Annotated in this window: 45 protein-coding genes, 1 tRNA gene and 4 pseudogenes; 30 read left to right on the top strand and 20 right to left on the bottom strand. The window is 72.2% G+C overall.

What is annotated here, in order from left to right; genetic code table 11:
* Positions 1 to 598, top strand: a pseudogene (locus ACIHEJ_RS29895) (hypothetical protein); the annotation flags it as partial.
* A 299-nt stretch (positions 599 to 897) separates the two neighbouring features.
* Here ACIHEJ_RS29895 and ACIHEJ_RS29890 read toward each other — a convergent pair.
* Together ACIHEJ_RS29890 and ACIHEJ_RS29885 are read right to left on the bottom strand one after the other, a co-directional pair.
* Positions 898 to 1,564: pseudogene (locus ACIHEJ_RS29890) on the bottom strand (histone deacetylase).
* Positions 1,565 to 1,589: 25 nt separating this feature from the next.
* The gene (locus ACIHEJ_RS29885; protein WP_400140196.1) at positions 1,590 to 2,342 is read right to left on the bottom strand and encodes a GntR family transcriptional regulator; all 753 of its coding nucleotides are present in this window, start codon (positions 2,340 to 2,342) and stop codon (positions 1,590 to 1,592) included.
* Here ACIHEJ_RS29885 and ACIHEJ_RS29880 point away from each other — a divergent pair.
* The 7 genes and pseudogenes from ACIHEJ_RS29880 (at position 2,342) to ACIHEJ_RS29850 (ending at position 7,003) form a co-directional block, all read left to right on the top strand.
* A complete protein-coding gene (locus ACIHEJ_RS29880; RefSeq protein WP_400140195.1) occupies positions 2,342 to 2,611 on the top strand; it encodes a DUF6284 family protein in 270 nt (89 codons plus the stop codon). The two genes, ACIHEJ_RS29885 and ACIHEJ_RS29880, sit on opposite strands and share 1 nt — an antisense overlap.
* Before the next feature lie 106 nt (positions 2,612 to 2,717).
* A pseudogene (locus ACIHEJ_RS29875) lies at positions 2,718 to 3,822 on the top strand (conjugal transfer protein).
* On the top strand, positions 3,822 to 4,169 hold the full coding sequence (locus ACIHEJ_RS29870) for an RRQRL motif-containing zinc-binding protein (protein WP_400140194.1): 348 nt from the start codon (positions 3,822 to 3,824) through the stop codon (positions 4,167 to 4,169). The pseudogene ACIHEJ_RS29875 and the gene ACIHEJ_RS29870 overlap by 1 nt, the downstream one beginning before the upstream one ends.
* 2 nt (positions 4,170 to 4,171) lie before the next feature.
* Complete coding sequence (locus ACIHEJ_RS29865; RefSeq protein WP_400140193.1) at positions 4,172 to 4,489, top strand: hypothetical protein; 318 nt, start codon at positions 4,172 to 4,174, stop codon at positions 4,487 to 4,489.
* Positions 4,486 to 4,662: a pRL2-8 gene (locus tag ACIHEJ_RS29860; RefSeq protein WP_400140267.1), complete on the top strand. Its 177-nt coding sequence runs from the start codon at positions 4,486 to 4,488 to the stop codon at positions 4,660 to 4,662. The genes ACIHEJ_RS29865 and ACIHEJ_RS29860 overlap by 4 nt, the downstream gene beginning before the upstream one ends.
* A gap of 130 nt (positions 4,663 to 4,792) precedes the next feature.
* Positions 4,793 to 6,018, top strand: a pseudogene (locus tag ACIHEJ_RS29855) (ATP-binding protein); the annotation flags it as partial.
* Between the two features lie 85 nt (positions 6,019 to 6,103).
* A complete protein-coding gene (locus tag ACIHEJ_RS29850) occupies positions 6,104 to 7,003 on the top strand; it encodes a tyrosine-type recombinase/integrase (protein WP_400140192.1) in 900 nt (299 codons plus the stop codon).
* Between the two features lie 167 nt (positions 7,004 to 7,170).
* On the opposite strand, the gene ACIHEJ_RS29845 is transcribed toward ACIHEJ_RS29850, so the two are convergent.
* The 4 genes from ACIHEJ_RS29845 to ACIHEJ_RS29830 form a co-directional block, all read right to left on the bottom strand.
* Positions 7,171 to 7,264, bottom strand: a tRNA-Leu gene (locus ACIHEJ_RS29845).
* Positions 7,265 to 7,455: 191 nt separating this feature from the next.
* Positions 7,456 to 8,502 carry a cytochrome P450 gene (locus ACIHEJ_RS29840; RefSeq protein ID WP_400140191.1) on the bottom strand — a complete coding sequence of 349 codons (1,047 nt, stop codon included), beginning with the start codon at positions 8,500 to 8,502 and terminating at the stop codon, positions 7,456 to 7,458.
* A 166-nt stretch (positions 8,503 to 8,668) separates the two neighbouring features.
* On the bottom strand, positions 8,669 to 8,749 hold the full coding sequence (locus ACIHEJ_RS29835; RefSeq protein WP_351032151.1) for a tryptorubin family RiPP precursor: 81 nt from the start codon (positions 8,747 to 8,749) through the stop codon (positions 8,669 to 8,671).
* Positions 8,750 to 9,120: 371 nt separating this feature from the next.
* Entirely contained in the window at positions 9,121 to 9,735 is a 615-nt protein-coding gene (locus ACIHEJ_RS29830) for a TetR/AcrR family transcriptional regulator (protein WP_400140190.1), read from the bottom strand.
* Between the two features lie 82 nt (positions 9,736 to 9,817).
* Here ACIHEJ_RS29830 and ACIHEJ_RS29825 point away from each other — a divergent pair, with 82 nt between their 5' ends.
* Positions 9,818 to 10,639 (top strand): NAD(P)H-binding protein, encoded by an 822-nt coding sequence (locus ACIHEJ_RS29825; protein WP_400140266.1) that lies wholly within the window; start codon positions 9,818 to 9,820, stop codon positions 10,637 to 10,639.
* Between the two features lie 284 nt (positions 10,640 to 10,923).
* Positions 10,924 to 12,165 carry a hypothetical protein gene (locus ACIHEJ_RS29820; protein ID WP_400140189.1) on the top strand — a complete coding sequence of 414 codons (1,242 nt, stop codon included), beginning with the start codon at positions 10,924 to 10,926 and terminating at the stop codon, positions 12,163 to 12,165.
* A gap of 80 nt (positions 12,166 to 12,245) precedes the next feature.
* Here the strand turns inward: ACIHEJ_RS29820 and ACIHEJ_RS29815 are convergent, their stop codons facing one another.
* On the bottom strand, positions 12,246 to 12,635 hold the full coding sequence (locus tag ACIHEJ_RS29815) for a RidA family protein (protein ID WP_400140188.1): 390 nt from the start codon (positions 12,633 to 12,635) through the stop codon (positions 12,246 to 12,248).
* 72 nt (positions 12,636 to 12,707) lie between these two features.
* Here ACIHEJ_RS29815 and ACIHEJ_RS29810 point away from each other — a divergent pair, with 72 nt between their 5' ends.
* Both ACIHEJ_RS29810 and ACIHEJ_RS29805 read left to right on the top strand, forming a co-directional pair.
* Positions 12,708 to 13,718, top strand: coding sequence for a LysR family transcriptional regulator (locus tag ACIHEJ_RS29810; protein WP_400140187.1), 1,011 nt, complete (start codon positions 12,708 to 12,710; stop codon positions 13,716 to 13,718).
* Positions 13,719 to 13,753: 35 nt separating this feature from the next.
* A complete protein-coding gene (locus ACIHEJ_RS29805; RefSeq protein WP_400140186.1) occupies positions 13,754 to 15,016 on the top strand; it encodes an alpha/beta hydrolase family protein in 1,263 nt (420 codons plus the stop codon).
* Between the two features lie 29 nt (positions 15,017 to 15,045).
* On the opposite strand, the gene ACIHEJ_RS29800 is transcribed toward ACIHEJ_RS29805, so the two are convergent.
* Positions 15,046 to 15,372, bottom strand: a complete 327-nt coding sequence (locus ACIHEJ_RS29800; protein ID WP_400140185.1) for a hypothetical protein — start codon at positions 15,370 to 15,372, stop codon at positions 15,046 to 15,048.
* A gap of 358 nt (positions 15,373 to 15,730) precedes the next feature.
* A complete protein-coding gene (locus tag ACIHEJ_RS29795) occupies positions 15,731 to 16,513 on the bottom strand; it encodes a TetR/AcrR family transcriptional regulator (RefSeq protein WP_400140184.1) in 783 nt (260 codons plus the stop codon).
* An 80-nt stretch (positions 16,514 to 16,593) separates the two neighbouring features.
* On the opposite strand from ACIHEJ_RS29795, the gene ACIHEJ_RS29790 reads away from it, so the two are divergent.
* The 5 genes from ACIHEJ_RS29790 (at position 16,594) to ACIHEJ_RS29770 (ending at position 20,231) form a co-directional block, all read left to right on the top strand.
* Positions 16,594 to 16,995: a VOC family protein gene (locus ACIHEJ_RS29790; RefSeq protein ID WP_400140183.1), complete on the top strand. Its 402-nt coding sequence runs from the start codon at positions 16,594 to 16,596 to the stop codon at positions 16,993 to 16,995.
* A 103-nt stretch (positions 16,996 to 17,098) separates the two neighbouring features.
* Complete coding sequence (locus tag ACIHEJ_RS29785; protein ID WP_400140182.1) at positions 17,099 to 17,929, top strand: trypsin-like serine peptidase; 831 nt, start codon at positions 17,099 to 17,101, stop codon at positions 17,927 to 17,929.
* Positions 17,887 to 18,045, top strand: a complete 159-nt coding sequence (locus tag ACIHEJ_RS29780) for a hypothetical protein (protein WP_400140181.1) — start codon at positions 17,887 to 17,889, stop codon at positions 18,043 to 18,045. The genes ACIHEJ_RS29785 and ACIHEJ_RS29780 overlap by 43 nt, the downstream gene beginning before the upstream one ends.
* A gap of 100 nt (positions 18,046 to 18,145) precedes the next feature.
* Positions 18,146 to 19,822, top strand: a complete 1,677-nt coding sequence (locus ACIHEJ_RS29775; protein ID WP_400140180.1) for an APC family permease — start codon at positions 18,146 to 18,148, stop codon at positions 19,820 to 19,822.
* Positions 19,823 to 19,862: 40 nt separating this feature from the next.
* The gene (locus ACIHEJ_RS29770) at positions 19,863 to 20,231 is read left to right on the top strand and encodes a sensor histidine kinase (RefSeq protein WP_400140265.1); all 369 of its coding nucleotides are present in this window, start codon (positions 19,863 to 19,865) and stop codon (positions 20,229 to 20,231) included.
* A gap of 4 nt (positions 20,232 to 20,235) precedes the next feature.
* Here ACIHEJ_RS29770 and ACIHEJ_RS29765 read toward each other — a convergent pair whose 3' ends face one another.
* Positions 20,236 to 22,071, bottom strand: coding sequence for an arabinofuranosidase catalytic domain-containing protein (locus ACIHEJ_RS29765; protein ID WP_400140179.1), 1,836 nt, complete (start codon positions 22,069 to 22,071; stop codon positions 20,236 to 20,238).
* A 269-nt stretch (positions 22,072 to 22,340) separates the two neighbouring features.
* On the opposite strand from ACIHEJ_RS29765, the gene ACIHEJ_RS29760 reads away from it, so the two are divergent.
* Positions 22,341 to 25,229, top strand: a complete 2,889-nt coding sequence (locus tag ACIHEJ_RS29760) for a lectin (RefSeq protein WP_400140178.1) — start codon at positions 22,341 to 22,343, stop codon at positions 25,227 to 25,229.
* On the opposite strand, the gene ACIHEJ_RS29755 is transcribed toward ACIHEJ_RS29760, so the two are convergent.
* Positions 25,226 to 25,741 (bottom strand): hypothetical protein, encoded by a 516-nt coding sequence (locus ACIHEJ_RS29755; protein WP_400140177.1) that lies wholly within the window; start codon positions 25,739 to 25,741, stop codon positions 25,226 to 25,228. The two genes, ACIHEJ_RS29760 and ACIHEJ_RS29755, sit on opposite strands and share 4 nt — an antisense overlap.
* Before the next feature lie 262 nt (positions 25,742 to 26,003).
* Here ACIHEJ_RS29755 and ACIHEJ_RS29750 point away from each other — a divergent pair, with 262 nt between their 5' ends.
* Entirely contained in the window at positions 26,004 to 26,912 is a 909-nt protein-coding gene (locus ACIHEJ_RS29750) for a hypothetical protein (RefSeq protein WP_400140176.1), read from the top strand.
* 46 nt (positions 26,913 to 26,958) lie between these two features.
* Here the strand turns inward: ACIHEJ_RS29750 and ACIHEJ_RS29745 are convergent, their stop codons facing one another.
* Positions 26,959 to 27,522, bottom strand: a complete 564-nt coding sequence (locus tag ACIHEJ_RS29745) for a hypothetical protein (protein ID WP_400140175.1) — start codon at positions 27,520 to 27,522, stop codon at positions 26,959 to 26,961.
* A 155-nt stretch (positions 27,523 to 27,677) separates the two neighbouring features.
* On the opposite strand from ACIHEJ_RS29745, the gene ACIHEJ_RS29740 reads away from it, so the two are divergent.
* The gene (locus tag ACIHEJ_RS29740) at positions 27,678 to 28,841 is read left to right on the top strand and encodes a PP2C family protein-serine/threonine phosphatase (RefSeq protein ID WP_400140174.1); all 1,164 of its coding nucleotides are present in this window, start codon (positions 27,678 to 27,680) and stop codon (positions 28,839 to 28,841) included.
* A 12-nt stretch (positions 28,842 to 28,853) separates the two neighbouring features.
* On the opposite strand, the gene ACIHEJ_RS29735 is transcribed toward ACIHEJ_RS29740, so the two are convergent.
* Both ACIHEJ_RS29735 and ACIHEJ_RS29730 read right to left on the bottom strand, forming a co-directional pair.
* A complete protein-coding gene (locus ACIHEJ_RS29735; protein WP_400140173.1) occupies positions 28,854 to 29,669 on the bottom strand; it encodes a maleylpyruvate isomerase family mycothiol-dependent enzyme in 816 nt (271 codons plus the stop codon).
* Between the two features lie 81 nt (positions 29,670 to 29,750).
* Entirely contained in the window at positions 29,751 to 32,222 is a 2,472-nt protein-coding gene (locus tag ACIHEJ_RS29730) for a SpoIIE family protein phosphatase (RefSeq protein ID WP_400140172.1), read from the bottom strand.
* Between the two features lie 148 nt (positions 32,223 to 32,370).
* On the opposite strand from ACIHEJ_RS29730, the gene ACIHEJ_RS29725 reads away from it, so the two are divergent.
* Complete coding sequence (locus tag ACIHEJ_RS29725) at positions 32,371 to 34,437, top strand: SpoIIE family protein phosphatase (RefSeq protein ID WP_400140171.1); 2,067 nt, start codon at positions 32,371 to 32,373, stop codon at positions 34,435 to 34,437.
* Between the two features lie 10 nt (positions 34,438 to 34,447).
* Here ACIHEJ_RS29725 and ACIHEJ_RS29720 read toward each other — a convergent pair whose 3' ends face one another.
* Positions 34,448 to 35,059 (bottom strand): TetR/AcrR family transcriptional regulator, encoded by a 612-nt coding sequence (locus tag ACIHEJ_RS29720; protein ID WP_400140170.1) that lies wholly within the window; start codon positions 35,057 to 35,059, stop codon positions 34,448 to 34,450.
* Between the two features lie 84 nt (positions 35,060 to 35,143).
* Here ACIHEJ_RS29720 and ACIHEJ_RS29715 point away from each other — a divergent pair, with 84 nt between their 5' ends.
* Together ACIHEJ_RS29715 and ACIHEJ_RS29710 are read left to right on the top strand one after the other, a co-directional pair.
* Entirely contained in the window at positions 35,144 to 35,935 is a 792-nt protein-coding gene (locus tag ACIHEJ_RS29715) for an SDR family NAD(P)-dependent oxidoreductase (RefSeq protein WP_400140169.1), read from the top strand.
* Positions 35,936 to 36,405: 470 nt separating this feature from the next.
* Positions 36,406 to 37,173: a GNAT family N-acetyltransferase gene (locus ACIHEJ_RS29710; RefSeq protein WP_400140168.1), complete on the top strand. Its 768-nt coding sequence runs from the start codon at positions 36,406 to 36,408 to the stop codon at positions 37,171 to 37,173.
* Between the two features lie 53 nt (positions 37,174 to 37,226).
* Here ACIHEJ_RS29710 and ACIHEJ_RS29705 read toward each other — a convergent pair whose 3' ends face one another.
* Positions 37,227 to 38,075 (bottom strand): alpha/beta fold hydrolase, encoded by an 849-nt coding sequence (locus ACIHEJ_RS29705; RefSeq protein ID WP_400140167.1) that lies wholly within the window; start codon positions 38,073 to 38,075, stop codon positions 37,227 to 37,229.
* Positions 38,076 to 38,181: 106 nt separating this feature from the next.
* Here ACIHEJ_RS29705 and ACIHEJ_RS29700 point away from each other — a divergent pair, with 106 nt between their 5' ends.
* Positions 38,182 to 38,781 carry a TetR/AcrR family transcriptional regulator gene (locus ACIHEJ_RS29700; protein ID WP_400140166.1) on the top strand — a complete coding sequence of 200 codons (600 nt, stop codon included), beginning with the start codon at positions 38,182 to 38,184 and terminating at the stop codon, positions 38,779 to 38,781.
* 100 nt (positions 38,782 to 38,881) lie between these two features.
* Here ACIHEJ_RS29700 and ACIHEJ_RS29695 read toward each other — a convergent pair whose 3' ends face one another.
* Both ACIHEJ_RS29695 and ACIHEJ_RS29690 read right to left on the bottom strand, forming a co-directional pair.
* On the bottom strand, positions 38,882 to 39,505 hold the full coding sequence (locus ACIHEJ_RS29695) for a DinB family protein (RefSeq protein WP_400140165.1): 624 nt from the start codon (positions 39,503 to 39,505) through the stop codon (positions 38,882 to 38,884).
* A 177-nt stretch (positions 39,506 to 39,682) separates the two neighbouring features.
* Positions 39,683 to 40,156, bottom strand: coding sequence for a hypothetical protein (locus ACIHEJ_RS29690; protein ID WP_400140164.1), 474 nt, complete (start codon positions 40,154 to 40,156; stop codon positions 39,683 to 39,685).
* 469 nt (positions 40,157 to 40,625) lie between these two features.
* Here ACIHEJ_RS29690 and ACIHEJ_RS29685 point away from each other — a divergent pair, with 469 nt between their 5' ends.
* From ACIHEJ_RS29685 to ACIHEJ_RS29660, 6 genes are all read left to right on the top strand, one after another.
* Positions 40,626 to 41,399: a polysaccharide deacetylase family protein gene (locus ACIHEJ_RS29685; protein ID WP_400140163.1), complete on the top strand. Its 774-nt coding sequence runs from the start codon at positions 40,626 to 40,628 to the stop codon at positions 41,397 to 41,399.
* Between the two features lie 148 nt (positions 41,400 to 41,547).
* Positions 41,548 to 42,753 carry an EfeM/EfeO family lipoprotein gene (locus tag ACIHEJ_RS29680; RefSeq protein WP_400140162.1) on the top strand — a complete coding sequence of 402 codons (1,206 nt, stop codon included), beginning with the start codon at positions 41,548 to 41,550 and terminating at the stop codon, positions 42,751 to 42,753.
* Entirely contained in the window at positions 42,750 to 43,973 is a 1,224-nt protein-coding gene (gene efeB / locus ACIHEJ_RS29675) for an iron uptake transporter deferrochelatase/peroxidase subunit (protein ID WP_400140161.1), read from the top strand. Before ACIHEJ_RS29680 ends, efeB begins: the two co-directional genes overlap by 4 nt.
* A 219-nt stretch (positions 43,974 to 44,192) precedes the next feature.
* Complete coding sequence (locus ACIHEJ_RS29670) at positions 44,193 to 45,995, top strand: phospholipase C (protein ID WP_400140160.1); 1,803 nt, start codon at positions 44,193 to 44,195, stop codon at positions 45,993 to 45,995.
* 145 nt (positions 45,996 to 46,140) lie between these two features.
* The gene (locus tag ACIHEJ_RS29665) at positions 46,141 to 47,142 is read left to right on the top strand and encodes an aminoglycoside phosphotransferase family protein (protein ID WP_400140158.1); all 1,002 of its coding nucleotides are present in this window, start codon (positions 46,141 to 46,143) and stop codon (positions 47,140 to 47,142) included.
* Between the two features lie 309 nt (positions 47,143 to 47,451).
* The gene (locus ACIHEJ_RS29660; RefSeq protein ID WP_400140156.1) at positions 47,452 to 49,032 is read left to right on the top strand and encodes a N,N-dimethylformamidase beta subunit family domain-containing protein; all 1,581 of its coding nucleotides are present in this window, start codon (positions 47,452 to 47,454) and stop codon (positions 49,030 to 49,032) included.
* Between the two features lie 11 nt (positions 49,033 to 49,043).
* Here ACIHEJ_RS29660 and ACIHEJ_RS29655 read toward each other — a convergent pair whose 3' ends face one another.
* Positions 49,044 to 49,934 (bottom strand): SDR family oxidoreductase, encoded by an 891-nt coding sequence (locus ACIHEJ_RS29655; RefSeq protein WP_400140154.1) that lies wholly within the window; start codon positions 49,932 to 49,934, stop codon positions 49,044 to 49,046.
* Positions 49,935 to 50,007: 73 nt separating this feature from the next.
* Positions 50,008 to 50,190, bottom strand: a complete 183-nt coding sequence (locus ACIHEJ_RS29650) for a hypothetical protein (protein WP_400140152.1) — start codon at positions 50,188 to 50,190, stop codon at positions 50,008 to 50,010.
* Positions 50,191 to 50,546: the final 356 nt, after the last annotated feature.

The raw sequence follows: 50,546 nt of genomic DNA, 5'->3' as shown, positions 1-50,546 counted from the left end.
GCCGGACCTGGACGCAGCACAGGAGTGGTTTTGCAAGGCCATCGAGGCCGGCAACACCGAATGCATGCGCGACCTCGGCATTCTGCTCGCCGACCGGCTTGATCCGCCGGACCTGGACGCAGCACAGGAGTGGTACCGCAAGGCCATCGAGGCCGGCAACACCGATGCCATAGCCAATATCGGAGACCTGCGGTCACGACAGGGTGACAAAGCAGGTGCTGTAGATGCATGGCGTCGGGCCCTGGAGACCCTGGGGGGCTCCCGCCAGTCGATCGCCGCAGCACGCTTCGCACTTGCGGCGCTGGAAGCCCTCGATGGCCGTAAGGACGAAGCCCGCGCACTGTTGGAGGATGTCAAGGCTAGTGGGTTCGTCATTGCAGCCCACTGCGCCGCCCTGCTGAGCACGAACGACGCTACCCGGGCGAAGGCACGGGAATCACTCGCTGCCCACGAGGGGGACACGGATGCATTGAACTTCCTTGGCCTAGCGGCACGCGAGGCCAACGACCTAGCCGCCGCGAGAATCTACTGGAACCAATCCGCTGCTGCTCGTGACACAGTCGCGCCGTTGCTGCTTCACCTGACCAATGGTGACTGACGCCATGGGTGTGTCCCAACCACGGCGTGAGGACGGCTCGTCTCCCCGATCCGGAGAGTACGAGCAAAGCCGTGGAGCCGTCCGGCCGCTATGCCATTCGGCGAGACACCGTCGGACAGCGAGTGGAGCGAGCCGTCTTGATGAAGCAGCGATAGTTACACCGCGCTGGAGCATCGCGACGGTTTTCAAGACCGGCCGGTCAGCTCCAAGCAATGTGGGAGTGACCTGCCGTTTCTCCCTCCCCAAGTGGTGCATGAGTGCCTGTTGGCCACAGGTTGGCCACGGGTCCCCAGCGCACCTCAAACGTCCTCGCTCAAGAGATCGGTAATGGCCTGCTCCGACCAGTGACCGGCGGCGCCGGGGCACGCTGCTACGTAAGAGGCCACTGCCTCCACGTCCCAGGCACCGGCCGACAGGAGACCTGAGGCCAAGAAGCGCACGTAGGCGGCGGAGGGAGGGACCCATTCGATGTCTTGCACGCCCCACGGGGCGGTGAAGGTGAGAACCGGCAACCCGTCGACCTGGCCAGCGCAGACGAGCGTTTCATAGCGGCCCTCGCCTAGCACGGCGCGCCCCTCAGTCAGCACGTCCACCAGCTCCACGCCAGCGCCGGGTTCCCTGTACATTTCCTGAGCCGCTGTCAGAGAACTGGTCGACAGTCACTAGGTGAGCCCTGGCCAGCACACGCCCACTCGCTTGAGGGTCGTAGAAGGCCCTGCCCCCTCCCCACACAGGTGACTCCGTGGCGAAGTACAGAGCACCGGTCAGTTCAACGGGGATGGAACGAGCGGGCATTGTCGGGTTCCGGCACCCCGGATACTCCCTCGCCGCGCCAGGTGGGCGACCGCCCTGGATGTATGCGGCGAGCCGGTCGAGGTGCATGTTCGAGCCGTAGGACGTGTACCAGACCTGTTCCGGGTGATGATCGGTCGGCAACGTCGAGTCGATGCTGTGTAGTGCCTTCACTCTCCCTTGCTCCTGGGAGACGCGCTCAGTCTGCCGAAACCTCGTACCTGATGACATGACGGTCTCCCGGAAGGATCGTGATCATTACTCGTAGAGGCCGGTCGTTCTCGTCGTAACCCGTGCGCATGTGCACGGCGACAGGGGTGGCGGAGGGAAGCGAGAGCTTTTCGACCTCCGCGCGGGTCGGCATCCGCACGGTGAACTCGTCCCGGTAGCGAGCCTGCACAAGGCCAACACTGGCCAGCACGCCACCGGGCGCTGACACGTCTTCAGGCAGCATGAGCGGCGTGCCTCGGACCAGTTCCTCAGGGAAGTAGGAGTCAGCCAGGGCGTACGGATCCTGATCGACTATGCGCACTCGTTCCCGGACGACAGTCAGCGCGGTCTCGGGGTCCAGCTCCAGGCGCTCCGCGATTTCTGCCGACGGACGCCGGATGGAGACGCGGACTTCTTGGCGAGGTTGGCGACCACTTTCGGCCACGATGCTGGCCCACTGGTCACCGCGTTCGTTCGACTGGTGCCGCGTCCGAGACTCCAGTACCGACCAGTCCCAAACGGCCGGCGTCAGGCTGCGGCGAACGAAGCTACCCCGCCCCTGACCAGCGATGATGAGCCCTTCTTCGGTCAAGCGCCGTAGGGCGAGGCGGACCGTGTTGCGGCTCGCTTCGTATCGCTCCACCAACTCGAACTCCGTTGGGAGCTGTTGGCGCGCGGCCCCGGTGCGGGAACACCGGGGCCGCTGTTCGGGCCGTTCCTGTCCGAGAGGAACCAGACCCAATGGACCACATCGTCACTGTTCAGGACACTGTTACCGCGTTCGAGCCCTTCATGGAGCCGACGGACGCCGAGCTGCAGGGGATTGAGCAGGAGATGCCCGTGATCCTCGCGGACGTCGACTTGCTGGACGCGCACATCGTCACCCTGGACCGCACGCCGACCGAGGTGGACGAGCGGCGTATCCGCCGGGCTCACCGCCGCGCGCTGACCGCCCGGGTCGCGCTGGTCAACCGCGCGGCCGACATGAGCCTTCCCGGGGGTGCCGCGTGAGCGCCACCGACCCGAACCTGAGCGGCCGGCACGGCTTCCCCCTGCGGGCCGCGCTCACCCGTGCCCTGCTCATCGTCGCCGCCCTGCTCACGGCAGGGGGTGCCCGATGACCGGCACGAAGCTGACCCGCGTACAAATCGGGGTGCTGGCCGCCGCGTTCGTGCCGATGCTGGCGACGGGCGTGTTCGGCGGGATCGGCACGTACAGCAACATCGGCCACGCCTACGGCAGGGGCACCGCGCTCGGTGCGCTCGGCCGCCGGTGAGGGCGCCGCGGCCGTTCTCGCCCTGGTCCTGCTCGGGCTGACCATGCTGGGCCAGTCGTCCCCGCGCATCGTTCGGCTCGGTCTGTGGTCGCTGCCGGCCGCCGCCGCCGTGATGGGGGCGATGGCCGCACCCGATCCGGGCCGCACCGTGATCTACGCCCTGACCCCGATGGGCATGTCTGTCTCGGCTGAGGGCATGGCGTTCCTGGCCCGGCGGATCGTGGTGCACACCAACGGCCGCGACGCGGAGAACGAACGTCGCACCGCCGATCTGGTGCAAGCCCTGGCCTACCACCGGGCCCGGGCCACCCAGCACCCCAGCGACCGGGTCAAGAAGTGGTCGGAACGGAAGTCGTGGCGGCTGGCCCGCAAGGACGGGGGCGAGGATGTGGCGCTCGGATCGAGGCTGCTGGACGTGCAGCGCGACCGCGTCACCGCCGGCGCGGACGCCGCCCTTGCCTCGATGTTCGGCAGCATCACCCTCGGTCCCACACCGATCACGAATGCGGAAGAATCCGCCAAGACCGATACGAAACGGTCTATGGCTGACCTGCCGAAATCGACGCCGGACCTGGTGGTGACGCTGACCCGGCTGACCGTGCCCGACCCGGTCCCGGTCCACCTGGGCAAGTCGACTCTGCCCCTCAAGCCGCTCCCGCCGGTCGACCCCGCGCCGGTCGCCTCGATCGAGGCGCGCGCGGTGGCGGCGGAGTCGACCCGGCCGCGCCGCGCCACCGGCCGCGTGCCGGACGCGGCCAAACCGGCCCGGCCCAAGCGCACGCCGGAACAGTTGCTCGCTGAAGCACGGGAGGCGACGGCCGATTGGCCGGACGCGAAGGTGACCGCCGAGGGCATCCGCCGGGAGGTGCGCACGTCGCCGGCGAACGCCCGGACGCTGCGGGACACCCCTCTCGCCGAGCGGGCCGCCACGGCTGAGGCGGCGTGATGGGGGCGCTGCCGGTGTTCCGGTGGCGCCTGGCCCCGGACGGCTACGCCACCCGCCGCCAACTCCGCGCACAAGGGTTGCGGCCCGGCTGTCAGGGGGTGGCCGCGACGCTCGAACGGCCGCGCCGCCGCCGGGAACCGCTGGTCGCCTACCTGTACCGCGTCGACCTGGCCAAGCCGGTCCGGCCGATGACGCCGGGTCGGTGGGCAGCGCTCGCGGCGGCGAACCGGGCCCGCCGCATCTGCCCGCAGTGCCGCCGGGATGCGGGCTACGTCATCCCCACCTCACTCGGGACCTGCGTGCCGTGCGCCTACCCCGATCTCTGCGACTCTCCGAGGAGCGTCTGACCATGCGCAACGCCGACATACGCCGCCTGGACCGCGCGATCCAGGCGACCGAGAAGAAGTTGGAAGCGGTCCGCCGGGGTGAGTGGTGGCCGCTGACCGGCAGTGAGCGCCGGGCGATGGCCCGCGCTCTGGCCGTCGGTGGCTACAAGGTGGCCCGGGGCCGTAGCGCGGGCCGTGAAGAGCGGCGCATGGACGTCACCGGCAACGCGGCCGAGATGCGGCCGACCGCGGAACTGACCGCCCTGCACGCCGAACGGCAGCGGCTCACGACAGAGGTCGCCCGTACCAAGGCGGCCAAGAAGTCGTCGGGGTGGTGGTGACCGTGGCCAAGCCGCTGGAGACGCCGCCGGGTGAGTGCCCGCAGTGCTGGCAGCACGCCCACGACCGGCGCATCCACCGCAAACTCAAGCCGCGCGAGGACTGCCCGCAGTGCGTGGACCACATGGTCAACGGCTGCCCCTCCCTCGTGCCGAAGAAGTCCCGTTGGTGGTGACCGCGCCCACCGCGTGACGCTCCCCGCACGTTGCTGCTGCCCCGGGGTGGCCGTCCCTGCCACGGACCCGGCCACCCCGGCTCTCTCTCTTACTCCCGCCCCTGTCGGGGCAGTCAGGAGAACCTCCAGCATGTCTGAGAACGTCGTCCACCTCCACAAGCCCACCGACCCCCCGACCCCCGACACCGCCCCCACCGTGCTCACCGTAGTCCCGGACGCGCCGCCGACGCGGCCGGTGCCGCTGTGGGTCCGCTCCGGCCGTGCCATCAAGACCGGCGTCACGCACGAGCGCACGAAGACGGTCGTCCGCGCAACGGCCCGACACAGCCTCTACACCCTCAACGGCGGCCGGATCGTGGCCCGCCGCACGTGGGACGGCCGTACCGGCTCGCGGTACGAGCGGATGATCCGGGCGGCGGAAGCCGCGGGGAACCTGGAGGCGGCCGAGGAGTGGGAGGAGCGGTTGCAGCGCTTCCGCGCCGCCCGCCACCACCGCCGCATGGACCTGCTCCACTCCCCGGTCGAGGCCGCCAAGGGAGTGGCCGTCGGCGCCGGGATGAGCATCGGCGTGCTGGTCGCCCTCGGCGTGGTCATGGCCATCAACACGGGCCAGGTCGGGGACGTCATCGCCCCCTGTCAGCGACCGTCGACTTCATCGCCCTGCTGATCCGGATCGTACAGATGGTGTGTCCGGCGCTCACCATCGGCCCGTTCCTAGCCCTGCTCGCCCTGTGGTCGGTCGGCCGCAAGCAGCACGCCGCCCCCGCCTGGGCGCTCCCGGCGAACGTCCGCAACGGTGAGGGTGAACCGATCACCCCGTCCATCGTGGTCAAGGCCCTGCGCGACCTCGGAGTGCCCGCCCTGGCGCGGGCCATCAAGGAGATGGGCGACGCCGGCGCCTCCATGCTCGGACCGATCCGCATCGCCGGATGCGGCGTCGAGGTGGACGTGACCCTGCCGTCCGGGGTGGCCACCAACGAGGTGCAGAACAAGCGGCGCAAGCTGGCCGAGAACCTGACCCGGCACGAGCACGAGGTGTTCATCACGATCCCGGAAGCCGCGCGGACGGTGCGGCTGTGGATCGCCGACTCGGGGGCGCTGGACGAGCCGATCGGCCCGTCCCCGCTGGTCACCGACGAGACACTGACCGCGAACTACAAGACGGGTCGGGCCCGGTGGGGGCAGGATCTGCGCGGGGACGCGGCGGAGCTGAGCGTGTATCAGCGTCACCTGCTGGTCACGGGTCTGTCTAACCAGGGCAAGACGGCCGCCCTGCGGGCGCTCGCGCTGTGGCTGGCGCTGGACCGGACGGTGCAGTTCTGGATTGCGGACCTGAAGGGTGTCGGCGACTGGGCACGGGTGGGCGTACAACCGCAACCGCTGGAACGAGGCGCCGCCGGATGACGTTGCCCGCGCCTTGGCTTGGGTCGCCAAGCACTCCATGCCGGAGTCCGCCCTGGAGGATTTCGCGACCGTACGCCTGGCCCTGGACGCCCTCTCGTTGCGGCTGGACGGGAAGGCAGCGTCACCGCGCACCGCGAAGCGGAAGCGTGCGTGCCTGAGTGACGTTCTGGGACTCGCCGTGGAGGAGAAGTACTTCACCGTCCCGGTCAACCCGCTCGCGGCCGTGAAATGGACCGCCCCAAAGCCAGTAGAGGCCTTGGACCCGGAGAGTGTCGCCAATCCGCGTCAGGTGCGCGCGCTTCTGGCGGGCGTCCGCGAGCAGGGGCCCCGCGGTCGGCACCTGGAAGCGTTCTTCGGCTGCCTGTACTACGCGGCCATGCGTCCGGCCGAAGCCGCCGGACTGCGCGCGGATCAGTGCCACCTCCCGGAAACGGGATGGGGCATGCTCACCCTGCGGCAGGGCATCGTCAGCGCCGGACGAAACTGGACGAACGACGGGACGGCTCACGAGATGCGCCACCTCAAGGCCCGTGCCGAGAAGGATTCCCGACCGGTGCCCATTCCTCCGCACTTCGTCCGCATGCTGCGGCAGCACATCGCAGAGCAGGGGACGGCACCTGACGGCCGGCTCTTTCGGACGAACCGCAACGGCTTGCTACAGGAGACCGGCTACGGGGAGGTATGGGCAAAGGCCCGCCGGGACGTACTGAGCGAGGCAGAGACAGCCTCGCTGCTGGCCCGCCGCCCCTACGACCTTCGGCACGCTGGAGTGTCGCTCTGGCTCAGTTCCGGCGTGGACGCGATGGAGTGCGCCCGCCGCGCAGGCCACAGCATCGCAGTGCTGCACAAGGTGTACGCCAAGGTGCTTGACCAGACCCGGGAGCGGGCGAACAGCCGGATCGACGCGGCTCTCCGGGAGTGGAACGAGCCGGAGTGACGCGCTCCCCGGGGGACACCTGGGGGACGCACACTGGTCGACAGTGGGATGCACGCGGTATGAGGTGAGACACGTCCGCGTCCCGTCCGTGACGAATCAAACGAGATCAGCAACGAGAAACCCCCCGACCGGCCATGACGGCCGGTCGGAGGGGGTTTCTCTCAGCGTGGCGGCGCCAGGATTCGAACCTGGGAAGGGCTGAGCCGGCAGCTTCTCGTGCTGCTCGCCCTCCGGGTCCGCCACGAGGAGTCGCACCGCGCCCTGGGTGACGTAGAAGACCTCGTGCGTGTCCGCGTGGGAGTGGGCCGGGATGATGTCACCCCTCGGGCCCTCGACGGTGAAGAGGTTGAATGTGTTCTCGGTCCTCCGGTTCCGTCGCGCCACCTGTCAGGTTACCTGACATAGAGAGGGCGGGGCCGATCCCGGACAACGGATGCCTGCGGGAGCCGCGGTCAGCGGGACCGGGTCAGCCGTACGTCCTCCACGCCCAGCAGACCGAGCAGCGGGACCTTGCCGACCCGCTGCCCGGGGTCGACGACCAGCCCGGCGCCACGGACCAGGTCCAGCAGCAGTTCGGCGAGCGGCATGACCATGTGCCGGCCCCAGCAGCGCTCGGACGAGTGGCCGAAGGGCAGATAGCCGGGGGTGCCGTCCGGGTCGAGGCCGTCCCAGCGCTCCGGGCGGAAGGAGTCGGGGTCGTCCCACAGGGCCGGGTCGCGATGGGAGAGCAGGGGCAGCAGCAGAACGTCGTCACGCTCGCCGATCCGGGCGTCGACGGCGGGGTATTCGGGCGAGGCGTTGCGCAGGATGTTCCACGAGGGCGGCAGCAGCCGCAGGGACTCGAGGATGATGTTCCGGTTGGATGTGCCGGCGTCGAAGGGCGAGCCCAGCCAGAGTGCGTTGGCCACGAGGGTGGAGACGGTGAAGCACACGGGAGCCGCCGCCCGGCGGTACATGCCCATCGCGTACCGGCGTTCCTGGTACCCCTGTGCCCGCGCGGTGCGGGACGCGAGGCCCGTGAGCCGGTCGTCCGGCCGGGGCCAGCCGGGCAGGGCGGCCCCGATCGCGATCACCGACCAGGTGAGCTTGGGGGTGAGTTCGAGGGTGCGGCTCATGAGCATGCGGAGCCGCCGGGGGTCCTGACCGAGGATGAGGTCGCGCAGGAAGAGGTGCCCGGTCAGCGGCCAGGAACCGGTGAGGTCCACGTCCTGGGGGACGGGCGCGGCCAGGGCGTCGCGCACGTCGTTGCCGATGGTGCGGGTGACGGTGGAGGCCTCGGTCCGCGTGATGGAACGTCCGTGCAAGGGCTTGAAGGTGGGGCGCTCGGTCTCCGTCGCCCTGCGCGCGGCGAGGATGCGGTCGGCGACCTCGTGCCCCGCGACGCCGATGGTGTCGGGTTCCAGCCGGAACAGGTCCTGGCCCAGGTGGTCACCGATGAGCGCGGCGAGCCGCGGGGCGAACACGGTGGTGCGCGCACGCGGGGCGGACGACGGCGACATGGGCACTCCGATGCGGGGGACGGGGCGGGACGGTGGCTGCGTGGGCGGGGCGGTACGCCGGCTGCGGTGGGCGGGGCGGTGCGCCGGGGGCACCGCCGTCCGGCCGGGCCTGCCACAGCCCGGCCGGACAACGATGTCGACGCACCCGCGCCGCGGTGGCGCGGAATCAGTACCAGAGGTACCAGGCGTTCGCCTTGAGGCTCTTGGTGGCCGCAACCTTGTTACGGATGGCGAAGAGAAGCTTCATCGGTGCACCTCCTCCCGGGGGTGGACGGTGACACGTGACCACTCCGGGAGGCCGGCGAAGATCTCGTGTCGAGGACGCCGGAAAACTTCCCTGCTTCGATCAGCGGATAATCACCAGACTGTCCAATTGCCCTGCCACCCGGTCGGTTTGAGACTTTCGCCGATCACCGGCGCTCCGCTTTGACTCCACACGGACCGCGAGCGGCGCGGCACATGCCCACCGCACTTCCCGCGCTGATGAGGGGCGGTGCGAGGCGTCCGGATGCCGGACGGCGGGACGGCGTCAGCGGACGACCGCCGGTCCGCCGTCCGCCGTTCCCCCGCCCGGAGATTGGCCGGATGAGGGCACCCCGCCCTCGGCGGCCCGCGACCCTATGCGCCCGCCAGCGAGTCGATCCAGGACTGGAGCCGCTCCCCCTGGGCGGCCATCAGGCCGGGGTCGCGCAGAGTGTGGGTGAGGAGGGCCATGCCCTGGTAGGCGGCGACGAGTTCGACGGCGAGAGCCGCGGCGTCGGCGCGGCCGAGCCGGGCGAACTGGGACTCCACCCAGGCCAGCAGGGTGCGCATGACCTTCGCGGGAGCCTCGCCCAGACCGTCGTCGCGCTTGTCGAGTTCACTGGCGAGGGTGCCGAACGGACAGCCGAAGCGCGCCGCGGTCTCACGCTGGTCGACCCAGCCGGCGACGAGTGCCTTCAGCCGGGCGGCGGGGTCCGGGAGCGTGTCCAACTCGGCGGTGAGCGCATCGATCTGCTCGCAGTGGGCGTCCACCGCGGCCTCGACCAGTTGGTCCTTGGCCTTGAAGTAGTAGTACACGTTGCCCAGCGGCACATCGGCCGCGCGGGCGATGTCGCCGAGGGTGGTCTTCTCCACGCCCTGCTCATGGAAGACCTGGACGGCCGCCTTCACCAGGCGCTCACGCTTGCCACCCCGGCCGGACCGGCCGGGCCGCGAAGCCTCGGCCGCGAGGGCGGATTCTGAGTCAGTCACCTGACTAAAGATAGACAACGACGGGCGCGGCCGCTAACGTCTCGACTTAGTTAGTCAACTAACTCAGTCACGGGGAGACATGATGATCGTTGTCGCGGGCGCCACGGGGAACGTCGGACGGGCGCTGGTCGGCGAGTTGGTCCGGGCCGGGGAGACGGTGACGGCCGTCGCCCGGCGCATCGGCGACGAGCAGGTGCCGCGGGGCGTACGGGCGGTCGCCGCCGATCTCGGCGAACCGGCGAGCCTCGCACCCGCCGTGGCGGGCGCCAAGGCCCTTTTCCTGCTGGTGGCCGGCCAGGACCCGGCCGGCCTTCTGCGCGAGGCCGCCGCGGCCGGGGTCGCGAAGGTGGTGCTGCTGTCCTCGCAGGGCGTGGGCACGCGCCCCGGGACGTACGGGCACGCCGCGGACTTCGAGGCGGCCGTGGCCGGGTCGGGGCTCGCGTTCACCCTCCTGCGCCCGGGCGGGCTGGCCTCCAACGCGCTCGCCTGGGCCGAGCCGATCCGCCGGCACCGCACCGCGGCGGCACCCTTCGCCGACGTGGCCCTGCCGTTCGTCGACCCGGACGACGTCGCCGCGGTGGCCGCGGCCGTCCTGCGCGAGGACGGGCACGACGGCGCCACCTACACGCTGACCGGCCCGGCGGCCACGACACCGCGACAGCGAGCCGCCGCCATCGCCGGGGCACTCGGCGAACCGGTGGCGTTCGTGGAGCAGAGCCGCGAGGAAGCCCGCGCGCAGATGGTCCGGTTCATGCCGCCGGAGGTCGCCGAGGGCACCCTCGCCATCCTCGGCGAACCCACCCCGCAGGAGCAGTCGGTCGGCGAGGACGTGCGGCGCCTGCTCGGCCGGCCCGCGACCCCGTTCGCGGCCTGGGCGGCACGCCACGTCGCAGCCTTCCGCTGAACCGGCGGCGTCCGCCGATGCCGGGAACGGGCCGCCGGACCCGCCACGGCCGGCGGCCCACCGGACGGGCCCGGCACTCCGGTCCGCGCACCCGACAGCCCCTCACCGCCCCCGGTCGCGTACCCGCCGCACCGGCCCCGCTGGTCCGACAGCGACCCTTTTGCGCGCCACGCCGCACGAAATGATCATATTTATATGCTTATCGCCTCTATCGTACGGTGTGTGGGGAGAACCGGCTGAGGGGGCGCACAACGCGTCGTGGCAGGACGCGGGTTGGGATGGGCATGAGTGGAATCAGCCGACGAGGCGTGGCGCGCCTCGGCCTGGGCGCCGGCCTCGGTGTGGTCGCCGCCTCGTCGGCCGCGTGCGGGAGCGTACAGGGGCTTTTCGGCGCCGCAGGGCCGGGAGCGGAGGCGCCCCGGTTGATCGGGGACGGCTCGACGTCGTACACCGGACGGCAGCCGAACCAGCCGGACGCGCCCACCCCCCTGGAACCCGGCGAGACTCCCCCGCAGTTCGTGGTGTTCTCCTGGGACGGCGCCGGCGAGGTGGGAACCGGCCTGTTCCAGCGCTTCCTGGAGCTCGCCCGTGCCCACGACGCGCGCATGACGTTCTTCCTCTCCGGTCTCTATCTGCTGCCGGAGGGGAAGAAGCGGCTGTACCGGCCGCCGAACAACCCGGTCGGCGCCTCCGACATCGGCTACCTCACCGACGAGCACCTCAAGAAGACGCTGAAGTACGTGCGTCAGGCCTGGCTTGACGGTCACGAGATCGGCACGCACTTCAACGGACACTTCTGCGACGGCCCCGGTTCGGTGGCCGACTGGACCGCGGCGCAGTGGCGTTCGGAGTTGGAGCAGGCGCGGTCGTTCGTCAAGTCCTGGCGCACCAACACCGGTTGGCACGACGAGCCGCCGCTGCCCTTCGACTACGACAGGGAACTGATCGGCGGACGCACCCCCTGCCTGCTCGGACAGGAGAACCTGCTGCCGGTCGCGCGCGAGATGGGCTGGCGCTACGACGCGTCCTCACCGGGCGGGCTGCAGCGCTGGCCGAGAAAACGGGAGGGGATCTGGGACCTGCCCCTGCAGAACATCCCCTTCCCCGGGCACTCCTTCGAAGTGCTGTCCATGGACTACAACATGCTGGCGAACCAGTCCGCGAACTCGACACGGGCACCCTCCTACAACTACCCCTACTGGCGCGCGCAGGCGGCGCAGTCCTACATGGCCGGGTTCCAGCGTGCGTACGAGACGAACCGGGCCCCGCTGTTCATCGGCAACCACTTCGAGGAGTGGAACGGCGGCATCTACATGGACGCGGTCGAGGAGGCCCTCAGGCAGATCGCCGGATGGCCGGACGTACGCCTGGTCTCGTTCCGGCAGTTCGTGGACTGGCTCGACGCCCAGGACCCCGGCATCCTCGCGCAACTGCGCACCCTGCAGGTCGGCGAGAAGCCGGAGGGCGGGTGGAGCTTCTTCCTGCACCCCACGAAACAGGTGAAGGAGACGGCAGGGTCGTCCTGACGCGACGGCAGTGCAGGGCCCGGCGCCGGGGCCCGCCGACCCGGCCGCACCGCCGGCCCGTGCACCGGCTCGCCGTGGGGTCAGTCCGTCCTGCGGCGGGCGTACGCCTCTATCTCGATCTTCATGCGGGGGTCGGCGAGGCCGCACTGCAGCATGGTGGCGGCCGGGCGGACCTCGCCGAAGGCACGGCGCAGCACCGGCCAGCAGGGTTCGAAGTCGGCGCGGTCGGGCAGCAGGTAGCGCACCCGCACCACGTCGGCGAGGGAGCACTGCGCCTCGGTGAGCGCGGCCTCGATGGTGCGCAGGCACTGCTCGGCCTGCTCCACCACGTCGTCCGAGATGGTCATGGTGGCGTAGTCGAACCCGGTGGTCCCGGACACGTGCACCCAGTCGCCGTCGACCACGGCACGGGCGTAACCGATCTGCTCCTCGAAGGCCGAGCCACTGAGGATCGCGCGTCGCTCCGTCATGCGACGAACGCTAGGTGACCAGCACTGATACGTCCAATACACGATATGGCATGGACTGATATCACTGGGGATATGACCTGGGACACGGATCGCCCCAAACTCCCCCTGCCGCAACTGCACGCCTTCGTCGTCCTCGCCGAGGAGCTGCACTTCGGTCACGCGGCCGCCCGACTGGGCATCGCCCAGCCCCCGCTCAGCCAGCAGATCCGCCGGCTGGAGGAGAAAGTCGGTCATGCGCTCTTCGACCGCGGGCCAGGACGCGTGACGCTGACCCCGGCCGGCCGTGCCCTCCTGCCGGCCGCCCGGCGGGCACTGACCGGCCTCGCCGACGGGCTGGCCCGGGCGCGGGCCGTCGGCAGCGGCCGGGCCGGACGGCTGCGGATCGGGTTCGCCGCCTCGGTGGCGCTGACCCTCCTGCCGGGTGTGCTGCGCGACTTCCGACAGCGATTTCCCGACGCTCGGCTCGACATCCACGAGATGACCACGGCACCGCAACTCGACGCCCTGCGGGACCGGACGATCGACGTCGGCCTGCTCCGGGAGCCTCCGCCTCCGCCGGACGAGCCCGAGCTGGACTTCAGGACCGTGCTCAGCGAGCCGTTCGTGGCCGTACTGCCGGCCGCGCATCCCCTGGCCGCCCAACGCGCCGTGCGAATCGCCGAGTTGGCCGACGAGCCGTTCGTGCTGCTGCCGCGCGTGGTCGGTCCCCGGCTCCACGACCAGATCACCGGCTTGTGCGAGGCGGCCGGGTTCACGCCCCGGATCGCCCAGCACGCGGTGGAGTGGCAGACCGTGTGCGCCCTGGTGGAAGCCGGGTTGGGGGTGTCCTTGGCACCGGCGAGCATCCGCCGCATCCGCCTCAGGGGCGTCACCTTCCGCCGGATCGACCCCGGCACGGCCCGCACCCGGGTCGCCGTGGCGTGGCGCAGGGACGACCGGAATCCGCTGATCGGAGCGTTGCTGGCGACGCTCGGTCAGGGCGCCGAGGCCGCCGGAGGCGCCGGGCGTGCCGCTGAGACCGCGTCGCTGCCCCAGCCGTCCCTTACGGATACCCCGAGGGGCAGGATGAGGGGTGTCCCCTGATGTGCGGAGGGTCGTCGGGCCGTCACGCTGGATCCATGACGAACCATCAGCCGCGCGTCCGCCGCAGGGGCGTCGAGCGACGAACGCTTGCCGTCTGGGCCGGCGCCGCGCTCTGCACCCTGGCCACCGTCCTCCCTGCCGCCGCCACGCCCGTCCCCAGCCACACGTCCCCTCGCCATCTGGCCCTTCCCGCCCCGACCGGCCCGTACCGGGTCGGTGAGGTGGACCTGCACCTGGTGGACCGCACACGCCCCGACCCCTGGCGGTCCGGGCAGGACCATCGCGAGCTGATGGTCGGCGTGTACTACCCGGCGAAGCACACGGCCGGCCGGCCGGCGGCCCCGTACATGCTGCCCGCGGCAGCGGCCCACTTCGACGACGTCACGGCCGACGACTACCTGGGGATGAACATCCCGAAGGGCCGCGCCGACTGGGCCGGGACCGTCACCCATGTGACCCGCGGCGCGCCCGTGGCCGCCGGGCGCGGCGGGCGCCTGCCGGTGCTGCTCTACTCCCCGGGTCTGGGTGAACCCCGCACCTGGGGCACGGCACTGGTGGCCGACCTGGCCAGCCGGGGTTATGTCGTCGTCACCGTCGACCACACCTACGAGTCACCCGAGGTCCAGTTCCCGGACGGCTCACTGGTCACCATGCTGCCGCCCACCGATCCCGACCCCTATGTGCGCAAGGCGCTGTCCGTCCGGGTCACCGACACCGGATTCGTGCTGGACCGGCTCGAGGCGCTCAACCGGCACCAGAACCCGGACGCCGACGGGCAGCCGCTGCCGGAGGGTCTGGCCGGTGCGCTGGACATGAGCGAGGTGGGCATGTTCGGCCATTCCATGGGCGGCACCGCGGCTGCGCTGGCGATGGACGCCGATCACCGGATCACCGCGGGGATCGACATGGACGGCAATCTGACCAACGTCGACGGCTCGCTCATGCCGGTCGCCCGGCACGGCCTGGACCGTCCCTTCCTGCTGCTGGGCAAGGACGGCGAGACCGACACCGGCCCCGGCTGGCAGGCGTTCCGGGCCCACACCCCGGGGTGGACGCGTCAGCTCACCCTGCGCGGTTCGGAGCACGCCTCGTTCACCGATGCCGAGGCGCTCCTGCCGCAACTGCGCCTGTCACCCTGCGTACAGACCGCCGACATCGGCACCATCGACCCGGCCACAGCGACACGGACCGACGAGGCCTATGTGTCCGCCTACTTCGACCACTGGTTGCGCGGCCGCAGCGGACGGCTGCTGGAGGGCCCGTCCGCGAAGTACCCGGACATGGCCTTCGTGGACTGATCGGCGAGGCCAGGACGGTGGTGGCCGACCTAGTGGGAGGGGGGCGCGAAGCGGACGATCTGGTCCTTGATCCACGGGTCGTAGGCGGCCATGAGGCGCTTGGCCGCGGGGTAGTACTCCGCCAGCTGTCCCTCCACCCAGGGGTCGATGCCCGCGTGGTGGCTGCGGTGCGCGGGTGTGCCGGGGTCGGCGGGTGCCGTCGCGGTACCCGCTGGGGCGCCCGTCGCGGCATGCGTGAGGGGTGCGGCGGTGGCCGCCGCCGCGGAGCCGCCGGTGGTGAGGACGGCGCCTGCGACCAGGGCCGCGACAGCACCGGCCGCGCCTGCGTTCCGTATCGGGTTCTTCATCAGGTTCATCAGGTTCTCCTTCCTGTGGGGGCAGGACGGGTCCTGTGGGAGCAGGACGATCCCTGCATGGCCCGGGACGGGTCGTCCGCCCCGGACGGCCGGTACGGCCGGTCCGGCCGGTACGGGCGCCTACCCCTCGGGCCGCGCCTCATTCGTCCTCCGGGCGCGGGCGTGGAACGCGGCCGGTGTCTCAGCGGCCCGCCCCGCAAGAGCCTGGTGGACACGGTGGCGCCACAGCTCGCCCGCCCCCGCTGTCCGGCACGTGCCGCGGTGCCCGCGCCGCCGCTACCTGTGGCGCGCCAGCGAACCCGCCCGGTGTACCCGGTGCGAGGGCTGTCCCGGCCCGGCCGCGTCCCGGTCCACGGCGTCAGGTGGAGCTGTTCGGGTTCCGGTTGCGCTCGATGAGAGCAGCGAAGGCGTCGAGGATGCGGCGCAGGCCGAAGGCGTAGGTGTGGTCGGGGTCGTAGGCGGTGCCGCGCGCGGTGCCTGCCGCCGTGCCGACGCGGACGGCGGTGGGGTAGGCGTTCGCGTCGAGGACCCGGGCGAGGAGCGGGGCGTTGACCTGCCACCACTGTCGGTCGCTCATGGCGCTGTCGTGGCGGGCGGAGCGGACGTCGGCGGCAGCGCGGGCGGATGCCTGTACGAAGGTGAGCAGGTGGTTCAGGCAGTCGTCCATCTGCAGGTCGCTGAGCCCGAGGCCCTCGAACGCGGAGAGCTCGTGCTCGTACTTCCCCATCAGTCCCGGTCCGAGCGGGGGTCTGGAGGTGGAGACGGCCGCGGCCCAGGGGTGGCGTTCGAAGAGTGCCCTGTTCTCGTCGGCGATGGCGCTGACGCGGTGCTGCCAGGGCAGTCCGGCTGTGTCCGGCCGGGGCATGCGGGCATAGGCGGCATCCAGCATGAGGTCGAGGAGTTCGGCCTTGGCCGGGACATAGGTGTAGAGCGTCATCGGCACCACGGCGAGTTCCTTCGCCACGCGGCGCATCGTCACCGCGTCCAGGCCTTCGGTGTCGGCGATGGCGGTGGCCGCCTCGACCACGGCGTCGATGCTCAGCCCGCGTCGCGGCCCCCGCCCGCCGGCAGGTGCGGTCTCACGCCACAGCAGTTGCAGTGTGCGGGCCGGGTCGCCCGCGCTCGTTCGTTCCGTCGGCACGGGCGCAATTCTCTCGCACCGAATCGTCGTACTGTGTACATTGTACGGCGTACAGAATATCGAGCCGAAGGAGAAGCATCGTGAGGATCACCTCCAGCGCCGTGTCGCTCACCGTCGACGACGTCGGGGCCTCCAGCACCTTTCTGCAGCGGCACTTCGGTTTCCGTGAGGAGATGGCCGCCGACGGCTTCGCCTCCCTCACGCGCGACGACGCCGGGATGAACGTCATCTTCCTGCGGCGGGGGCTGGAGACCCTCCCGGCGGACCAGCGCGACGCACACGCGGGCGGCCTCCTTCTCGCCTTCACCGTCGACCGCCTCGAAGACGAACTGGAGCGCCTGCGCGCCGAAGGTGTCGCGATCACCATGCCGTTGACCGAGGAGGAGTGGGGCGAGCGCGCGTTCCAGGTGCGCGACCCCAACGGGGTGATCGTCCAGTTGGTCGACTGGAACGCCGCCCCACGGACGGGCCGGCACGTGTGACGTCGGGCGAGGTCCCCGCCGCATGAGATGGTCGGCTCAAGATGGACCGTCAGCTGATCCCGTCCCAGGGGAATTCGATGGTGCCTGGGATCGGACTCACGCGATGCGCCGGCGTCTGTGCGGCAACCCTGCTGCTCCGTGCCGGGCTCACCCCGGCGGCCTCCGCCGCGGGCGGTACGGGCGGCCCGAACCCGGTCGCCGTCCGGCTCGCCGCGTACTGGACGCCGGCCCGGATGGCGGCCGCAGTGCCCGCCGGGCCGGCCAAGGGCTCGGGGACCGACACGGTGTCACCCGCCGTGGCCCCTGCGACGGACGGACCCCGGCCGGGCGAGCGCATCCCGCCGAGCAGGAGGCTTCGACGGCGTCCCCCCAGGCCGGCACCTTCTTCTGGACCGATGCCGGCGGGACGGGACGCACCTGCAGCGGGGCCGTCGTCCGCAGCCCCGGACACGACCTGGTCCTGAGCGCCGGCCACTGCCTGAAGGGCTACGCCGGCACCTCGCCCCAGCGGCATCTGGCCTTCGTCCCGCAGTACCACGACACCCGCAAGCCCTTCGGGGTCTTCCCGGTGCGCACCGACGGCGTCTACGTCCCGCAGCAGTACTACGACCTCGGTGAACACGCCGGGGCCGCGTACGACTTCGCCTTCGCGGTCACCGAGCCCGGCCAGGACGGAACCCGGATCCAGGACGCCGTCGGCGGCGTCCGGCTGCTCACCGGGACGGGCTACCGCCACGCCCCGGTACGGATGATCGGCTACCCGGCGGGCACGGAGAGACCGCTGGAGTGCTGGAGCCGGACGACCAGGTGGGACAGTGACGACCCGGCCGACCCCGGGACGTTCTCGCGCAGCGCCTGCGACGCGTTCGTGGGCGGAACAGCGGGGGTCCCATGCTCGTACCCCGGCCCGGCGGCTGGGCCGTCATCGGAGTGATCGGCGGCTACCACACGGGCGGCAACACCCCCCGGATCTCCTACAGCGCCCCCTTCGGCAGCGCCACCAGGGCCCTGCACCGGGCAGCGGTCACCGGCGCCGCGCCCACGGGCTGACGGCCGCGGGCCGCCGAACTCGCGCCCGCACGCTCACCGCCAAGTCCCCTGCGCCGTGGCACGATGGTGAGGAACATCACCCTACCGAGGGGTGTGCACCATGACAGCGTCAGAAACGGCACCCGGTCCCAAGACCCACAAGCCAGGCCTGAGGCGCGAGATCGGCTTCATCGGACTCATCTGGGCCTCGGAAGGATCCATCATCGGATCCGGGTGGCTCTTCGGCGCCCAGGGAGCCCTGGCGGCAGCGGGGCCCGCGGCGATCATCTCCTGGGTCATCGGCGGCCTCGCGATCCTGATCCTGGCTCTGGTGCACGCGGAGCTCGGCGGCATGTACCCGGTCTCGGGCGGCACCGCCCGCTTCCCGCACTACGCCTTCGGCGGCGCCGCCGGCGCGTCGTTCGGCTGGTTCTCCTGGCTGCAGGCAGCTACGGTCGCGCCCATCGAGGTACTGGCGATGATCACCTACGCCCAGCACTACTCCTGGGCGAGCGGCTGGGAGAAGATCAAGGGCGGCGAGCACATCCTGACCCCGCCCGGCATCGCCGTCGCGGTCGGGCTGATGGCGGTCATCACGGCCGTCAACTTCCTCAGCATCCGGCTGCTGGCCCGCACCAACAGCGCCGCGACCTGGTGGAAGGTGGGCATCCCGCTGCTGACGGTCTTCGTGTTCGCCGTCGCCCAGTTCCACACCGCCAACTTCACCGCGGCCGACGGCTTCAGCCCGTACGGGGCGAAGGGCATCCTGTCCGCCGTCTCCACCAGCGGCATCATCTTCGCGCTGCTGGGCTTCGAGCAGGCCGACCAGCTCGCCGGTGAGAGCGCCAACCCCAAGCGGGACATCCCGCGTGCGGTGATCGGATCCATCGTCATCGGCATCCTGATCTACATCATGCTGCAGGTCACCTTCCTCGCCGCACTGCCCGCCGCCCAGATCGGCAGTCACTGGGCCGACTCCGCGTTCACCACCCTGAGCGGTCCCTTCGCCCAAGTGGCCACGCTCCTCAGCCTCGGCTGGCTCGCCACCGTCCTCTATCTCGACGCCGTGATCTCCCCCGCGGGCACCGGCCTGATCTACATCACCGGCTCCTCCCGGGTCTCCTACGGCCTCAGCCGCAACGGTTACGTGCCCACCGTGTTCGAGACCACCAACCGGCGCGGCGTCCCCTGGGTCGGCCTGATCACGGCTTTCGTGATCGGCTGCGTCTGCTTCCTGCCGTTCCCCAGCTGGCGTTCCCTGGTCGGACTCATCACCAGCGCCAGCGTGCTGATGTACGCAGGTGCCCCGCTGTCCTTCGGAGTGTTCCGCGAACGGCTGCCCGACGCGCCCCGTCCCTACCGGCTGCCCGGCGGCCGCTGGATGTCACCGCTCGCCTTCGTCGTCGCCAACCTGCTGATCCTGTGGTCGGGGTGGACCACGGACTGGAAGCTGGGCGTCGCCATCCTCATCGGCTACGTCATCCTGATCGCCAACCGGGTGTTCAAGATGAACCCGATCACCCCGCAACTCGACCTGCGCGCCGCCCAGTGGCTGCCGGCCTACCTGGTCGGCATGGGGCTGATCGTCTACCTCAGCGACTTCGGGCCGCTCGAGCACCCCTGGTTCCCGCTGTGGTGGGACATCGGGGTGACCGCGGCCTTCAGTCTCGTCATCTACTACTGGGCGATGGCGGTCGCCCTGCCCGGCGAACAGATCCAGCGCCTGATCGACCAGGTGGTGGTCCCCGAGGAGGAAGACGTCCTCGGACCGACGGCAGGCCGGCCGCCGGAGCCGTAGGACAGCCGGGAGCGCAGGTCGTCGTCGGCCCGGGCCCGCCCTGGCCGCCGCGGTCCCGAGCCGTCTGACGCGGCTGTTCTCCCACCTGCTGGACCACGCCGCCGAGTTCTCCCGGCCCGGCGGCCCGGTCGCGGTGGCCGTGCACCGGTCACCGGACCGTGACGGGCTGGAGATCACCGTCCGCGACCACGGACCCGGCATCGACTCCGCCGATCTGCCGCACGTGTTCGACCGCTGCAACCGGGCCCGGGCCGCCCGCGCTCTCCCCGGCCCGGGCCTCGGTCCGGCCATGGCCCGGCAGATCGCCCTCACCCACCACGCCGGACCGACCACGCATCAGGCGCCGGGAGAGGGCGCCCTGTTCCGGCTGATGCTGACCGCGGACGCGGACGCGGACGCGGACCGCTGAAGCGTCAGCCCAGCCGGAACTTCTGGGCCGCCGAGCCGTTGCAGTCCCAGATCTGCAGCCGCGTGCCGTCGGCCGTGGCACCGCTGGGCGAGTCCAGGCAGCGGCCCGACTGCGGGTTCAGCAGCGATCCGTCGCTCCGCTGCACCCACTTCTGACCGCCCACACCGTTGCAGTCCCACAGCTCGGCCTTCGTGCCGTTCGCCGTCCCGTTGCCCTCGATGTCCAGGCACCGGCCGAGGGTGGCGAGGGAACCGTCGGAGCGGTGGTACCAGTGCTGGTCGACCGCCCAGGACTGGCAGCCCCACAGCTGTACGGCCGCCCCGTCGCCGCCGGTGTCGTCGGCCGCCACGTCGACGCACGCACCGCCCGGGCCCGCGATCGGGGCGCCTGCGTCGACCGAGAACTTCTGGGCCGCCGAGCCGTTGCAGTCCCAGATCTGCAGCCGCGTGCCGTCGGCCGTGGCACCGCTGGGCGAGTCCAGGCAGCGGCCCGACTGCGGGTTCAGCAGCGATCCGTCGCTCCGCTGCACCCACTTCTGACCGGCCACACCGTTGCAGTCCCACAGCTCGGCCTTCGTGCCGTTCGCCGTCCCGTTGCCCTCGATGTCCAGGCACCGGCCGAGGGTGGCGAGGGAACCGTCGGCGTTGTGGGTCCAGTGCTGGTCCTCGGCGTACGACTGGCAGTCCCACAGCTGTACGGCCGCCCCGTCGGCGCCGGTGTCGTCGGCGGCCACGTCGACGCACGTGCCGCCGGGGCCGGTGACGGTGCCCTGCGGGCCGTTGGGCACGTTGGTCTCACCGGAGTACCCGACGGAGACGATGTTCGCCTGGACCGCGTTCTCGGCCGCGTCGGTGGGGTAGCCGGAGACCATCACGCCCTCGAAGAACGTGCCCATGTTCCAGTTGCTGTTGTCGCCGCCCGTGCCGAGGATGATGCCGCCCTCCTGGTGCATGGGCTGGTAGCCGCCGCGGGTGGGCAGGGCGCCGTCCCACCAGGTGGTGAGCCCGCCGGACCGCGCGTCGCCGCCCTTGAGCGCGTACCGCGTCTGCCCGTTGTTCTTCAGCACCGCGGTGACGTAGGTGCCGGCGTTGCCCCGGTTGGCGGTGTTGGAGCCGTTGTCGCCCTGGAACATGCCGTTCTCCAGGTCGGCCTCGACCCAGGGCCCGGACCCGGTGCACGGCGCGAAATAGCAGGTGGTCGCGAGACTCACCGCGTCCATGTGGCCGTTGCCGGTGTCGGCCGGCGTGCTCTCGGCGTTGCCGTAGTCGAAGCAGCAGGCGGAGCCGACGTGGGTGCCGCTGGCCACCATGTAGGCGCCTTCCGGCTGTCCGTTCACGGCGACGCCGGAGGCGGCTCCGGTGGAGCGGTAGCCGACTCCCGGCGAGATCCACACGCCGTACACCTTGTGTCCGCCGGCCGTGACGGCGATCTCGGAGGCGTCCGCGCCCCGGTCCGCGCCCATGCCGGAGGTGCCCGCCGGTCCCGGGGTGAGGTCGTTGTGCCGGGACGTCTGGTCGTAGATCTCGGTGATGCGGCACGTGGTGTCGGCGCAGAACCTGTCCTGCTGCCCGGCGTCGGCGTAACCGCCCGGGGACAGCAGTCCGATGTCGGCGCCGGCCCCGTCGGTTGCCCGGGTCACCCGGTACAGCGGGCCGGCGTAGGAGGACAGGAGTGCGCGCACCGTGCTGTGCGCGGCGACACAGGGAGTGCCCGCGCCGCCGTAGAGGTCACAGGGCAGCGAACCGGCGGCCTGGGACGGGGTGGGCAGGCCGAGCAGCACGCCCAGGAGCAGGGCGATGACGGCCAGGGCCGATGCGAGTGGCCTTCGGGTTCCGCGCATACGGGGCTCCTCGTAGGGGGTGAATTCCTGTTCGTGACAGACGAGTTGGAGCACTGAGCGGCCGTTGCGGAAGGTACGCACACTGATGGTTGTCGTCAAGATTTGTTGCTTTGACCTTATGAAAAGTTTTGGACGTGAGCCAAGATGTTGATTACGTACCTCATGTGACGCCGCATCAGGCGAACGGCTGGTTCTGCACCACGCGTCCTTGACAGCGGGGGCCGAAGAGGCGAGCTTCGGGACAACGTTGTCGAAGGGACAGGGTCACGATGGTGCCGTTCCGCCTCCCGACCGTGCTGGCCGTCGGCGCACTGCTGGTGGCCGCCGCGCCCGCACCCGGCCGTGCCGCGTCCGCCGCGCCACCTCCGGTCGCCGATCCCGCCTCCCTCGTGAACCCGTTCATCGGAACCTCGCACGCCGCCGACGACTTCCCGGGTGCCGACACCCCGTTCGGGATGGTCCAGTGGAGCCCCGACACCACACCGCACCGGCCGGACGGCGGCGGCTACGAGTACGGCGACTCGTCCATCGGCGGATTCAGCCTGACCCACATCGCGGGGCCGGGCTGCCGGGCCGCCGGTGACATCCCGGTGCTGCCGACCGTCGGCGCGGTCGACACGGACGCCTCGGTGGGCTTCTCGCACGGCCGGGAGTCCGCCGCTCCGGGCTCGTACACGGTGTCGCTCGACAACGGCGTCACGACGGACCTGACCGCGACGACCCGCAGCGGGATGGCACGGTTCGCCTTTCCCGCCACCGACCGGGCCAACCTGCTGTTCAAGATGACAGCCAGTCAGAACGGTGTCTCCGACACCCGGTTCACGGTGGTGGGCGACAGCGAGGTGAGCGGTCAGGTCACCAGCGGCAACTTCTGCGGCATGAAGAACTCCTACACCGTCTACTTCGACATGGTCTTCGACCGGCCGTTCGAGCACAGCGGCACCGCTGCGGCCCGGGCGACACCGTCGGCGTCCAGCACGGAGGTCTCGCCCGACGTGCCCGAGGCACCGAACGAACCGGTGCCGCACGGCACCCCTCCCCGGACACCGCACATCTTCGCCCCCCGGGCGACCGGCACCGACGGCTATGTCACCTTCGACACCACCAGCCGGCGGACCGTGCAGGCCAAGGTCGGGCTCTCGTACGTGTCGGTCGCCGGAGCGGCGGCCAACCGCAGGGCCGAGAACCCCGGCTGGGACTTCGGCGCGGTACGCGACGCGGCGCACCAGGACTGGAACTCGCTGCTCGGCCGGGTGCGGATCAGCGGCGGCACTCCCAGCCGGCAGACCGTCTTCTACACCGCGCTGTACCACACACTGCTCCACCCGAACGTCATCAGTGACGTCGACCGCCGCTACCCCGGCTTCGACGGCAGGCCCCACACGGTGGACCCGGGCCACGAAGCCGCCTACGCCAACTACTCCGGCTGGGACGTCTACCGCTCGCAGGCCCAGCTGGAGGCGCTCGTCGCCCCGGACGTCGCCTCCGACACCGCGCAGTCGATGGTCGACGACCACCGCCAGACCGGGCAGCTGCCCAAGTGGTCGGAGAACAACGGCGAGACCCACGTCATGGTCGGCGACCCGGCGGACGAGATCCTCGCCGGCTACTACGCCTTCGGGGCCAGGCACTTCGACACCGACGCCGCGCTGCGGGCGATGGTCGCGGACGCCACCGGCGCCAACGACAACCGGCCCGGTCTCGACTACCTGCAGCAGCTGGGCTGGCTGCCCAGCAACGGCAAGTACGGCTGCTGCAACTACTACGGCCCGGCCGCCACCACCCTCGAGTACGACGCGGCCGACTTCGCCGTCTCCGCGTTCGCCGGAGCCCTCGGCGACACCGCCGACCAGCGCCGGTTCGTGAACCGGGCGCAGCACTGGCAGAACCTCTTCCACTTCGGCAGCGGATTCGTCCAGCCCCGCACCGCCTCGGGCACGTGGACGGCGGGATTCACACCGACCTCGGGCAAGTACTTCGTCGAGGGCGACTCCTGGCAGTACACCCCGATGGTGCCCTTCAACCTGCACGGCCTGGCCACGGCCATGGGCGGCGACGCGGCCATGGCCCGCTACCTCGACACCGACCTGTCCTCCCTGACCGGCGCCGGCGGCCACACCGACCTGGGCAACGAGCCCAGTCTGAACATCCCCTGGGAGTACGACTACGTCGGCCGCCCGTACCGGACACAGCAGGTCGTCCGGCAGATCCAGGACCAGATCTGGACCGACAGCCCCGCGGGGCTGGCCGGCAACGACGACCTGGGCGAGATGAGTTCCTGGTTCGTGTGGTCCGCCCTCGGCATGTATCCCGAGACGCCCGGCACCGCCGACCTGGCACTCGGCAGCCCGCTCTTCCCCCGTGCGGTGATCACCCTGCCGTCCGGCCACACCCTCACGATCGACGGCGCGGGCGCGGCGGACGACGCTCCGTACGTGCAGTCGGCCACCTGGCAGGGCACGCCCTGGAACAAGGCGTACGCGCCCGCCGGCGCGCTCACCACCGGCGGCACCCTCGGCTGTGAACTGGGCACCTCGGCCAACCCGTCGTGGGCCTCCGACGCCTCCGCCGCGCCCCGCTCGTACCCGGGCACCCCGACCTACACCAATGTCGGCACGTCCGGCGACGCGGCGACCGCCACGGCCGACCTCGACGGCGCGGGCCACAGCTACTCCGCCGACGCGCTGTCGGCCGCAGGGGTCACCCCGGGCTCACGGATCACCGTCGGCGCGACGTCCTTCACCTGGCCGGACGCCGCGCCCACCACGGCGGACAACTACGAGGCCAACGGTCAGACGGTCCGGGTCTCCGGCTCGGGCACCCTGTCCTTCCTGGGCGCCGCCAACAACGGCCCGTCCTCGGGCACCGCACTCGTCACCTACACGGACGGCACGACCCAGCAGGTCGGGGTGGAGTTCTCCGACTGGACGCTCAACGCCGGCGCCGCCGCACCGCTCTCCGACAACACCGTCGCGGTGACCACCCGCTATCGCAACCACGCCGGCACCACGGCCGACGAGGTGAAGACGTACGTGTTCGCCACGGCTCCCGTGTCCCTGGCCCGGGGCAGGACGGTCCGCAGTGTGCGCCTGCCGTCCGACGTCGCCACCGGCGGCCTGCACGTCTTCGCCCTCGGCTTCGGGGCCGCCGCCTCCTAACCGCCGTCCGGCGCGCGGCGGGCCACCCTCTGCGCCCGTCGTGCCCGGGCCAGCAGGCGGTCCCGGCAGCGCGGCCACCAGGCGATGTCGGCGACGAAGAGCACGACCGCCAGCCACGACGCGACGACCTGCCCGGTCGGTGCCGTGAGGGTGTCGTACACGGCGAGCACGACCGCGAGCGCGGTGAGGAGCCACACCACCGGGCGGCGCAGCCGGTCCTCCTCGGCGGCCCGGCGCAGGCCGTCGGCGTACCCGTCGACGGCGGGCGCCAGCCGGGGGTCCCCGATCTCCTCGCCGCGCCGGGTGGCCCGGACCACCGCCGCACGGTCGGCCGCGTCCATGTCCCGCGCACCGGGCCACGCCCTGCCCATCCGGCGTGCGGTCCTGATCCCGTGGAACGGGCTGAGGACCAGGAGGACGACGGCTGCGCCCGGCCACGACCCCGACTCCACGAGGACGAACGCCGCGAAGAAGACACCGGCGGGGAGTCCGGTGCCCAGCGCCCTGCGCACCGGGCCCCCTTGCCACACCCGACCCGGAACCAGGATCACCGGCCCAGAGTGACGATCACCGGCCGACGGCGCAAGCGGAGTCCGCCGGCCGTGTTACGACCCTGTGACGCCGAACGGACCGTTCCAAGATCGGGGCTTGACACGCTGTGCTCACGGACAGAGCGGCAGGCGGTCGCGTGGCCCCCGGCGGGCCCGGGGGGACGGCGCAGCGGCTCTGGTGTCGCCGCATCGCACCACCTGACCATGTTCCTGGGGGATCACCATGACCACACGCACCCGCACCACCGTCGCCGCCATCGCGGTGGCCGCAGCCGTCACCGGCACCGCGCTGCTGGGCGCCTCCGGCGCCGCGTCGGCCGCCGCCCCCGCCTCGCACGGCACGCTGACCGTCAGCAACGGCACCAAGTACGTGCTGATCAACGGCCACCGCGTGAACTTCGGGGTGCCCGTCCGCGACCTCGCCTGGTCCCCGGACGGCGCCAAGGCCGCCTTCATCGACGGTTCCGGCAACCTGGACGTCGCCAGCCCCGACGGCAGCAAGCGCGTCGTCGTCGCCAAGAACCCCGGCGGCCAGAACTGGTCCCACCCGACCTGGCAGGTGACCAAGAAGGACACCCGGTACGGCATCCCCGCCAAGGACAACCTCATCTTCGCCGCCCGCGCCAAGGGCGTCTCCCGGCTGAAGTACGTCTCCGCCAAGGCCGTCCACGGCACCCCGAAGACCCTGCCCCTGAACGGGGCCCCGGACCCGGACGGCGCGGTCCCGCAGACCGGCAACGTCTGGCCGAACGCGGCCGGCCACTACGGCACCTCGGTCTACGCCAATGCCGACACCGGCGCCGTCTACATCCGCGACGACTACCTGCGCCAGCAGGGCGGCAAGCTCACCAAGGGCTCCCAGCCGGCCCTGTCGCCGAACGAGGAGGAGGTCGTCTTCGTGCGCTCGGTCGCGGGCCACGACCACCTGTTCGTCGAGGACTTCATGCACGGCAACCACGTCAAGGACCTCACCCCGCACGCCACCACCGACTACACCGAGCCGGCCTGGTCCCCCGACGGCAAGACGCTCGCGGCCCGCACCCCCGCCGGCACGGTGACCCTGCGGGCCGACGGCACCGGTCGGCCGGCCAAGGCCACGTCGACGGTCGGCCTGGCCGCCTACCGCCCCTGAGCGTCCTCCCCCACCGCATCGGGCCGAGCCCGTCCGAGGCGCGGAGTCACTCCGCCGCCCGGGCGAGCTCGGCCCGCAGTGCGTCCAGGTGCGCGTCGGCCGAGTCGTGCGGCAGGAACTCGACGACATCGAGGAACCGGAACAGCACCTGGCTGCTCGTGACGGCGTACTCGTACTCCCCGAAGCCCACCACCGCGCCCGTCGCGCCCCGGACGGCGCCGCGCACCACGTGTGAGGTCATCTCGTCCGGTTCGGTCGCCGACATCCCGCGCCGCGCGTTGGGCCGGGCCAGATACGGGCACACCATCGCGGCGTACAGCATGCACGCGCGGTGGCCCGGGCCCTCGAGGGTCGGCGCGAGATTGCGGTACGGCCGCCCGGCGGCGAGCGCCTCGCCGATCGCCGCGCTCTCCGCGGCCCCCACCACGCGCCACACCGGCCCCCGCGGCATGCCCCGGTTGCACACCGAGCACAGTCGCTCGCGCGCGCACGCGGCGCTGCGCTCGTAGTCGGTCAGCGCGAACTGCGGCTCGTCCTCCTCCCACGGAGTGATCGCCGGAACCGGATACCCCCGTACGTCCCGTGGCCGCGCCTCGACCCCCGGCGGCATGGGAACACTCTCGAATCGCACCCCCCATGCCTACCAGACCGGCGTGCCCCGGAGGAACCTCCCTCCGTGTCCCCCATGTCCTCCGTGTCTGTCCGTGCGGGCTGTCGGAACATGCCGTTGAGTGGAGCAATCAGCGGAGCACGACGGGAGTCCCTGTGCTGAGACCACATAGGCCGCAGGGCGGCACCGCCACGCGGGCCGGGTTGCCGGCGCCTCCGGCGTGGCTGCGCCTGCTTCCGGTCCTGTACGTCGTGGCCGTGCTGCTGGTGGAGCCCGCCACCCCCGTGGACTGGCCGGTCAGCTTCGTGCTGATCGCCGTGCCGCTGGTCACCGCCTTCGCGCACGGGCCCGTCGTCGTCGGCGCCGCCACCGTGTTCGCCATCGTCCTGGAAGGGGTACTGGCCGGTACCCCGTGCTGCGCGGGGCGGTCCGTCGGCTACCTGTGGGACCGGCACTACGTCGCCTCGTACGTGTGCACCGCACTCGTAGGCGTCCTCGGCACACTCCTGGCGGCCCACCGGATCCGGCGGGAACGCACGCTCGCCGACGTACGGTTCGTGGCCGAGATCGCGCAGCGGGTGCTGCTGCGTCCCGTACCGCACCGGATCGGCAACCTGCTCATGGAGAGCCTGTACCTGTCCGCCGCCGCCGAGGCACGGATCGGCGGCGACCTCTACGAGGCCGTCCCCACCGCGTACGGGGTGCGTCTGCTCATCGGTGACGTGCGCGGCAAGGGACTGCTGGCGGTCGAGACCGCCGCCGCCCTCCTCGGCGCGTTCCGCGAGGCGGCGCACGACGAACCCGATCTGCCCGCTCTGGCCGACCGGGTGGAGACGAGCATGAGCCGCAGGGCGAACCAGCTCGGCGGGCACGAGACGGCCGAACGGTTCGTCACCGCGCTCTTCGCCGAGATCCCCGCCGAGGGCCACGTCGTCCGCGTCGTGAACTGCGGCCACCCTCCCCCGCTCTCCCTGCGGGCCGGCGAGGTGCGCGAGCTGGACAGCGGGCGGTCGGCTCCGCCGCTGAACCTCGGCATGCTGGTCGGGGATCCCTACCGCGTCGACGTCTACCCGTTCCGGCCCGGCGACCAGCTGCTGCTGTACACGGACGGCGTCACGGAGACGCGGGACGCGGCCGGAACCTTCTACCCGCTGCTCCAGCGCCTGCGGTCCTGGGGCTCACTGCCACCCCGCGAGCTGCTGGAACGGCTGCACCAGGATCTGCTGGAATACAGCGGCAACCGCCTGCAGGACGACACCGCCGCGCTGGCCGTCCGTCTGCTGCCCGAGGAGGCTGCCGCCTCGGCGCCGGCCGGATGAAGGGCCGGCGGGTCAGAACGCCGTGAGGGCGAACCACCGGTCGAGGAGCGGGGCCGGTCCCGAGACCTCGAAGGGCGCCTCCCGGTACGACCGCCGGCCGTACAGGAGCAGCAGCAGATCCGCCGCCGGCCCGCGTACGGCCGCGGTGTCCGTGCCGGGCTCCTCGCCCGTCCCGCCCGCCCGCGGCAGCGGGCGGAAGCCGTCCGGGTCGAGCCGGACCCGCCATTCCGCGCCGGCCGTGCCGTCGGGGTCCGTGCACCGGAAGGCGAGGGTCTCACCGTCGCCGCGCAGCTTCGTGACGCCGGGGGCGAACAGGCCCGCGAAGGGCAGGTTGACGAGGAACTCGTCCACGCCGTCCGCCGCCAGCGCGGGGTCGAGGTCCGTGTCGAGGCCGACGGCGCGCTCCGCGTCCACCCGGTGCACCAGCGTCTCGAAGAGCATCCGGCGGGCCCAGAACCGCGCGTGCTGGTCCTCGCCCCAGGCCCACATCGCCGCCCCGGGATCGGTGTCCCGCAGTACGGCCGCCACCGCGGGTACCCCGGCCGCCACCCAGTCGGCGTACTCCCGCACGTCGTCCGGCAGTTCCAGCTCCACGTCGCGGCTGCGGGGAGGCTCCTGCACCAGCCGGGTCAGCAGCGTGCAGAACCAGCGCTGCAGCGAGCCCACGTGCCGGGTGAGGTCGGCCAGCGTCCAGTCGGGGCAGGAGGGGACGGCGGTCGTGGGGTCGGCGCCCCGGACCGCCTCGACGAAGCGCAGGGTCTCGCGCTCGACGGCCTCACGGTAGGTGTCGTACGGCAGAGGGTGCCCCGCCTTGCTGGTCGTCGTCATCAACTGCCGCCGTTTCTGTCCTGGGTACGGATCGCGTCGCGCCCAGTGTGGCTGTTGGAGTCCGCTCGAAGGCAAATCCGCTCAGGAGCCGCCGGGAATCTCCTGTTCGGCCCAGATGATCTTCCCCTCGCCGGTGTGCCGGACGCCCCAGCGGTGGGCGAGCTGGGCGACCAGGAAGAGGCCCCGGCCCCCTTCGTCCGTGCTCCGGGCGTGCCTGAGCCGGGGGGCCGTGCTGCTGGAGTCGGACACCTCGCAGGTCAGGCGGACGTCGCGGAGGAGCCGGAGCCGCAGGGGCGAGGCGCCGTAGCGGATGGCGTTGGTGACGAGTTCGCTCACGATGAGTTCGGTCGTCATGGCCAGTTCGCCGAGACCCCACTGCTGCACCTGGCGGGTGGCCCGGGCGCGCAGCATGCCGACGGCCGCCGGGTCGGCGGGTACGTCCCAGGCGACGACGCGGTCGGCTCCCAGAGCGTGGGTGCGGGTCAGCAGGAGGGCGATGTCGTCGCGTCGCGGCACCGGCACGAGCTGCTGGACGACGGAGGTGCACTGTGCCACCAGGTCCTGCCCGGTACGGGTGAGAGCCTCGCGGAGCCGGCTCATGCCCCGCTCCACGTCCTGGTCGCAGCCTCCGAGGAGGCCGTCGGTGTAGAGCCCGAAGAGGCTGCGCTCGGCCAGTTCGATCTCGGTGGCCTCGAAGGCCATGCCGCCCAGCCCGAGCGGGGGTCCGGCGGGGATCTCCGGGAAGTAGACGTGCCCGTCCGGGGTGACGACGACGGGGGGCGGATGTCCGGCCCGGGCCATCGCGCAGCGCCTGCTGACCGGGTCGTAGACCGCGTAGAGGCAGCTGGCGCCGACGAAGGTGTCGGTGCCGTGGGCGGTCGTGCCGGCGGCGGCCTCCTCGTCGCTGAGCCGCAGCACGAGGTCGTCGAGGTGGGCGAGCAGCTCGTCGGGGGGCAGCTCCATGTCGGCGAGGGTCTGTACGGCGGTGCGCAGACGGCCCATGCTCGCCGCCGCGCCGATGCCGTGGCCCACCACGTCACCGACGACGAGACCGACCCGAGCCCCGGACAGGGGGATGACATCGAACCAGTCGCCTCCGACGCCGTCCGTCGCGTCCGCCGGCAGGTACGAGGAGGCCACCTCCAGCGCGGTCCCGGCGGCGAACGGGGGCGGCAGCAGGCTGCGCTGGAGGGTGACCGCCGCCGTGTGCTCCCGCGTGTAGCGGCGGGCGTTGTCGACGCAGACCGCCGCGCGGGCCATCAGTTCCCCGGCCAGCAGGACGTCGTCGGGCCCGAAGGGGACCGGGTTGACCGACCGGGCGAACGTGGTGACGCCGAGGGCGGTGTTCCGGGCCCGCATCGGGGCGGCGATGAGCGAGTGCAGGCCGAACTCGCGGATCCGGTCGGCCCTCGAGGGCTCCTGGGCGACCCACGGGTCCTCGGCGGGGTCGAGGGCCGGGATGAGCAGCGGCTCGCCGTTGACGAGCAGGTTCACGTCGTGGGGCGGCCGCAGGACTCCGACCCTGTCACCGACCCGGGAGACGGCCTCGGGGCAGCCCTCGCGCACCGAGCGCATGGCGGCGCGGCGCAGCTCGGGGCCGGCGGGTGCCGGGCCGGCGTCGGTCAGCCACGCCCCGTGGCCCTCGCTGCTGAGCACCGGTTCCAGCAGGTCGACGGTGACGTAGTCGGCGAAGCGGGGGACGGCGAAGTCGGCGAGCTCCTGCGCCGTCCGCATCACGTCGAGTGTGGTGCCGATGCTGGTGCCCGCCTCGTTGACGAGCGCCAGCAGCTGCCGGGCGTTCCACCGCTCGGTGACGTCCTGGACCATGTAGCAGACGCCGGTGGTGGTGCCGTCGGCGTCGACGAGGGGGAAGAACGAGGTCGAGTAGGCGTGCTGGCGGTGCGGGTCGGCCCAGCTCCAGCCGACGTACTCGTAGCCGGTGACCGGCAGTCCCGTCGCGAGCACCTTGCGCATCAGCCCCTCGAGGGCCTCCGCCTGCAGGCCGGGCAGCAGCTCGCTCAGGCGCCGTCCGATCCGCTGCTCGCGGGGCACCCCGCCGAAGTGTTCCAGGGTCTCGTTCAGCCAGAGGTAGCGCAGCTGGGGGTCCATGACGGCCATGCCGACCGGGGAGCGGGTCAGGAATCCGGCGAGGACGGACTGGCCCATCGTCCACGGCCGGAGCTCGGGGCGTGCCGAGACGAGGAAGCAGTCCTCCCCGGCCATCCGGAAGGACGCCGAGACCCGCAGCTCGAGGTCGAGGCGGCGGCCGTCGTGGTGCCGTACGGCGATCTGTCCGCTCCAGCCGTTGCCGGCGCGGCACCGTTCGGCGATGGCGGCGAGACGGACGGGGTCCTCGGGCACGGCCAGCAGGCGGGCGACGGAGCGGCCGACGACCTCGTCGGCCGGATGGCCGAGCAGTGCCTCGGCGCCGCGGGTCCAGCCGACCACGACGCCGTCGTTCGACATCACCGCGGCCGCGTCGGTGGACGCGTCGAGGAAATCACCCGGTTCCGCGGACGTGGATGCGGCGGTGCCCTTGCGCGAGGATTCCATCAGTTCCACCCTTACACCACTATGACCCTGTTTGTCCGCGCGATGAGAGTCGCGTGCGGTTGGGGCCCGCGCAGCCCGGAAGGCAGCATGGAAGGACCGGTCGTCGGCGTGCAGGCGGGTCGTCCCGGCCGGTGGAGGTGATTCCGGGATGGCAGTCGACTCCTTCGAAGCCGGCCATGAGGAGCGCCGGCCCGCACCGGCGCGGCCGACCGGGCTGCTGGACGTGCTCAGCGTGGCCGCGGTGGCCCTGGACCCCCAGGGCCGCATCGTCTTCTGGACCCCGCAGGCGGAGGACCTCTTCGGCTACTCGGCCAAGGAGGCCCTGGGCAAGCACGCGGGGCGCCTGCTCGTCGCCCCGGAGCATCTGCAGGCCGTCATACGCCTGTTCACGGACGTGCTGGAGACCGGCCGGGGCTGGGCCGGCGCGTTTCCGGTCCGGCACAAGGACGGCGGCAGCCGGCTGACGGAGTTCCGCACCATGCGGCTGCTGGACGACCTGGGGGACGTCTACGCCCTGGGCATCGCGGCCGACCACACCCTGCTGCAGCGTGTGGAGACCGACCTGGCCCTGTGCGAGCAGCTCATCAACCAGTCGCCCATCGGTCTGGCCCTCCTGGACCCCGATCTTCGGTACCTGCTGGTCAACCCGGCGCTGGAGCGGATCGACGGGATCCGCGCCGAGGACCACATCGGCCGCCATCTGCGGGAGACCCTGCCCTTTCCGGACGTCGACACCGTCGAGTCCGCGCTGCGTCAGGTGCTCACCACCGGCACCCCCCTGCTGGACCAGTACCACGTCGGCCATCCCCCGGCCGATCCCGACCAGGAGCACGCCTGGTCGCTGTCCTTCTACCGCCTGGAGGATCCCGGCGGGCGGATCCTGGGCGCGGCGGCCTCGGTCGTCGACGTCACCGAGCGGCACCGCGCGGCCGGCGAGGCCGACCGGGCGCGGCGGCGCCTGGCGCTCATCGCCGACGCCTCCGTGCGGGTGGGCACCACCCTGGACGTGGAGGAGACCGCCCGTGAACTGGCCGAGATCGCCGTCCCGGCGCTGGCCGACGTGGTCGCTGTGGACGTCCTGGACTCCGCCCTGTCCTGCCGTCGTATGCGCAGACCCGACAACGGTCCCGAGCTCTTCCGGGCGCTCGCGCTGAAGGCGGGCCACCCCACGGACGCGCTGCGCGCCGCCGACCCTCCCGGCGACCTCGCGACCTACGACGGCGACCGCCTGGTCACCCTGTGCGTGCACACCGGCCGGCCGGTCCTGGTGCCCCATGTCGGGGCGCACGATCTGCCGCGCATCGCCCGGGACGCCGAGGCCGGCGCGCTGCTGGCCCAGGCCGGCGTGCACTCCTATCTGGCGGTGCCGCTGATCGCCCACGGCGAGGTCCTGGGCGCCCTCGACCTCAAGCGCACCGACAATCCGGCACCGTTCGACCAGGACGACGTCGTCCTGGCCGGTGAGCTCGCCGGCCGTGCCGCCGTGGCCATCGACAACGCCCGCTGGTTCCAGAGCGTCCGCAACACCGCCCTCACCCTGCAGCGCAGCCTGCTGCCCGAGCACGCGGCGCATCACACGGGTCTGGACCTGGCCTCCCGCTACCAGCCCGCGCAGGCCACCAGCGAGGTCGGCGGCGACTGGTACGACGTCATCCAGCTGGCCGACGACAAGACCGCTCTGGTGGTGGGCGACGTCATGGGCAACGGCATCGACGCCGCCGCCACCATGGGCCGGCTGCGCACGGCCACCTGTGCGTACGCCGATCTGGACCTCGTTCCCGGGGCGGTGCTCCAGCACCTGGACAAGATCACGTGCGATCTGGAGCACTACATCGTCACCTGCGTGTACGCGGTGTACGACCCGCACACCCGGCGGTGCAGCATCGCCAACGCCGGGCACATGCCGCCCGCCCTGGTCCGCCCCGGCGACGCGCCGGTGCTGCTGGAACTGCCCGCCGGGGCTCCGCTGGGCGTGGGCGGCATCCGGTTCGAGACCACCACGGTCGAGCTGCGCCCCGACGACCTGCTGGTCCTGTACACGGACGGCCTGGTGGAGACCCGTCGGCATGCCATCGACGAACGCCTGAACGCCCTGCTGAACCTCCTCGACGAGCCCGGGCGGCCGCTGGAGGAGACCTGCGACCTCCTCCTGCACGGCCTGCGCCACCCCGACGAGCACGACGACGTGGCCCTGCTCGTCGCCCGGGCGCTGTAGGCGAAGGGCCCTAGGGTGCCGACGGCTCGCCGGAAGCAGCCGCGGGAGGCCGGTCGGCCGCCCCCCGTACCAGCAGCAGAAGGGCGTCGACCAGGTCGTCCACGCGGCTGCCTGTGGCCAGGCGCCGCAGTTGCAGGCCCATCACGAGAGCGACCGTCGTGGCCGCCAGGCGTTGCGCGTCCGGGACGCCCAGAGCGGTGAGGATCCGGGCGGCCAGCCGGTCGTAGGCCGAGAACGCCTCCGCCGCCGCCTCGCGCAGTCGTTCGTCCCGCCCCGCGTGCAGGTACAGCTCGAACGGCGCGAGATGGGCGGTGTCGAGTGCCGAGCCGCAGGCGACCTGGCCGGCCAGGGACGCCGCGTCCTCGATGTCGATGTCCTCGGTCTGGCACTGGTCGGCCAGCTCGGTGAAGTGCCGTGCCTCCTCGCGCACGAAGTGCAGCAGGGTCTCCCGCAGCAGTTCGTGCTGGGTCTCGAAGTGGTAGGTGACGGACCCGAGCGACACGCCGGCCTCTTTGGCGATCCGTCTGTTGGTGACCGCCGCGACCCCGTCCTCGCCGATGATCTTCAGAACGGCTGTGATGATGCGTCGGCGCATCGGTACGGAGCGGTCGGCGTGCGGCATGCGGTGCATTCTTCCACTCGTGGTGGACAGGCCCGCCCGGCCTCCCTATTGTTCGTTCGAACGAACAGGAAGGGGAGGTTGATCGTGCACATTGCCGGGGCAACCGTTCTGCTCACCGGCGTCACCGGCGGCATCGGCGGCGCACTCGCTGCCGGGCTGTCCGCCCGGGGCGCCCGTCTCGTCCTCACCGGCCGGCGCCCCGAGGCGCTGGAACCCCTCGCCGACCGGTACGGCGCCCGGACGGTCCTGGCCGATCTCGCCGACCCGGACGACGTGGCGCGGCTCGCCGAGGAGGCCGCGGACGCCGACGTCCTCATCGCCAACGCGGCCCTGCCCTCCAGCGGCGACGTGCTCGACTACACGCCGGCACAGATCGACCGGGCCCTCGCGGTGAACCTGCGGGCGCCCGCGATGCTCGCGCGGCTGCTCGCTCCCGGCATGGTGGCCGCCGGACGCGGGCACATCTGCTTCGTCGGTTCGCTGTCCGGCATGGCGGCCACCAAGTCGTCGTCCCTGTACAACGCGACGAAGTTCGGACTGCGCGGCTTCTCGCTGGCCTTCCGCCAGGATCTGCACGGCACGGGCGTCGGCGTCTCGATCGTCCAGCCGGGCTTCGTACGCGAGGTGGGCATGTTCGCGAACACGGGGTCCGCGACGCCCGGCGGCATGCGGACCGTCGCGCCGCAGAAGGTCGTCGTAGGGGTGCTGCGGGCGATCGAACGCGACGTCGCCGAGATCAATGTGGCGCCGCCCGAACTGCGCCTCCTCACCAAGATCGCCTCCCAGTTCCCGGGGTTCGCGGAGCGGGTGCAGCGGCTCGCCGGGGCGGATTCGACCATGAAGGCGATCGTCGCCGCGCAGCGCCCGAGCCGCTGAGCGTCGGCGCCGGCTCGCGGGACCGCCCGGCAGGACACGCCGGAACCGGGCGTCCCGCCGCTGCTGTTCGGCGGCGGGACGCACCTGCACCCCCGACGTGCTCCGGAGTACCCGGCCTCCGCCCGGGCGCCGGAGCGGACACCCGCGCCTCGACGCACCACCGGCGCATTCCTCCGAACGGCTGTCCCTTCCCACGGGCGCTGTGGCAAGATCCTCCCTGGTTCGACAGCGCATCCGATCACTCGTCATGAAGGACTGAAGGCCATGGCTCCGGCGTCCCCCAGCGGCCGCCGTCGGCACTGAGGCGCCTGCCCGTCGCAGCGCCTGCGGTGCCCCTCGCGTCTCCTCACGGCGGCCCGATGACGCGGTGTCCCGCACACCGCCCACCTCCCTCGCGGAGGTCGTTCCCGCATGCCCGGCCAGGCCGGCCACCGGCCGCCCGCGGCCGCCTTCACCGTGAGGTCCTCATCGTGCACACCGATGTCCAGAGTTTTGCCGTCGCCCATCTCCTGCGCCGCCCTGCGCCGTGCGAGGCGGGCGGCTTCGTCCTGGGGTTCGACCCCGCGACGACCAGCCCCTACGTCAACTACGCGACCCCTCTGCCCGGAGCCGAACCGACCGACCGGGACGTCGCCGACCTGATCGCCGCGTTCCGTGAACGCGGGCTCAAGCCCCGGCTCGAGTTCGCCCCCGACGCCGCCCCCGCCGTGGAACCCGCGCTGCGCCGGGCCGGTTTCCGCACCGAGGCGGTGCACGAATACCTGGTCTGCACCCCGGCCACGCTGACCCTGCCCGGCTCCGGTCCCGGCGCGGCGGGGCCGGTCGAGGTGGCGGCCCCGGTCACCGACGAGGACTACACGGCGATCGACGTGGCCCTGTCCGAGGCGTTCGGCGGCGAGTGGGCCCCGTCCCCGCAGGGCGCGGCACGGTTGCGGCGCACCGAGGAGGGCGGCGGTGCCGTACGGTTCGTCCGCGCTCCGGGTGGCGGCTGCGCCGGCGGAGCGATCTGCTCGGCGCCCGCCGAGGGCACCGCGGAACTGGCGGGCGTGGGCACCCTCCCCGCCCACCGGGGCCGCGGGATCGCCGCCGCCGTCGCCTCGGCCCTGGCCGGAACCCTGTTCGGCCGCGGAGCGCGTTCGGTGTGGCTGGAGTACTCCGGCGAGGGCTCCCGCCGCGTGTACGAGAGGGTCGGCTTCCGCCCCGGGGGCACGCGCCTGTACCTCTCGCTCGACGACTGACCCCTCGGTGCGGTCGGGGACCGGGGCCGTCCCGCCCCCGACCGCACGCGGGGTCAGGCCTCCCCGGGCAGGGGGTGGTCCTTGACGAAGCGGCGGATCTCCTCGGTGAGGGCGGCCGGGTTGTCCAGCGGGACCAGGGTGCGGGCGCCGGGGATCTCCACATGGCGGGCGTTCGGCAGCAGTTCGGCGAGGCGCCGTCCTGTCGCCGGCGGCATCATGCGGTCCTCGGCGCCCCAGGCGACCAGCGCCGGGCGGGTGAACGACGGCAGGTTCCGGGCCGCTTCCAGGTAGCAGTCCTTACGGGTCGTACGCAGGAACTTGGCGAAGTCGCGCCGGATGTGACGATTGGTCAGCAGCGGCCCGTACCAGCGCGCGATCAGCTCTTTGGGCAGCCGTGTGCTCGTCATGCCGCCGAGCGAGGTCTGCATGCGGGCCAGGAAGGGGAAGCGGAAGGACTGCAGGAGGACGAAGAGACCGCCGGGGACCTTGCTCACCGCGTGCAGGGTCCGGCCCTGGATACCCGGCGGGTAGTTGTCCAGCGCCTCGCACGAGGTCAGCACGAGCCGGGCGATGCGGGCGTCGCGGACGCCGACCAGGAGCTGCGCCGTTCCGGTGTCGTTCTGCACGAGCGTGACGTCACGCAGGTCCAGGCCGTCCATGAACTCCGCCAGCAGGCGGGCGACGCCGTGCGCGGAGAGGTCCGCGTCCGGCCGCATCGGGCGCCGGTGGCTGCCGAGGGGCAGGACGGGGACCAGCACGCGGAAGTCGGGGCGCAGGGCTTCCACGACGTCGGCCCAGACCGACTCGTCGAAGCCGAGGCCATGGGCGAGGACCACGGCAGGGCCGTCACCTCCGGTGTCCTGGTAGTCGATGGTTCCCGCGCTCAGCTCGATCTCCGGCATGCCCCGCCTCCGACCCGTCGGCTGTCCGACGTCTCTTGATAGATCGTTCTAGTGACAGAATAGGGGTCGACCGCCCCTCGGCAACAGCGGCTCCCCGGAGGCCACCATGAGCGACGGCAAGGCGATCAGCACCCATGAGACCCGGCGGCGCATCCTGCACGCCGGGACCGAGCTGTTCCGGCGCTCGGGCTACACCGGCACCGGGATGAAGCAGATCGCCCAAGCCGCCGGCGCGCCCTTCGGCTCGATCTACCACTTCTTCCCCGGCGGGAAGGCCCAGTTGGGCGAGGAGGTGATCCGCACCTCGGGCGCCGTCTACCTCGGGCTCATCAGCGCGCTCATGACGCCGTACGAGGACCGGGTGGCGGCCACCGCCGACGCCTTCGCCGCCGCTGCGGGGACCCTCGCCGAGGTGGACTTCGCCGACCCGTGTCCGATCGCGACGGTCGCGATGGAGGTCGCGAGCACCGACGAGACACTGCGGCAGGCCACTTCCGAGGTGTTCGACAGCTGGATCGACCACCTCGCCGCCTACTACGCCGAGGGCGGTGTTCCCGGGTCCGCCGCCCGGGAGACGGCGAGCTCGGTCGTCGCGCTGCTGGAGGGCGCCTTCATGCTGGGCCGGGCCGCGCGCAGTGCCGAACCTGTGCGGGCGGCGGGCACGGCGGCCGCGGCGATCGTGCGGGCGGCACTGGCCGGGGCGTGAACCGGCCACCGCCATCGTGCGGGCGGCACTGGCCGGGGCGTGAACCGGCCACCGCCATCGTGCGGACGGCACCGACCCCGGCGCGGCCCGGGCCCGGCCGTCAGGACCGGCGGCTCGCCCGGTGCAGGTCGCGGAGCAGGGCGATCTCGGCTCCGTGGTGCAGCACTTCCTGGTTGACCCACCACACGATGTCGACGAAGGGCTCCTCCGCGTCGCTGCCGTACGGGTAGGTGCAGTGCCCGACCGTGTCCAGCGCGGCGTCGTCGGCGCTCAGCAGCGCCTTCCGCCAGGCGGCGGCACCGGCCTCGAAGGCGGCGATCGCACCGCCGGCGTCCCCGCTGACGGGGTGGTCCTCCCGGGTCGCCGAGCGGCTGCCTGCGGTGTGGTCGGCGCGCAGGGCCAGCATCTCGGTGAGGTGGCTCAGGCGCCACGCGAGGGTGGTGACGGGCGGCGGCCAGGGGTGGGGGTACGGCGCGGCGTCCCGGCCCCACGCGCCGGCCCCGGCCAGGTGCGTCGCCCGCGGTCCCGGCCCGTCCACCCGCCGCCTGACCGACCAGCAGCCGGGGACGGGCTCCCAGAGGTACTCCTCGTCGCTCAGGGGCTCGACCCGGGTCTCCGTCCCGTCACCGCTGTCCATGGCGGGCCCGGCCAGCCGCCCGAGGAGGCGCTCGCAGGCGAAGTCGAACTGGTCCAGCAGCGGGCGGAGGCGGGCGGGTGGCGTCATCGAGGGCTCCTGAGCGGACGGCCGCCCGATCAGTCCCGGGCGGCAGAACGTTGTGCGGCCAGGACACCCTGACACGTCCGTGCCCGAACCCGCGCGCGTTCTCCGAGCTCTCGGGAACGCGGACGCCGACCACATGGGGAATCATCTCGTCGGTCTCCCCAACGACCGTACCCCCGCTCACAGTTGCCGCCGCACCCCGGCCTCCCGTTCCGCCTGCTCCAGTTGGTGGCCGAGGTCGCCCTGCAGGGACGTACGGGCCCTGCCGCGGCGGCCCAGCGGCAGGACGGTGCGCTGCAGGGAGTCCTCCAGCAGCAGGGCGAAGCCGCCGTACAGGGCGAATACGGCCAGGGCCACGCCGACCCACCCGGCCGCGCTCTGCAGGGTCGCCGCGCCGCCCGCCTCGTACGCACCGGTCAGCACGAAGCGCCCGGCACCGATCAGCAGCAGGACGCCGAACAGCGGCTTCCCGGGGAGCGCGGCGGCGCACAGGAGCAGCATCAGCGGGGCGACGCCGAGCAGGAACACCGCCATCGCCGGACTGCGCTGCCCCACCGGGCCGGACAGGGTGACCAGCGCCGTACCCGCCCAGGTGCAGCCCAGCACGGACAGGCCGCAGGCAGCGCCGCCGTCGCGGGACAGGAACGCGAACACCCCGGAGAGCAGTTGAAGGGGGGACCACGAACACCAGCACCAGCACCATCAGCGGCCGGGTCTGCTCCAGCGGCACCCAGTGCAGCTGCGCCGCCGCCAGCAGGATGCTGCCGATACCGAAGGCGAAGAAGCCCAACGGCAGGCTGCTGGCCAGCGGTCTGAGCGTGATCCTCGTCAGCTGCTCGGGCCGCGGCGGCCCGGTGGCCGTGTCGTACGTCCGCGCTGCTGGAGGCATCCGGATCACCCCGTCCTTCGTGATCCCTCGTGCCCGAGCCGATGTCCGGTCCTGGTCGTGCCACGTCACGGGGTACCCCGAGGCGAGCGCTGTCCCGCTCCGGCGCCCGGCGGAACTGTCGCGGAAGCGCCCCGGAATTGTCCGTGATCGGTAACAGACGGATCCCTTGATCAACCTTGTCCGTCCTGACAGGTGCAGGAGGACCCAGGGACACGGGACGAAACGGGGGCGGACATGGCACGGCATGGCGGGCGGGGATGGTACGGCCGGTTGATGGCTGCGGCGCTCGGGGTCACGGCGGTGGCCGCCGCCACCTCGGTGTGGACCGCGCAGGCAGGCCAGCCGGGCGGCGGGCCGGCCGGTGCGGGAGTCTCCGGCAGGCCCGCCGCGCCGAAGGCTGCGCCCGTGTCCGCCGTCATCGCCCATTCCTCCGACGCGGGCGCACACGCCGTCAACATCACCATCGACGACGGCCCGGACCCGACGTGGACCCCGCAGGTCCTCCAAGTACTGCGCGAGAACGGCGTGAAGGCGACCTTCTGCATGGTCGGCCCCCAGGCCCAGGCGCACCCCGACCTGGTCCGGCAGGTGGTGGCGGCCGGGCACCGGCTGTGCGACCACACGGTGTCGCACGACACCGCCATGGACACCAAGTCCGAGGCCTACCAGGCGCAGCAGATCGTGGACGCCGAGCGGCAGATCACCAAGGCGTCCGGTGGTGTACGGCCGATGTACTACCGGGCGCCGGGCGGCGCGTTCACCCCGTACAGCCGCCGGCTCGCGGCCTCGCACGGGATGCGTCCGCTGGGCTGGAACGTCGACTCCAAGGACTTCGAGCGCCCCGGCACGAACGCCATCGTCTCCACCGTCAAGAGCGAGCTGGCCAACGGCCCCACGATCCTCTTCCACGACGCGGGCGGCGACCGCTCCCAGACCGTGGCGGCGCTGCGCATCGTGCTGCCGTGGCTCAAGCAGCAGGGCTACGCGTTCGGTTACCCCGTGCGCTGAACAGCCTGGGAGGTTTTGGGACAGTCTGTGCCCACACGACGGTGAACCCCGAGGGAAATCTTGGTCATCGAGACCTTGGGACGACTGTTCGGTTCCGTGGCGGTGCCTACCATGGGGCCGCCGCGTACGTCGTCAGGAAAGGCTCGCCATGCCGTTGCCCCGCCTCGGCACGCGGGCCGCTCGTCCCCGGACGGCCCCGGCCGTGTTCGTCGCTCTGGCCGCCGCCCTGGCGGTCGCCGCGACGGCCTTCTCCCCCGGTACCTCGCACCACGGCCGGGCCGGCGGCCCGCCCCGGCGCGTCGTGGTCGAGGTGGCGCCGAGCCGCTGCGGGCACGGCTGGAACCGGCCCGAGCCCGGGGTGCAGACCTTCGATCTGCACAACTCCTCCGACACCGCCACCGAGGTCTACCTCGAGGACCCGGGCGACCGGACGGTGTACGGCGAGGTGGAGGGCGTCGGCCCCGGTGCGACACGGCAGTTGACCGTCCGCCTGGGCAAGGGCACGTACGCCTTCACGTGCGTGCCCGACGACGCCGACGCCGTCACCGGGCCCCGGGTGCGCATCACCTCGGGGCGGCCCGGCCCGGGCGCGGCCCCGGTCGACCAGCACGACCTGATCCCGCCCGCGATCGCCTACCAGAAGTGGGTCGGCGGCGGTCTCGACGAGACCGTCCGGCTGACGACGGGGATGCGGCGGGCCATCGACCGCGGTGACCTCGCCGCGGCCCGCTCGGCCTGGCTGCCGGCCCATCTGGAGTACGAGCGGCTGGGCGCGGCGTACGACGCGTTCGGGGACGCGGACGCGCGGATCGACGGCACCGACGCGGGGCTGCCGGGCGGGGTGCACGACAAGGACTTCGCCGGGTTCCACCGGGTCGAGTACGGGCTGTGGCACGGCGAGCCGGCCGCCGGACTGCGAGCCCCCGCGGCGGCGCTGGTGAAGGCGGTGACCGGGCTGCGGGACAGCTGGTCGCAGGCCCGGATGGACCCCGCCCAGCTGGGGCTGCGGGCGCACGAGATCCTGGAGGACACCGTGCAGTTCGAGCTGACCGGCCGCACCGACTACGGCAGCGGCAGCAACCTCGCCACCGCCCGCGCCAACCTCGACGGCACCCGTGAGGTGCTGTCCCGGCTGCGCCCGCTGCTCACCACCCGGTACGCCGATCTCCCGGGCCTGGACCAGGACATGGAGCATGCGGGGCACGCCCTCGACGGATTCCGGCACGACGGCCGCTGGACCCCGCTCGACCGCCTGAGCCGCGCACAGCGCGAGCAGACCGACGCGGTCCTCGGCGAACTGGTGGAGCGGCTGGCGTCGGTGGCCACCCTGTGCGACCCCCGGAGGACCGTGTGAGCGACGCCGAACGTGCGGACGGACCGGGCCGGCGCCGGTTCCTGCGCGGTGCCGCCCTGGCGGGGGCCGGGCTCGCCATGAGCGCCGCCGCCCCGAACCCCCCGGACGGCACCGCGCAGGCCGTCGCCCCCTTCCACGGTGTCCACCAGGCCTCCGCGATCGCCGCGCCGCGCCGGACCTGCGTGTTCGCCTCCCTCGACGTGACCGCCGGGAACCGCGCCGACCTGACCGACCTGCTGCGCACACTCACCGAACGGGCCCGCTTCCTCACCTCCGGCGGCACCCCCTCCCCGGCAGGCATCACCGGCCCTCCGGCCGACTCCGGCGTCCTCGGCGACCAGCTGCCCTCCGGCCGGCTGGCCGTGACCGTCGGTGTCGGTGCCTCGCTGTTCGACGACCGCTTCGGGCTGGCCGCCCGCAGGCCCCGGCGGCTGACCGCCATGCCCCCGTTCCCCGACGACGACCTGTCGGCCGACTGGTGCCACGGCGACCTCAGTCTGCAACTGCACGCCGACGACCCGGACACCACCCTGCACGCGCTGCGTGACATCGCCCGGCACACCCGCGGCGGGATGCAGATCCGCTGGCGGCTGGACGGCTTCACCAGCCCGCCCCGGCCGTCGGGCACCCCCCGCAACCTGATGGGCTTCAAGGACGGCACCGCCAACCCGGACACCGGCAGCGTCCGCGAGATGGACCGGCTGGTGTGGGTCGGCAAGGACCTCGGCGAGCCGGACTGGGCGGTCGGCGGCAGCTACCAGGTCGTCCGGCTGATCCGCATGCTGGTGGAGTTCTGGGACCGGGTCTCTCTGAGCGAACAGGAGCGCATGTTCGGCCGGGCCCGCTTCACCGGCGCGCCGCTGGACGGCGACCACGAGCACGACACGCCGAAGTACGCCGACGATCCCAAGGGTGACGTCATCCCGCTGGACGCGCACATCCGCCTCGCCAACCCGCGCACGCCCGGCACCGCCGGCCAGCGCCTGCTGCGCCGCGCCTACAACTACGACCGGGGCATGGACGCAGGCGGCAACCTCGACATGGGGCTGCTGTTCTGCGCCTACCAGCAGGACCTTAAGCGGCAGTTCGAGACCGTGCAGCACCGGCTGGCCGGCGAGCCGCTGACGGACTACATCAGCCCGTTCGGCGGCGGCTACTTCTTCGCGCTGCCCGGCGTACGGGACAGCGACGACTGGTACGGCCGCGCCCTGCTCGGATGAAACCTGCTCGACCATGACCTGTCCGGACAACTGATGACCCATCAGAGTCAACAGAGTGTCAAAAATGGCTCCAACATCCCTGACCCGGTGTTCACCCAGGGGTCATGATGGCTCCGCCGGTGCGTCCCACAGCGGGCGCAGCATGCGTGCTCGTACGACGCACAGACGTTCCCGCCCGGAGGGTGAACCAGCATGGTCAGCAGAGGAAGACGAGCAGCGATGCGGAGCCTCGGCGCGCTCGCGGGAGCCGCCGCGCTCACGGTGCTCGGCAGCAACGCGCCCGGATGGGCGGCAGCACCCTCCGCATCGCAGAGCGGACACTCCTCGACCGCGACGCCCATCAAGCACGTCGTCGTGCTCTTCGACGAGAACATCTCCTTCGACCACTACTTCGCCACCTACCCGAAGGCCGCCAACACGGACGGCACGAAGTTCACGGCGTCGAAGAACACCCCGAAGGACATCGACACCCTCGCGCACGCGGGTCTGCTGAAGCACAACCCGAACCAGTACGCGCCCAAGCGGCTGTCCCCGTCCCAGGCGATGACCTGCGACCAGAACCACTCGTACGGCCCGGAGCAGCTGGCCTACAACGGCGGCAAGGCCGACCAGTTCGTCCAGAACACCGAGGTCGACAAGTGCAGCGGCGGCCTGTTCGGCGAGCCCGGCCTGGTGATGGACTACTACGACGGCAACACCGTCACCGCGATGTGGAACTACGCCCAGCACTACTCCCTGAGCGACCGTTCCTTCAGCTCGGTGTACGGCCCGTCCACGCCCGGAGCGATCAACCTGGTCTCCGGTCAGACGCACGGCGTGATCTCGGTGGACCCGACCACCGGCAAGCAGACGGCCACCCCTGACGCCTACACGGTCAAGTCGCCCGACGCGAAGGGCGTCGGCACGATGATCAACGACCCCGACCCGGCCTTCGACGACTGCTCGAACAAGGACCACACGAGCAGCAACGCGCTGGCGGCCATGCAGGGCAGGAACGTCGGTGACCTGCTGAACGCCAAGAACGTGTCCTGGGGCTGGTTCCAGGGCGGCTTCCGGCCGTCGACGGCGTGGAACGGCACGTCCGGCTCGTACGCCAAGTGCGACACCACCCACACCAACGTGGGCGGCGCCGCCGCGACCGACTACAGCCCGCACCACAACCCGTTCGCGTACTACAGGTCGACGGCCAACCCGCACCACCTGGCGCCCAGGAGCGTCTCGGAGATCGGCCACGGCGGCCGGGCCAACCACAACTACGACCTGACCGACTTCTCCGCCGCGCTGAAGGCGGGCAAGCTCCCGGCCGTCAGCTTCGTGAAGGCCGGCGAGTACCAGGACGGCCACGCCGGCTACTCCGACCCGCTCGACGAGCAGCACTTCCTGGTCAAGCAGATCAACGCGATCCAGAGCTCGCCGCAGTGGAAGTCCACGGCCGTCGTCGTGGCCTACGACGACTCCGACGGCTGGTACGACCACGCCTACGTCGTCCCGAAGAACGGCTCCAAGGACACCTCGCTCGGCTCCAACGGCAAGGCGACCGACAGCCCCGCCTGCCAGAAGGGCCCGAGGGCGGCCGGCGGCTACGCGGACCGCTGCGGCCCCGGCACCCGCCAGCCGCTGCTCGTGATCTCGCCGTACAGCAAGGTCAACAAGGTCGACCACACGCTGACGAACCAGGCGTCGATCACTCGCTTCATCGAGGACAACTGGCACACCGGCCGCATCGGTGACCACTCCTTCGACGCCACCGCCGGCTCGATCGGGGGCATGTTCGACTTCCGGCACCCGAACAACAGGCAGGTGCTGCTGAACTCCGACGGCTCGGTGCAGCACGTCGGCCCGATCCGGCACGTCGCCGCCGTGGCCACGAGCATCACTCCGGGCCCGGCGATGCAGAACACGGCCGCCACGACCGACGCCTCCGGGTTCCCGGTCCTGCCGGTCGGCCTCGGTGTGGGCGCCCTGCTGGCCGCCGGTGCGACGGGCACGTACCTGACGCTGCGTCGCAGGCAGAACGCCTGATCCCGGCAGAGTGAGCGCGCCCCCGGTCCGTGACCGGGGGCGCGTTCGCCTGCCGCCCACCGGGGCGTGTGCCGGCCGCCGGGGCGTGTGCCGACCGCCGGGAAAACCACTGGTCGACCGTCAGCCGTGCTGATGGGATGGCGCGATGGAGGGTGAGCGTTCGATCGTCGTGGACCGGGGCCGGTACCCGGACGCGGTGACGCCGTGGGAGCGGAGGGCCTGGCGTGCCGCGGCCCTCGGCTGGGTGAGGGACCGGCTCGCCGCCCGGGGGCTGGGTGCGCCCGGCGACCTGGAGGTGCGGCTGCGGCCCTGGTCCGTGCTGGTGCGGGTGGCCGTCGACGGGCAGGGTCCCGTCTGGTTCAAGGCGAGTCCGCCGGCCGGCGCGTTCGAGGGCCCGCTGACCGGCGCGCTGGCCCGCTGGGTGCCCGGGCATGTGCTGGAGCCGCTGGCCCTGGACGCCGGCCGCGGGTGGTCGCTGCTGCCCGACGGGGGCCCGCTCTTCCGGGACGTGCTCGCCCGTGGGGCGCTCGGTCCGCCGGCCTGGGAGGAGCTGCTCCGCCAGTACGCGAGCATGCAGCGGGCGCTGGTCCCGCACGCCCGCGAGGTGGAACGGCTGGGGGTGCCCGCCGCACGGACCCTCGCTCTGCCCGAGCTGTTCGACCGGCTGCTCGCGGATGACCGCGAGCTGGGCGCGGACGATCGTGGACGGCTCCACGCGCTGCGGCCCCGGCTCGGGGACTGGTGCGCCGAACTCGCGGCCGTCGGCATCGAGGACACCCTCGACCACGCGGACCTGCACGACGGTCAGCTGTTCCACCCGGCGCCGGGCCGGTACACCTTCTTCGACTGGGGCGACGCGACCGTCTCCCACCCGTTCTGCAGCCTGCGGGTGCCCGCCGAACGGGCCCGTGACCGGTACGGGCCCGAGGTGCTGCCCCGACTGCGCGACGCCTACCTGGAGCCATGGACGGACACCGGCCGGCCGGCGACGCAGCTGCGGCGTGCCGCGCGTCTCGCCTGGCGGCTCAGCTCCCTGGGCCGCGCATGCGCCTGGGGCCGCCTGTTCCCGACCGCGGCCGGTGCGAGCCCCGGCGGAGTACGGGCGTCGTACTGGCTGCGGGACCTCCTCGACGCGCCACCGATCTGAGCCCCACGACACCCACCACCGGTCCGCGGTCCAGCCGGACCGGCGGGCCGACATGCCGTCCGCGCTCGCCGTCGCGGCGCCACGTGGCGGTCACCGGCCCGGAGCGGCGGGCGCGGGGTCCGCGACGGCGTCGGCGGGACCGGGCGGTTTCCTCAGCGACGCGACGCCTCGCGACCACGTGGACATCCGCTTCCGCACCCGCCGCCGTCACCCGAGCGGCGTGACGGATGTCCGCGGTGAGGTTGCGCCGGGCGGTGGCGCGTCGGGACGCTGGAGCGGCAGGCACGGGGAGCGGTTCCGGGAGGTGGCGTGGTTCCGGCAGACGGCGTTCCGGTGGGCGACGAGGGCACTGTGCGTCCGGAGCCGCCCGGACCGGACCGTCGGCGGTTCCTGGCGCTGTGCGCCGGGCTGGGTCTCGGCTCGGCCGCCGCCTGCACGGGGGCGCCTGCAGGCCACCGCCCCACCGGCGCCCGCGACGGGCGGCTCAGGCCGGAAGGGGAACGGGACGCCCCCGGCACCGCCGACTGGCGCCTGGGCTCGGCCTGCCCGCCGGACGCGGTGGCCGGCTACACGGACCGGGTGAGCGTGGCCCCGGGCGAGCAGTGCGGTCTGCACGTGTCGACCGTTGCCGCGTCGTTCCGTGTCTCCGCGTTCCGGATCGGCTGGTACGGCGGCCGGCAGGCCCGCCTCGTGTGGAGGTCGGGCCGCCTGCCCGGCCGTGTGCAGCGGGCCCCGTACGTGCTGCCCGCCACCCGCACCGTGCGCGCGGACTGGCCGGTCACACTGCCCCTGGACAGCACCGGCTGGCCGGAGGGCGCCTATCTGCTGCGGCTGGAGGCGGACACCGGCCACCGGCGGTACGTGCCGCTGATCGTCCGCTCCGCCGACGGCGCGGGCCGCACGGTCCTGCTGCACGCCCCCGCCACCTGGCAGGCCTACAACCGCTGGGGCGGCAGCAGCCTCTACGCCGGTACCTCCGGCGCGTACGCCACGCGGTCGCTCGCGGTGAGCTTCGACCGGCCCTACGACGGGGGCGGCGCCGATAAGTTCCTGGTGTACGAGCGGGCGCTGGTGGTGCTGGCCGAACGCCTGGGCATCCCCCTCGCCTACAGCACCGGTGTCGACGTCCACCGGGACCCGTCGGTGCTGCACGGCGCGCACGCCGTGGTCTGTCTGGGTCACGACGAGTACTGGACACCCCTGCAGCGGGCCCACGTCACCGCCGCCCGGGACGCCGGGACCAACCTCGCCTTCCTCGGCGCGAACACCTGTTTCCGGCGCGTCCGGCTGGAGGCCGGTGAGCGGGCGGACGACCGTACGGTGGTGTGCTACAAGAGCGACTGCCGCGCCGACCCCCTGTACGTATCCGACCCGGCGCAGGTCACCACCGACTACCGCCTGCCGCCCGCGCCCGACCCGGAGTCCTCCCTCACGGGCGTGCTCTACGAGGGCTATCCGGTCGACGCGCCCTACCGCGTGCGGGCCGCCGACCACTGGCTGTACGACGGCACCGGCGTCCGGCCCGGCGACGCGTTCGCCCATCTCGTCGGCGTCGAGTACGACCGGGTCACCCCGGGCGCCCCGACGCCGGGCCCGCTGGAGATCACCGCGCACTCCCCGCTGGTGTGCGGCGGCCGGCCGAGCCACAGCGACTCGGCGTACTGCACGGCTCCCAGCGGGGCCGGCGTCTTCGCGACCGGCACCATGCGCTGGGTCGAGGCCCTCGTGGCCGGGACCGGCGAACTCGGCGGCGACCACGGCATGGACGCCCGCACCCGCGCCTTCGTCACCCGGACCACGGAGAACCTCCTGCGCACCTTCGCGAAGGGCCCGGCCGCCCGGCACGCCCCGCCGGCGCGTCCCGATGCGCAGGACGTGTACGGGGTCTGAGGCGGGGTGCGTCAGGGCAGCGGTGTGCCGCCGGTCGCGTTGAGGATCTCCGCGGTGACGAAACTCGCCTCGGGCGAGGCCAGATAGACGTAGGCGGGCGCGAGTTCGGCCGGCTGGGCCGGGCGGCCGAGCGGGCTCTGTTTCCCGAACTCCGCGGTGTCCGGCATGGTCGAGGGGATGAGCGGTGTCCACACCGGGCCCGGTGCGACCGCGTTGACCCGGATGCCGCGCTCGGCGACCATCTGCGCGAGTCCCTGGGTGAAGGTGACGATCGCGCCCTTGGTCATCGCGTAGTCCAGCAGATGCGGGCTGGGCTTGTAGGCCTGCACGGACGTGGAGTTGATGACGCAGCCGCCGGCCGGGATGTGCGGCAGGGCGAACTTGGTCAGCCAGAACATGCCGTACAGGTTCGTCCGCATCACCCGGTCGAACTGCTCGGTGCTGATCGCCTCGATGCCGTCGGGCTGGGACATCTGGTAGGCGGCGTTGTTCACGAGGACGTCGATGTGGCCGAACTCGGCGACCGCCCGCTCGATCAGCGACCGGCAGTCGGCCTCCTCGCGGATGTCGCAGGAGACGGCGACCGCCTTGCGGCCCGCGTCCTCCACCAGCCGGGACGTCGCGCGGGCCTCGCCCTCCTCCTGTTCGAGATGGGTGAAGAGCACATCTGCGCCCTCGCGTGCGAAGGCGAGCGCCACCGCCCGTCCGATGCCGGAGTCCCCTCCAGTGATCACGGTCTTGTGGCCGTCCAGCCGGCCGGCGCCACGGTAGCTCTCCTCGCCGTGGTCGGGCGGCGGGTCCATCGGGCCGGTCCAGCCCGGATGCGGCTGGTCCTGGGAGGGGAAGTCGGGTCGGGCGTGCTGTGTGACCGGGTTCGGCCGGTCACCGTGCTGATCCGTCACGGCGGCCTCCTGAAGCTCGGGCGGACAGGTCGGCCGACCGGGTTCCCGGTCCACGCCGGCCGAAAAGCCCGGGTCAGGCCGTCGGGCCGGGCCGGCCACCCGCTCGCAGGTGATCCCTGCGGGCGTTGTTGTAGATCCGCAGGAGATGTTTGGCGACGGCACACGGCGCGGCGTCGGCATGGCACTGACGGCACGTGCGCATGTGCTGCTCGTAGGTGAGGCGCGCGTTTTCCAGCGCATCGTTGACAGAAGACATGGCCATCTCCGGGCAGGGCGCGTCCTGAGACCGCGCCAAGTTGACTGACTGGTACACCCAGAGACAAGGTGATCATGTTACTGGCGGTACTGGGAAACTCACGCCTGCGACCGCCGCCGAGCGGTGTTCTCCCCCGCCCCGAGGAGCGCCCGGGCATGGTTCGTGAAGGGGCGCCCCGTCCGGCGATCTGGACGAGAAGTACGCCCAGGCCGGCGCGGCGACCCTCGGCCGCTGAACCGCCGAGGACGCCCGCGCCGGCCGCCCGGCGACCGGTGGTGGGGGGGGGGGGGGGGGGGGGGGGGGGGGGGGGGGCGGGGGGGGGGGGGGGGGGGGGGGGGGGGCGGAGGGGGGGGGGC

This window comes from Streptomyces sp. NPDC052301 (assembly GCF_044593395.1).
Taxonomy (GTDB): Bacteria; Actinomycetota; Actinomycetes; order Streptomycetales; family Streptomycetaceae; genus Streptomyces.
Note: the sequence above shows the minus strand (reverse complement) of the source record. Positions and strands in the feature narration are given on the sequence as shown.

Coding starts and splice junctions, on each gene's coding strand:
- ACIHEJ_RS29840 (WP_400140191.1), bottom strand. CDS start 8,502: ATGTCGCCGTCGTCCGCCCCGCGTGCGCGCACCACCGTGTTCGCCCCG.
- ACIHEJ_RS29825 (WP_400140266.1), top strand. CDS start 9,818: ATGATCGTTGTCGCGGGCGCCACGGGGAACGTCGGACGGGCGCTGGTC.
- ACIHEJ_RS29735 (WP_400140173.1), bottom strand. CDS start 29,669: ATGACGACGACCAGCAAGGCGGGGCACCCTCTGCCGTACGACACCTAC.
- ACIHEJ_RS29725 (WP_400140171.1), top strand. CDS start 32,371: ATGGCAGTCGACTCCTTCGAAGCCGGCCATGAGGAGCGCCGGCCCGCA.
- ACIHEJ_RS29665 (WP_400140158.1), top strand. CDS start 46,141: ATGGAGGGTGAGCGTTCGATCGTCGTGGACCGGGGCCGGTACCCGGAC.
- ACIHEJ_RS29765 (WP_400140179.1), bottom strand. CDS start 22,071: ATGCGCGGAACCCGAAGGCCACTCGCATCGGCCCTGGCCGTCATCGCC.
- ACIHEJ_RS29835 (WP_351032151.1), bottom strand. CDS start 8,749: ATGAAGCTTCTCTTCGCCATCCGTAACAAGGTTGCGGCCACCAAGAGC.
- ACIHEJ_RS29810 (WP_400140187.1), top strand. CDS start 12,708: ATGACCTGGGACACGGATCGCCCCAAACTCCCCCTGCCGCAACTGCAC.
- ACIHEJ_RS29815 (WP_400140188.1), bottom strand. CDS start 12,635: ATGACGGAGCGACGCGCGATCCTCAGTGGCTCGGCCTTCGAGGAGCAG.
- ACIHEJ_RS29850 (WP_400140192.1), top strand. CDS start 6,104: ATGCCGGAGTCCGCCCTGGAGGATTTCGCGACCGTACGCCTGGCCCTG.
- ACIHEJ_RS29805 (WP_400140186.1), top strand. CDS start 13,754: ATGACGAACCATCAGCCGCGCGTCCGCCGCAGGGGCGTCGAGCGACGA.
- ACIHEJ_RS29730 (WP_400140172.1), bottom strand. CDS start 32,222: ATGGAATCCTCGCGCAAGGGCACCGCCGCATCCACGTCCGCGGAACCG.
- ACIHEJ_RS29745 (WP_400140175.1), bottom strand. CDS start 27,522: ATGCCGCCGGGGGTCGAGGCGCGGCCACGGGACGTACGGGGGTATCCG.
- ACIHEJ_RS29650 (WP_400140152.1), bottom strand. CDS start 50,190: ATGTCTTCTGTCAACGATGCGCTGGAAAACGCGCGCCTCACCTACGAG.
- ACIHEJ_RS29760 (WP_400140178.1), top strand. CDS start 22,341: ATGGTGCCGTTCCGCCTCCCGACCGTGCTGGCCGTCGGCGCACTGCTG.
- ACIHEJ_RS29865 (WP_400140193.1), top strand. CDS start 4,172: ATGCGCAACGCCGACATACGCCGCCTGGACCGCGCGATCCAGGCGACC.
- ACIHEJ_RS29720 (WP_400140170.1), bottom strand. CDS start 35,059: ATGCCGCACGCCGACCGCTCCGTACCGATGCGCCGACGCATCATCACA.
- ACIHEJ_RS29800 (WP_400140185.1), bottom strand. CDS start 15,372: ATGAACCTGATGAAGAACCCGATACGGAACGCAGGCGCGGCCGGTGCT.
- ACIHEJ_RS29870 (WP_400140194.1), top strand. CDS start 3,822: ATGGGGGCGCTGCCGGTGTTCCGGTGGCGCCTGGCCCCGGACGGCTAC.
- ACIHEJ_RS29670 (WP_400140160.1), top strand. CDS start 44,193: ATGCGGAGCCTCGGCGCGCTCGCGGGAGCCGCCGCGCTCACGGTGCTC.
- ACIHEJ_RS29880 (WP_400140195.1), top strand. CDS start 2,342: ATGGACCACATCGTCACTGTTCAGGACACTGTTACCGCGTTCGAGCCC.
- ACIHEJ_RS29680 (WP_400140162.1), top strand. CDS start 41,548: ATGCCGTTGCCCCGCCTCGGCACGCGGGCCGCTCGTCCCCGGACGGCC.
- ACIHEJ_RS29775 (WP_400140180.1), top strand. CDS start 18,146: ATGACAGCGTCAGAAACGGCACCCGGTCCCAAGACCCACAAGCCAGGC.
- ACIHEJ_RS29820 (WP_400140189.1), top strand. CDS start 10,924: ATGAGTGGAATCAGCCGACGAGGCGTGGCGCGCCTCGGCCTGGGCGCC.
- ACIHEJ_RS29785 (WP_400140182.1), top strand. CDS start 17,099: ATGCGCCGGCGTCTGTGCGGCAACCCTGCTGCTCCGTGCCGGGCTCAC.
- ACIHEJ_RS29750 (WP_400140176.1), top strand. CDS start 26,004: ATGACCACACGCACCCGCACCACCGTCGCCGCCATCGCGGTGGCCGCA.
- ACIHEJ_RS29780 (WP_400140181.1), top strand. CDS start 17,887: ATGCTCGTACCCCGGCCCGGCGGCTGGGCCGTCATCGGAGTGATCGGC.
- ACIHEJ_RS29695 (WP_400140165.1), bottom strand. CDS start 39,505: ATGACGCCACCCGCCCGCCTCCGCCCGCTGCTGGACCAGTTCGACTTC.
- ACIHEJ_RS29685 (WP_400140163.1), top strand. CDS start 40,626: ATGGCACGGCATGGCGGGCGGGGATGGTACGGCCGGTTGATGGCTGCG.
- ACIHEJ_RS29705 (WP_400140167.1), bottom strand. CDS start 38,075: ATGCCGGAGATCGAGCTGAGCGCGGGAACCATCGACTACCAGGACACC.
- ACIHEJ_RS29700 (WP_400140166.1), top strand. CDS start 38,182: ATGAGCGACGGCAAGGCGATCAGCACCCATGAGACCCGGCGGCGCATC.